Here is a 56,281-nt window from a genome sequence, read left to right as displayed (position 1 = left end):
GAGCGCAACCCCGCCGACATCCCGTGGGGACAGCTCGGCGTCGACATCGTGATCGAGTCGACCGGCATCTTCACCAAGAAGGCCGATGCCGAGAAGCACATCGCCGGTGGCGCGAAGAAGGTCCTCATCTCGGCTCCGGCCAAGGACGAGGACATCACCATCGTGATGGGCGTCAACCAGGACAAGTACGACGCGGCCAACCACCACGTCATCTCGAACGCGTCCTGCACCACCAACTGTGTGGCGCCGATGGCGAAGGTTCTCGACGAGAACTTCGGCATCGTCAAGGGCCTGATGACGACGGTGCACGCGTACACCAACGACCAGCGCATCCTGGACTTCCCGCACTCGGACCTGCGCCGCGCCCGCGCCGCCGCCGAGAACATCATCCCGACCACGACCGGTGCCGCCAAGGCCACCGCTCTGGTCCTTCCGCAGCTCAAGGGCAAGCTCGACGGCATCGCGATGCGCGTCCCGGTCCCGACCGGTTCCGCCACCGACCTCGTCGTCGACCTGCAGCGTGACGTCACCAAGGACGAGGTCAACGCCGCGTTCAAGAAGGCCGCCGACGACGGCGACCTCAAGGGCATCCTCTTCTACACCGAGGACCCGATCGTGTCGTCCGACATCGTCAGCGACCCGGCCTCCTGCACCTTCGACTCCTCCCTGACCATGGTCCAGGAGGGCAAGACGGTGAAGATCCTCGGCTGGTACGACAACGAGTGGGGCTACTCCAACCGCCTCGTCGACCTCACGGTCTTCGTCGGCGGTCAGCTCTGATCACCAGAGCAGGCACCTCGATGTGAGCACAGGGTCCGGACCGCGCAATACTGCGTGGTCCGGGCCTTGTTGCACGTCAGCCCTCTTAAGGAGTCCTGGAGTCCAGCCATGAAGACGATTGACGAACTTCTCGCCGAAGGGGTCGAAGGCAAGCGGGTCTTCGTCCGCGCCGACCTCAATGTGCCGCTCGCCGACGGCACCATCACCGACGACGGCCGCATCCGCGCCGTCCTGCCGACCGTCACCAAGCTCGCCGACGCGGGCGCCAAGGTGATCGTCGCCTCGCACCTCGGCCGCCCCAAGGGTGCCCCGGACCCGGTGTTCTCACTGCTTCCCGCCGCCGAGCGCCTCGGTGAACTCCTCGGCAAGCCCGTGGCGTTCGCCCAGGACACCGTCGGCCCCGCCGCGCACGACGCGGTGGACGGTCTCGAGCCCGGCCAGGTCGCCGTCATCGAGAACCTCCGCTTCAACGCGGGCGAGACGTCCAAGGACGACACCGAGCGCGGCGAGTTCGCCGACAAGCTCGCCGCCCTCGCGGATGTCTACGTAGGGGACGGCTTCGGCGCCGTGCACCGCAAGCACGCCTCCGTGTTCGACCTGCCGGCACGCCTTCCGCACTACGCGGGCTTCCTCATCGCCACCGAGGTCGGCGTCCTGAAGAAGCTCACCGAGGACGTCAAGCGCCCGTACGTCGTCGCGCTCGGCGGCGCCAAGGTCTCCGACAAGCTGGCCGTCATCGACCAGCTGCTCGGCAAGGCCGACCGCCTCCTGATCGGCGGCGGCATGGCGTACACCTTCCTCAAGGCCCAGGGCCACGAGGTCGGCATCTCCCTCCTCCAGGAGGACCAGGTCCCGCAGGTCAAGGAGTACATCAAGCGCGCACAGGACAACGGCGTCGAGCTGGTCCTGCCCGTCGACGTGCTGGTCTCCACCGAGTTCCCGGACCTGAAGACCAAGGCCCCGGCCAACCCCACCACGGTCGCCGCGGACGCCATCCCGGCCGACCAGGAGGGTCTCGACATCGGACCCGAGACCCGTAAGCTCTACGCCTCGAAGCTCGCCGACGCGGGCACCGTCTTCTGGAACGGCCCGATGGGCGTCTTCGAGCACCCCGACTACGCCGAGGGCACCAAGGCAATCGCCCAGGCTCTCCTCGACTCCCCGGCCTTCACGGTCGTCGGCGGTGGCGACTCCGCCGCGGCCGTCCGGATCCTGGGCTTCGACGAGAACGCATTCGGCCACATTTCCACCGGCGGCGGCGCCTCCCTCGAATACCTCGAGGGCAAGACGCTCCCCGGCCTCGCCGCACTGGAGAACTGACACCTGATGACTACGCGTACCCCGCTGATGGCGGGCAACTGGAAGATGAACCTCAACCACCTCGAGGCCATCGCCCACGTCCAGAAGCTCGCCTTCGCCCTGGCCGACAAGGACTACGAGGCCGTCGAGGTCGCCGTCCTGCCCCCCTTCACCGACCTCCGCTCGGTGCAGACCCTGGTCGACGGCGACAAGCTCAAGATCAAGTACGGCGCCCAGGACATCTCGGCCCACGACACCGGTGCCTACACCGGCGAGATCTCGGGCCCGATGCTCTCGAAGCTGAAGTGCACGTTCGTGGCCGTGGGTCACTCCGAGCGCCGTCAGTACCACGACGAGAGCGACGAGATCTGCAACGCCAAGGTGAAGGCCGCCTACAAGCACGGCCTGACCCCGATCCTCTGCATCGGCGAGGGTCTGGACATCCGTGAGGCCGGCCAGCAGATCGAGTACACCCTGGCCCAGCTCGACGGCGGTCTGAAGGACCTCCCCGCCGAGCAGGCCGAGTCCATCGTGATCGCGTACGAGCCGGTGTGGGCCATCGGCACCGGCAAGGTCGCGACCCCCGAGGACGCCCAGGAGGTGTGCGGCGCGATCCGCGGCCGCCTCGCCGAGCTGTACTCGCAGGAGCTCGCCGACAAGGTGCGCATCCAGTACGGCGGCTCCGTGAAGTCCGGCAATGTGGCCGCGATCATGGCGCAGCCCGACGTCGACGGCGCCCTCGTGGGCGGCGCGGCGCTCGACACGGACGAGTTCGTCAAGATCGTCCGCTTCCGCGACCAGTGAGTATGCGGTAGCGCCGATACGTCGTACCCTTGCGGGGGCCGGGCGGCTTCTCATCCAGAGGCACCGGCCCCCGTCGTCGATACAGAGTCGATTCAGATCCGAGGAAGTTGGTCCAGCCGTGGTTATGGGGTTCTCGATCGCCCTGATCGTCTTCAGCCTGCTGATGATGCTGCTGGTGCTGATGCACAAGGGCAAGGGCGGCGGTCTTTCCGACATGTTCGGTGGCGGTATGCAGTCGTCCGTCGGTGGCTCTTCGGTCGCCGAGCGCAACCTCGACCGCATCACCGTCGTGGTCGGTCTTCTCTGGTTCGCGTGCATTGTCGTGCTCGGCCTGTTGATGAAGGTGAACAACTGACCGCGAAAGCGGCTTGATTGCCACCTTGCGAAAGCTTCGCTTAAAGCCCCATGTACGGTGCGCGCTCACAAGCGCGGATTATCATGGGGCTTGCGTGTCGGGGTGAGGGTGTAACTCCGAACACTGGACGCGCGTTGGGCCTTACGTAGACTGAGGCGCCCGCAGCAGCACCATCACGCAGGGAGTTACGACCGTGGCAAGTGGCAACGCGATCCGAGGAAGTCGGGTCGGGGCGGGGCCGATGGGCGAGGCCGAGCGCGGTGAGTCCGCGCCGCGACTGCGCATCTCCTTCTGGTGCTCCAACGGACACGAGACGGTGCCCAGCTTCGCCAGCGACGCGCAGGTCCCCGATACTTGGGACTGCCCCCGCTGCGGCTTCCCGGCCGGTCAGGACCGGGACAACCCGCCGGACCCGCCCCGCACCGAGCCGTACAAGACGCACCTGGCGTATGTACGTGAGCGGCGCAGCGACGCGGACGGCGAGGCGATTCTCGCGGAGGCGCTCGCCAAACTGCGGGGCGAGATCTAGGACTTGCGACGGGGCCGGACATCTTGAGATGTCCGGCCGCTGTGCTTTTCACGGAGTCGTCCGGCTTTCACGCTTTCACGTGAGGTTTACCGGCACGTGTCCGGACAGACAGCTGCAGACATCTCATACCGGGCCCTGATCAATTAGGTTGGAACGTGCAGCGGGGCAAGGTACGTACACAGGTACGAGAGAAGGCTGAAGTCCGAGATGAACGCAGAAAGCCGCGCCAGGCTCAACCAGACGCCCGAGTGGGCGGCGATCGGCAAGCACCGGGAGCAGCTGGGGGAGGTGCAGCTGCGTGAGCTGTTCGCCAAGGATCCGGCGCGCGGCACGGCGTACACACTCCAGGTCGGCGACCTGCACGTCGACTACTCCAAGCACCTCGTCACGGACGAGACGCTGACCCTCCTGCGCGAGCTCGCCGCGGCCACCGATGTCTTCGGCCTGCGGGACGCCATGTTCCGCGGCGAGAAGATCAACACCACCGAGGACCGCGCGGTCCTGCACACCGCGCTGCGCGCACCGCGGGACGCGGTCGTCGAGGTCGACGGCGAGAACGTGGTGCCTGCCGTGCACGCCGTGCTCGACAAGATGGCCGCCTTCGCGGACAAGGTCCGCTCCGGCGAGTGGACCGGACACACCGGCAAGCGCATCAAGAACATCGTGAACGTCGGCATCGGCGGATCGGACCTCGGTCCCGCCATGGCGTACGAGACGCTCCGGTCCTTCACCGACCGTGACCTCACCGTGCGCTTCGTGTCGAACGTCGACGGCGCCGACCTGCACGAGGCCGTGCGGGACCTGGACCCGGCCGAGACGCTGTTCATCATCGCCTCGAAGACGTTCACCACGATCGAGACGATCACGAACGCGACCTCCGCGCGCGACTGGCTCCTGACCGGCCTGCGCGCCGACCAGAGCGCGGTCGCCAAGCACTTCGTGGCCCTGTCGACGAACGGCGGGAAGGTCTCCGACTTCGGCATCGACACGGCCAACATGTTCGAGTTCTGGGACTGGGTCGGCGGCCGCTACTCGTTCGACTCGGCGATCGGTCTCTCGCTGATGATCGCGATCGGCCCGGACGCCTTCCGCGAGATGCTCGACGGCTTCCACCTCGTCGACGAGCACTTCCGCACCGCTCCCGCCGAGTCCAACGTGCCGCTGCTCCTTGGCCTGTTGGGCATCTGGTACGGCAACTTCCACGACGCCCAGTCGCACGCGGTCCTGCCGTACTCGCACTACCTCTCCAAGTTCACCGCCTACCTCCAGCAGCTGGACATGGAGTCCAACGGCAAGTCCGTGAGCCGTGACGGTGAGCCGGTCGAGTGGCAGACCGGCCCGGTGGTCTGGGGCACGCCGGGCACCAACGGACAGCACGCGTACTACCAACTCATCCACCAGGGCACGAAGTTGATCCCGGCGGACTTCATCGGCTTCGCCGAGCCCGTCGCCGATCTGCTGCCGGGCCTTGTCGCCCAGCACGACCTCCTGATGGCCAACTTCTTCGCGCAGACGCAGGCGTTGGCCTTCGGTAAGACGCCCGACGAGGTGCGCGCCGAGGGTGTGCCGGACGAACTCGTCCCGCACAAGACGTTCAAGGGCAACCACCCGACGACGACGATCCTCGCCAAGGAGCTGACGCCGTCGGTTCTCGGCCAACTCATCGCGCTCTACGAACACAAGGTGTTCGTGCAGGGTGCCGTGTGGAACATCGACTCCTTCGACCAGTGGGGCGTCGAGCTCGGCAAGGTCCTCGCCAAGCGCATCGAGCCCGCCCTGACCGAGGGCGCGGACGTGCCGGACCTCGACGGTTCGACGACGGCCCTTGTCGCCAAGTACCGCACGCTGCGCGGGCGTTGAGCCGCTGAAACAGTACGGCCCGGTCCACCAGGGAGGTGGACCGGGCCGCAGCGCTGTGTGAGCCGTTCAGGGAGAAGCCGGCGGATACAGATCGCGTGGCAGCTGCGCGGCCGCGGCCGCGTCGAGCAGCCACAGCGTCCGCGACCTGCCGTACGCGCCCGCGGCGGGCGCCTGTACCTCGCCCGCGCCCGACAGGGCGATCGCCGCGGCGTTCGCCTTGTCCTCGCCGGCCGCGAGCAGCCACACCTCGCGGGCCGCCCGGATCGCCGGGAGCGTGAGCGTGATGCGGATGGGCGGCGGCTTGGGCGCGCCGTGCACGCCGACCACCGTCCGCTCCGTCTCGCGGACCGCGGGCAACTCCGGGAAGAGCGAGGCGACATGGGTGTCCGGGCCGACGCCGAGCATCAGCACGTCGAACGTCGGCACCGGACCATGGTCCTCGGGCCCCGCAGCCGCGGTGAGCTCGGCCGCGTACATCCCGGCCGCCGCGTCCACCTCGTACGCGCCGTCCGACGCGGGCATCGGGTGCACCCGGGCCGGGTTCAGGGGCACCGAGTCGAGCAGTGCCTCCTTGGCCTGGGTGTAGTTGCGCTCCGGGTCGCCGTCCGGCAGGAAGCGCTCGTCGCCCCACCACAGGTCCAGGCGCGACCAGTCGATCGCGTCCTTCGCCGGGGAGGAACTCAGCGCCGCAAGGAGGCCGTTGCCGTTGCGGCCGCCGGTGAGGACCACCGACGCGTAGCCGCGGGCGGCCTGCGCGTCGACGATCTTCGTGATGAGGCGGGCCGCCGCGGCCTGCGCCATCAGCTCCTTGTCGCGGTGCACGACCAGCTGCGGGGCCGCGCTCACTTCGCCGCCGCCTTCTTGGCCGCGGTCTTCTTCGCCGGGGCCGCCTTCTTGGCCGCCTCGGCGGGCTCCTCCACCGCGGGAACCGACGTCTGCTCGGCCGGCTCGCCCAGACGGTCCACGCCGAACTTCAGCGCGGACGCGTAGGTGTCGTCCGGGTCGAGACGGCGCAGCTCCTCGGCGATCAGCTCGGCCGTCTCGCGGCGCTTGAGCGCCACCGCACGGTCGGGCTGCCCCTGCATGGAGAGCGTGGCGAGGGAGCCGTCGGCGCGGCCGAGCACGATGGGACCGCAGTCGGTGTCCATGCGCACGCCGGTCAGGCCGGGGCCCGAGGAGAGCGAGCGCTTGACCGGGACGTCGAGCCGGTCGGCGAGCCACATGGCGAGCAGCTCGCAGCTCGGGTTGAACTCCTCGCCCTCCACCTCGACCGAGGTCACCTTGCAGGTGATCTGGTCGAGCGCCGCCGCGAGCATCGAGCGCCACGGGGTGATCCGGGTCCAGGACAGGTCCGTGTCGCCGGGGCTGTAGGCGTCGGCGCGCGCGGTCAGCTCGTGGATCGGCTGCTCGGCGGCGTACGTGTCCGTGACGCGGCGCTGGGCGAGCGCGCCCAGCGGGTCCTTGGCCGGGTTGAGCGGCGCGTTGACCGGCCACCACACGACCACGGGGGCGTCGGGGAGCAGCAGCGGCAGGACGACCGACTGGGCGTGGTTGATGACCTCGCCGTACAGCCGCAGGATCACCGTCTCGCCGGTGCCCGCGTCCGCGCCGACCCGCACCTCGGCGTCGAGGCGCGACGTCGTGCGGTCGCGGGGCGAGCGCGCGGCGCGCTTGATGACGACCAGCGTGCGCGAAGGGTGCTCGCGGGACGCTTCGTTGGCGGCCTTCAGGGCGTCGTAGGCGTTCTCCTCGTCGGTGACGATGACGAGGGTGAGCACCATGCCGACGGCCGGGGTGCCGATTGCCCTCCGGCCCTTCACGAGCGCCTTGTTGATCTTGCTGGACGTGATGTCCGTCAGGTCGATCCTCATGGGCGACGCCAGCTCCGTCCGTCTCGTGCGAGCATTTCGTCCGCCTCGGTCGGGCCCCAGGTCCCGGACGAATACTGCGCGGGCTTGCCGTGCTTGTCCCAGTACTCCTCGATCGGGTCGAGGATGTTCCAGGAGAGCTCGACCTCCTCCGTGCGCGGGAAGAGGTTGGCGTCGCCGAGCAGGACGTCCAGGATCAGGCGCTCGTACGCCTCCGGGCTGGACTCGGTGAAGGACTCGCCGTACGCGAAGTCCATCGACACGTCGCGGATCTCCATCGAGGTGCCGGGCACCTTGGAGCCGAACCGGACCGTGATGCCCTCGTCGGGCTGGACGCGGATGACGATCGCGTTCTGGCCCAGCTCCTCCGTCGCCGTGTGGTCGAAGGGGGAGTGGGGCGCGCGCTGGAAGACGACCGCGATCTCCGTGACGCGGCGGCCGAGGCGCTTGCCGGTGCGCAGGTAGAACGGGACGCCCGCCCAGCGGCGGTTGTCCACCTCCAGCTTGATGGCCGCGTAGGTGTCGGTCTTCGACTTGGGGTCGATGCCGTCTTCCTGGAGGTAGCCGACGGCCTTCTCGCCGCCCTGCCACCCCGCGGCGTACTGGCCGCGGACCGTGCTCTCGCCGAGGTCCTTGGGCAGCTTCACGGCGCCGAGGACCTTCGCCTTCTCGGCGACGAGCGCGTCCGCGTCGAAGGAGGCGGGCTCCTCCATCGCGGTGAGCGCCATCAGCTGGAGCAGGTGGTTCTGGATGACGTCACGGGCGGCGCCGATGCCGTCGTAGTAGCCGGCGCGGCCGCCGATGCCGATGTCCTCGGCCATCGTGATCTGGATGTGGTCCACGTACGACCGGTTCCAGATCGGCTCGAACATCTGGTTGGCGAAGCGGAGCGCCAGGATGTTCTGGACGGTCTCCTTGCCGAGGTAGTGGTCGATCCGGAACACCTGGTCCGGGTCGAACACCTCGTGCACGATCGCGTTGAGTTCCTTGGCGGACGCCAGGTCGTGCCCGAAGGGCTTCTCGATGACCCCGCGGCGCCAGGAGCCCTCGGGAGCGTCCGCGAGCCCGTGCTTCTTGAGCTGCTGGACGACCTGGGGGAAGAACTTCGGCGGCACGGAGAGGTAGAAGGCGAAGTTGCCGCCCGTGCCCTGCGCCTTGTCGAGGTCCTGGATGGTGGCCTTGAGCTGCTCGAAGGCGTCGTCGTCGTCGAAGTTGCCCTGGACGAAGCGCATGCCCTGGATGAGCTGCTGCCAGACCTCCTCGCGGAAGGGCGTGCGCGCGTGTTCCTTGACCGCGTCGTGCACCTCCTGCGCGAAGTCCTCGTCCTGCCACTCGCGGCGGGCGAAACCAATGAGGGAAAAGCCCGGCGGAAGAAGGCCTCGGTTGGCGAGGTCGTAGACAGCGGGCATCAGCTTTTTACGGGACAAATCGCCCGTGACGCCAAAGATGACCAGGCCCGACGGCCCCGCGATACGCGGGAGCCGTCGGTCTGCGGCGTCACGCAGCGGATTGCTGCTTGACAAGATGGTCAGCCCTCCGAAGGGGTGAGGCGCTTGAGCTCCGCCTCGGTGGACTTGAGCAGGTCGTTCCAGGACGCCGCGAACTTCTCGACGCCCTCGTCCTCGAGCAGCTGCACCACGTCGTCGTAGCTGATGCCGAGCTTCTCGACGGCCTCGATCTCGCCGCGCGAGGCGTCGTACGTCCCGGCCACGGTGTTGCCCGTGATCTGGCCGTGGTCGGCGGTGGCCTCGAGGGTCGCCTCCGGCATGGTGTTCACCGTGTTCGGCGCGACCAGGTCGTCGACGTACAGGGTGTCCTTGTACGCCGGGTCCTTGACGCCGGTCGAGGCCCACAGCGGACGCTGCTTGTTGCCCTGCGCCTTGTCGAGCGCGGCCCAGCGGTCGGACGAGAAGACCTCTTCGTACGCCTCGTACGCGAGACGGGCGTTGGCGAGCGCGGCCTTGCCCTTGGCGGACTTGGCCTCGTCGGTGCCCAGGGCGTCCAGGCGCTTGTCGATCTCGGTGTCCACGCGGGACACGAAGAAGGACGCCACCGAGTGGATCTTGGAGAGGTCCAGGCCCGCGGCCTTCGCCTTCTCCAGGCCCGCCAGGAACGCGTCCATGACCTCGCGGTAGCGCTCGAGCGAGAAGATCAGCGTCACGTTCACGCTGATGCCCTTGCCGATGACCTCGGTGATCGCGGGCAGGCCCGCCTTCGTCGCCGGGATCTTGATGAGCGTGTTCGGGCGGTCCACCAGCCAGGCGAGCTGCTTGGCCTCGGCGACGGTCGCCTCGGTGTTGTGCGCCAGGCGCGGGTCGACCTCGATCGACACGCGGCCGTCCTGGCCGCCCGTCGCGTCGAAGACCGGGCGCAGGATGTCGGCGGCGTCACGGACGTCCGCCGTCGTGATCATGCGGATGGCTTCTTCGACGGTGACCTTGCGGGCGGCGAGGTCGGTGAGCTGCTGCTCGTAACCGTCGCCGCTGCTGATCGCCTTCTGGAAGATCGACGGGTTCGTCGTGACACCCACGACGTGGCTCTGGTCGATCAGCTCGGCGAGGTTGCCGGACGTGATCCGCTTGCGCGACAGGTCGTCCAGCCAGATCGCGACGCCTTCGTCGGAGAGGCGCTTGAGTGCGTCTGTCATGAGGATTACATCTCCTACTTGGTGGTATGTCGGCGTCAGCGCTGAGCGGCGTCGATCGATTCCCGGGCGGAGGCCGCCACGTGATCGGCGGTGAACCCGAACTCGCGGAAGAGCACCTTGCCGTCGGCCGACGCACCGAAGTGCTCCAGCGAGACGATGCGCCCGGCGTCACCCACGAAGCGGTGCCAGGTCAGGCCGATGCCGGCCTCGACCGCCACGCGCGCCTTGACGGACGGCGGAAGCACGCTGTCGCGGTACTCCTTGTCCTGCGCCTCGAACCACTCGACGCACGGCATCGAGACGACGCGCGTGGGAACGCCCGCGGCCTGGAGCTGCTCGCGCGCCTCGACGGCGAGCTGCACCTCGGAGCCGGTGCCGATGAGGACGACCTCGGGGGTACCGCCGTCGGCCTCGAACAGGACGTATCCGCCCTTGACCGCGCCCTCGGTGACCTCGCGGTCGTACGTCGGCACGCCCTGACGGGTCAGCGCGAGGCCGTGCGGGGCGCCCTTGCCGAACTCCTTGGTGTAGCGCTTGAGGATCTCGCGCCACACGACCGCGGTCTCGTTCGCGTCCGCCGGTCGGACCACGTTCAGGCCCGGGATGGCGCGCAGCGAGGCCAGGTGCTCGACCGGCTGGTGCGTCGGGCCGTCCTCGCCGAGACCGATGGAGTCGTGCGTCCACACGTACGTCACCGGAAGGTGCATCAGGGCGGACAGGCGGACGGCGTTGCGCATGTAGTCGGAGAACACCAGGAAGGTGCCGCCGAAGATGCGGGTGTTGCCGTGCAGCGCGATGCCGTTCATCTCCGCGGCCATGGAGTGCTCGCGGATGCCGAAGTGGATCGTGCGGCCGTACGGGTCGGCCTCCGGCAGCGGGTTGCCCGCGGGGAGGAACGACGACGTCTTGTCGATCGTGGTGTTGTTCGAGCCCGCGAGGTCGGCGGAGCCGCCCCACAGCTCGGGGATCACCGCGCCGAGCGCCTGAAGGACCTTGCCGGACGCGGCACGCGTCGCGACGCCCTTGCCCGCCTCGAAGACCGGGAGCTTCTCCTCCCAGCCCTGCGGAAGCTCGCCCGCGGCGATGCGGTCGAAGTCGGCGGCGCGCGCGGAGTCGGCGGTGCGCCAGGCGGCGAAGCCCTTCTCCCACTCGGCCTTGGCGTCACGGCCGCGGTCGAGCGCCGCACGGGTGTGCGCCAGGACCTCGTCGGCGACCTCGAAGTTCTGCTCCGGGTCGAAGCCGAGGACGCGCTTGGTGGCCGCGACCTCTTCGTCGCCGAGCGCCGAGCCGTGCGCGGCCTCGGTGTTCTGCGCGTTCGGCGCGGGCCAGGCGATGATCGAGCGCATGGCGATGAAGGAGGGGCGCTCCGTCTCGGCCTTCGCGGCCAGGATCGCCTGGTACAGGGCGGCCGGGTCGAGGTCGCCGTTCTCCTTGGGCTCCACGCGCTGGACGTGCCAGCCGTAGGCCTCGTACCGCTTCATGGTGTCTTCGGAGACCGCGGTCTCGGTGTCGCCCTCGATGGAGATGTGGTTGTCGTCCCACAGCAGTACGAGGTTGCCGAGCTTCTGGTGCCCGGCCAGCGACGACGCCTCGCCGGAGATGCCCTCCTGGAGACAGCCGTCACCGGCGATCGCGAAGATGTGGTGGTCGAACGGCGACTCGCCCGTGGCGGTCTCCGGGTCGAACAGGCCACGCTCGTAACGGGAGGCCATCGCCATGCCCACGGCGTTCGCGACGCCCTGGCCGAGCGGGCCAGTCGTCGTCTCCACGCCCGTGGTGTGCCCGTACTCCGGGTGGCCGGGGGTCTTGGAACCCCAGGTGCGGAACGCCTTCAGGTCATCGAGCTCCAGGCCGAAGCCGGCCAGGTAGAGCTGGATGTAGAGGGTCAGGGACGAGTGGCCCGCGGAGAGAACGAACCGGTCGCGGCCGGTCCACTCGGCGTCAGCGGGGTCGTGCCGCATCACCTTCTGGAAGAGGGTGTACGCGGCGGGCGCGAGGCTCATGGCCGTACCAGGATGGCCGTTGCCGACCTTCTGTACTGCGTCCATGGCCAGGACGCGGGCGGTGTCAACAGCCCGCTGGTCCAGTTCGGTCCACTCGAGGTCTGTGGTGGTCGGCTTGGTGCTCACCCTGAGTCAGGGCTCCTCTCCACATGTCGAATGCCGGCGATGTAGATCCCACCGGCCGATGTCGAGCCTACCGCTGTAAAGACGTGCATTTTTTCGAGTCATTCCAGAGTGCCGGGGTGTGCCGGTATCCGCCTCCCGAAAGGGATCCACGGTGTTCACCATGTGATCTCGGAGCCGCTCATCTGGACTCTCGGAACGAGTACGGGACCGCTCATCTGAACGGGTGTCGGGCCGTGTTTCGGGCCGCCCAACACGCCGCTCAACACGACCCCACCCCCGCGAAGGGCGAGGTATGGGCAACGTCTACAGTGGCGTGGTACGCGCGAGCCTTTACCGGATCTTCATGTCTGAACGTCCGACGCGGCTTGCTGGGAAGTCTCTGTCAGGGGTGTGCGTGACGGCCGTTGAATCCCGTCCAGCGGGAGCAATTGGGACGAGCTCTAGCCCAAGCCACCGGCCGCTCGGGGCCCGTGTCATGGCGTTCGTGGCGCTGACCAAGCCGCGAATCATCGAGCTCCTCCTGATCACCACCGTTCCGGTGATGTTCCTCGCCGAACAGGGGGTGCCCGACCTCTGGCTGGTCTTCGTGACCTGCCTGGGCGGCTACCTGTCGGCGGGCGGCGCCAATGCGCTCAACATGTACATCGACCGCGACATCGACGCCCTGATGGACCGTACGTCCCAGCGGCCCCTGGTCACGGGAATGGTCAGCCCGCGCGAATGCCTCGTGTTCGGCGTCGGCCTCGCGGTCGCCTCGACGCTGCTGTTCGGCCTCGTCGTCAACTGGCTGTCCGCCTGGCTCGCCCTGGGCGCACTGCTCTTCTACGTGGTCGTCTACACGATGATCCTGAAGCGCAGGACGTCGCAGAACATCGTCTGGGGCGGCATCGCGGGCTGCATGCCGGTCCTCATCGGCTGGTCCTCGGTCACGAACTCGCTGTCGTGGGCGCCGGTCATCCTCTTCCTCGTCATGTTCTTCTGGACGCCGCCGCACTACTGGCCGCTGTCCATGAAGGTCAAGGACGACTACGCGCGCGTGGGCGTTCCGATGCTCCCGGTCGTCGCGTCGAACAAAGTGGTCGCCCGTCAGATCGTCCTCTACAGCTGGGTGATGGTCGCGGTCTCGCTGCTCCTGCAGCCCCTCGGCTACACCGGCTGGTTCTACACGGTGGTGGCCTTCGTGACCGGCGGCTGGTGGCTCTGGGAGGCGCACGGCCTGCAGAACCGCGCCAAGGCCGAGGTCACGGGCGGCAAGCTCAAGGAGATGCGGCTGTTCCACTGGTCGATCACCTATGTATCGCTGCTGTTCGTGGCGGTCGCGGTGGACCCCTTCCTCCGCTGAGCGTTTCGGCTTCGCCGACGGGCGGGGCACGTGGTGTTGAACGCCACGTGCCCCGCCCGTCGCCAGTTGATCTACCCGTCGGTAGCATCCTGCTCATGGCAGAGACGCAGCAGGTTGAGGACAGCAAGCAGGCCGCCCGCGCCGAGCGGAAGGCCGCCAAGCTGGCCAAGCAGATCGGCACCTTCACGCGGGCGCACGGCGGTGCCGAGGCGCAGGTCGCGTACATCGGGCACGAGGGCACCCGCATCGTCCTGGTCGGCGAGGACGGCGGCTGGGGCGACCTGGTGGCGCCCACCTACGCGATCGCGCAGAGCGCCGTCGAGAAGGCCGGGATCACGGTCCACGAGGACTTCGACGGCGACTTCGCGGCCAAGGTGAAGACCGGCCCCTACGAGTGGTCGCGCATGGCGGGCATTCAGCTCGGCGGTCCGAGCAACGGCTGAGCCCGCCGCGGACAGACTGGCCAAAAGCAACACCTGACGCCCGGGTCACCCGTTAGGACCGTAGGAGCACGGTCCGCCTACAGGGAGCCCGGATGATCGAAACGCCGTCCCTGGTGGACCAGTACTGCCATGGTGTGCTGCGTACGGAGCTGGGCCTCGGCACCTTCGAGGCCCACCTCGGCCGCGGCGAGGGGCCTCCCGCGCCCGGCACCACCTTCTTCGACACCCAGACGGGCTTCGCCGTACGCCGCTGGTGCCCCCCGCTGCTCGGTCTCGAACCGCACTGCACGCCCGCGCGCTACCTCGCCCGCCGTCGCGAGCTGGGCGTACTGGAGTCGGGGCGGCGGCTGCTGCGGGGGAGCGGCATCACGACGTATCTCGTGGACACGGGGCTGCCCGGCGATCTGACGGGTCCGGGCGAGATGGCGTCCACCGGCGACGCGGAGGCCCTCGAGATCGTCCGCCTGGAATTACTGGCCGAACAGGTGGCCGACACCTCCGGCACCGTCGACTCGTTCCTGGCCAATCTCGCCGAGTCCGTGCACGCGGCCGCCGCGAACGCTGTCGCCTTCACCTCCGTCGCGGGCGTGCGGCGCTCTCTCGCGCTGGCCCCCGAACCGCCGGGACCCGGCGAGGTGCGGGGCGCGGCGGACCGCTGGCTCGCCCGGCGGCAGGTGGGCGGCGCGCTCCAGGACCCCGTACTGCTCAGACATCTGCTGTGGATCGCCGTCGCGTCGGGACGTCCGCTGCAGCTGCACGCGGGGGCGGGCGACCCGCAGGGGTACTTCGGGGGCTTCGCGCGGGCGACCGCCGGTCTCGGCACCGACCTGGTCCTGCTGCACGGCTATCCGTACCACCGCAATGCCGCCGACCTCGCGGGCGTCTTCCCGCACGTGTACGCGGATCTGGGGCCCGCTCTGGTGCGCACGGGCGCCCGCGCGGCCGCCGTGCTCGCGGAGATCCTGGAGCTGGCGCCCTTCGGCAAGCTGCTGTTCTCCAGCGGCGCGCACGGGCTTCCCGAGCTGCACGTGGTGGGCGCGCGGCTCTTCGGGGAGGCGCTGGGGCGCGTGCTCGGCGGGTGGGTCGCGGAGGGGGCGTGGTCGCTGCCGGACGCGCAGCGGGTGGCGGGGCTCATCGCGGCGGGCAACGCCGGGCGCGTGTACGGCCTTTCGGAGAGCTGACGCAGCGGTGCTTCAGACCGCCGACAGCTGGGAGTCGCCGCTCTGGGAGGGGACCTCCGCCGTCGCGTGCGGGCGTTCGCGCAGCGAGAGCAGGACGCGCATCACGCCGATCCAGACCACGCACGAGCCGAACATGTGCAGGCCGACCAGGACCTCGGGCAGGTCCGTGAAGTACTGGACGTAGCCGATCGCGCCCTGGGCGAGCAGGATCAGGAACAGGTCGCGGGTGCGGTGCAGGGGGCCCTTGGGGGCGTCGACCGCCTTGAGGACGAACCACAGCGCGAACGTCAGCGTCACCACGATCCAGGCGAGCACGGCGTGCAGCTTGCTGACGGTCTCCCAGTCGAAGCCCATCCGCGGCACCTCGCTGGAGTCACCGGCGTGCGGCCCGGAGCCCGTCACGACCGTGCCGACCGCGATGAGCAGCACGGATGCCGCGATCAGGAACCACACCAGCTGCGCCACGGCCTTGCCGACCAGCGGGCGCGCGTCGCCGTCGCCCTCGCGGGTGCGCTGCCACATCGTGACGGCGACCGCGATCAGGGCGGTGGAGAGCAGGAAGTGCGCCGCGACCGTGTACGGGTTCAGGCCGACGAGCACGACGATGCCGCCGAGCACGGCGTTGCCCATGACCAGCCAGAACTGGATCCAGCCGAGCCGCGTCAGGCTGCGCCGCATCGGCTTCTGCGAGCGGGCCGTGATGATCGCCCAGCCGACGGCCGCGCACAGCACGTACGTCAGCATGCGGTTGCCGAACTCGATGAATCCGTGGAAGCCCATCTCGCTGGTGGCGGTGAGGGATTCGTCGGTGCACTTGGGCCAGGTCGGGCAGCCGAGGCCGGAGCCGGTAAGGCGGACGGCGCCGCCGGTGACCACGATGCACACCGTCATCGCGAGCGAGATGAGGGCGGCGTGCCGGACGGTCCGCTGCTGCGGGGTCCAGCGTTCGGCGATGAAGGCGAGCGGGTTGCGCACGGCGGAGACGGCGTCGGCTCGGGTCACGTTTGGCACGGGGACCATCGTAGGGGGCCGCTTGTGCACGGCTTCACGAGGGGGACGTATCCGGTGCTTCTGTGACGCCGCTTACTCCCAGCGGAAGAACCTGCCGGCCGCCCCGAGCCCCAACACCGCCCAGACCGCCAGGATCCCGAGGTCTGCCCACGGCATCCCCGCACCGTGCTGGAGCACGTCGCGCAGACCGTCCGAGAGAGCCGAGATGGGCAGGAGGCCGAGCACCGACTGGGCCGCTTCCGGGAACTTGTCCAGCGGCACGATGACCCCGCCGCCGACCAGCAGGAGCAGGAAGACCAGGTTCGCCGCGGCCAGCGTCGCCTCCGCCTTCAGGGTGCCCGCCATCAGCAGGCCGAGCCCGGAGAAGGCCGCGGTGCCCAGGATCAGGAGCAGCAGTACGGCGAAGGGGTTGCCCTGCGGCGACCAGCCAAGGCCGAAGGCGATCACCGTCAGGAGCACGATCTGCAGGACCTCGGTGACCAGGACCGACAGGGTCTTCGCCGCCATCAGGGCCCAGCGGGGCAGCGGTGAGGCGCCGAGCCGCTTGAGCACTCCGTAGCGCCGCTCGAAGCCGGTGGCGATGGCCTGGCCGGTGAACGCCGTCGACATCACGGCGAGGGCGAGGATGCCGGGCGCGAGGAAGTCCACGGCCTTGCCGTCACCTCCCGCAGTTTCAGTAGGCACAGTGACGATGTCGACGGCACTGAACAGCACGAGCAGCAGCGTCGGGATCACGACGGTGAGCAGCAGCTGTTCGCCGTTGCGCAGCAGCATCTTCGTCTCGAGCGCCGCCTGTGCGGCGATCATGCGGGGGAGCGGGGCGGCGCCCGGCTTCGGTGTGTACGTACCGGCGGCGCTCATCCGCGCAGCTCCTTGCCTGTGAGCTCCAGGAAGACGTCTTCCAGGGTGTGGCGTTCGACGGCGATCTTCTCCGGCATCACGCCGTGCTGCGCGCACCAGGAGGTGACCGTGGCGAGCAGCTGCGGGTCGACCGTGCCGCTCACGCGGTAGGCGCCCGGGGTGAGTTCGGCCGCGGCCGAGTCCGGCGGGAGCGCCTTGAGGAGGGAGCCGACGTCGAGCCCGGGGCGCCCCGAGAAGCGCAGGGTGTTCTCTGCGCCGCCGCGGCACAGCTCCTCCGGGGTCCCCTCGGCGATGACCTGGCCCGCGTCGATGATCGCGACCTCGTCGGCCAGCTGCTCGGCCTCGTCCATGTGGTGCGTGGTGAGGATGACGCTGACGCCGTCGGCGCGCAGATCGCGTACGAGATCCCAGGTGGCCCGGCGTGCCTGCGGGTCCAGGCCCGCGGTCGGCTCGTCGAGGAAGACCAGTTCGGGCCGTCCGACCACGGCCATCGCGAGCGCGAGGCGCTGCTGCTGGCCGCCGGACAGGCGCCGGTAGGTGGTGCGGCCGCAGCTCTCCAGGCCGAGGCGCTCGATCAGCGCGCCCACGTGCAGCGGGTGCGCGTGCAGCTTCGCCATGTGGCGCAGCATCTCGTCGGCGCGTGCGCCGGAGTAGACGCCGCCGGACTGGAGCATCACGCCGATGCGGGGGCGCAGCGCGCCGGCCTCGCGGACCGGGTCGAGGCCGAGGACGCGGACGGTGCCCGCGTCCGGCCTGCGATAGCCCTCGCAGGTCTCGATCGTGGTGGTCTTCCCGGCGCCGTTCGGACCGAGGACCGCGGTGACGGTGCCCGCGCGGACCCGGAGGTCGAGGCCGTCCACCGCGGTCTTCTTGCCGTACCGCTTGACCAGTCCCGTGACCTGGACGACGGACTCATTTCCCATGGCGGGAAGTCTAGAGAGGGCGACGAGGGCCGCGGGCAGGGGGCTGTCAGCCCGCCCACTCGGCCCGTGAGCGGTGGGTGTCGAGCCACCTCTGTGCGTACGCGACCGCGTCGGCCACCGGGAAGAGCCGGGCCGTCGCCGCGCCCACCGTGCCCCGCACCACGGGGCGGTCCCGCTCGAAGTCCGAGCCGAGCTCGTCGAAGCGCTCCTCGGAGAGGGAGGTCTCGCGCACGGTCGTCCAGCGGCGGCCCTGCGGGGTCGTCACCGCGAAGGAGTTCTCGGCCTCGGGGGCGGGGAGGCGGTACTCGGCCAGGTGGAAGGAGGTGCAGGAGTCGAATCCCGCGCCGAGCAGCAGCACCCGGGCGCCCGATTCCTCCAGCCGGGCCAGCGGGCTGCGCTCGCCGAGGCGGCAGTCAAGGGCGTGCCCCTCCAGGAGCGCCTCGGCGCGAGGGCCGACCGCGGCGAAGGAGGTCTGCGGGTGGGCGCTGCGCAGGGCGCCCGGCCAGGTCCGTACGGTCTCGGGGATCACGCCGACGCCGCGGGTGGGGGTGGTGCGCGGGTCGTAGGCGGGCATCGAGGCGCGGATCTCGGGCCACCAGGACTCGGGCACGGGCGGGTTCTCCCACTCGGCCGGGTCGGAGTTGTCGCCGGACTGCGTGGGGACCACCAGGGTGCCCTTTTGGCCCAGTGTGTCGAGCAGCGCCTGGACGACGGCTACAGGGCCGCCGCAGACCCAGCCGAGCGCGCTCAGCGAGGAGTGCACGAGGAGGGTCTCACCGGGGCTCACGCCGAGCTCGCGGAGGTCGGCCGCGAGGGTCGCTCGCGTGCACAAAGGGCCGGTGGGAGGGGGTGTCGACATGGTCAGGGAGTCTGGTGGCCCCGGCCTGCGAGCGCCACCGATTTGATCGATCAGTGATCATTCCCGCAGGTCAGCTTAGGTATGCCTAAGTGATGCAGCGCACCGGACCGTGATCCGGACGCGGGTTGTCAGGCTCTGAGGAATTACGCAACAATGGCGTTGTGAAAAACGTTGGCGAGGCTCCGCAGGAGGAACTCGCGACCGGGGAGCGATCGACACGCAACCGGGTCGCGCGCTCCATCCTGGACCACGGCCCCTCCACGGTGGCCGACCTCGCAGGGCGCCTCGGTCTGACCCAGGCCGCGGTCCGCCGCCACCTCGACACGCTGGCCCATGAGAACGTCGTCGAGCCCCGTGAGCAGCGGGTCTACGGCGCCCGTACGCGCGGCCGCCCCGCCAAGGTCTTCGCGCTCACCGACTGCGGCCGGGACGCCTTCGACCAGTCGTACGACAAGCTCGCCGCCGACGCCCTGCGCTGGATCAGCGAGCGGCACGGCGAGGAAGCGGTCGTCGAATTCGCCCGCGAGCGGATGGCCGCCCAGGCCGTGGCCTACCGCAAGGCGATCGACGCGGCACCTGCCGAGCAGCGCACGGAGGCTCTCGCGAAGGCATTGACCACCGACGGGTACGCTGCTACGGCCCGCACGGCGCCAGTAGGCGAGCAGCTGTGCCAGCACCACTGCCCGGTCGCCCACGTCGCCGAGCAGTACCCACAACTTTGCGAGGCGGAGACGGAGATCTTCTCCGCCCTCCTCGGGACGCACGTCCAGCGGCTCGCCACCATCGCCCACGGCGACGGCGTCTGCACGACGTTCATTCCCCGCAACACCCCGCAGACCACAGATAACGCATCCGCAAGCACGGCCGGGAGGAACCCCGCATGACGCTCCCCACGGAGACTGCCCACCCCGAACTCGATGGTCTGGGCACGTACGAATACGGCTGGGCCGACTCCGACGTGGCCGGGGCCTCCGCCAAGCGCGGCATCAACGAAGACGTCGTCAAGGACATCTCGCAGAAGAAGTCCGAGCCCGAGTGGATGACGAAGCTGCGCCTCAAGGGCCTGCGGCTCTTCGACAAGAAGCCCATGCCCAACTGGGGCTCGGACCTGTCGGGCATCGACTTCGACAACATCAAGTACTTCGTGCGGTCCACGGAGAAGCAGGCGGCGTCCTGGGAGGACCTGCCCGAGGACATCAAGAACACGTACGACAAGCTCGGCATCCCCGAGGCGGAGAAGCAGCGCCTCGTCGCCGGTGTCGCGGCCCAGTACGAGTCCGAGGTCGTCTACCACCAGATCCGCGAGGACCTGGAGGAGCAGGGCGTCATCTTCATGGACACCGACACGGCGCTGAAGGAGCACCCGGAGCTCTTCAAGGAGTACTTCGGGACCGTCATCCCGGTCGGCGACAACAAGTTCGCGTCGCTGAACACCGCTGTGTGGTCCGGTGGCTCGTTCATCTACGTCCCCAAGGGCGTACAGGTCGAGATCCCGCTCCAGGCCTACTTCCGCATCAACACGGAGAACATGGGCCAGTTCGAGCGGACCCTGATCATCGTGGACGAGGACGCCTACGTTCACTACGTCGAGGGCTGCACGGCGCCGATCTACAAGTCGGACTCCCTGCACTCCGCGGTCGTCGAGATCATCGTCAAGAAGGGCGGCCGCTGCCGCTACACGACGATCCAGAACTGGTCGAACAACGTCTACAACCTGGTCACCAAGCGCGCCGTGGCGTACGAGGGCGCGACCATGGAGTGGATCGACGGCAACATCGGCTCCAAGGTGACGATGAAGTACCCCGCCGTCTACCTCATGGGCGAGCACGCCAAGGGCGAGACGCTGTCCATCGCCTTCGCGGGCGAGGGCCAGCACCAGGACGCCGGTTCCAAGATGGTCCACATGGCGCCCAACACGTCCTCCAACATCGTCTCGAAGTCCGTGGCGCGTGGCGGTGGCCGCACCTCCTACCGCGGTCTCGTCGAGATCGGCGAGGGCGCCGCCGGATCGAAGTCGAACGTGCTCTGCGACGCACTGCTCGTCGACACGATCTCCCGCTCGGACACCTACCCCTACGTGGACGTCCGCGAGGACGACGTGTCCATGGGCCACGAGGCGACCGTCTCCAAGGTCTCCGACGACCAGCTCTTCTACCTGATGAGCCGCGGTCTGACGGAGTTCGAGGCCATGGCGATGATCGTGCGCGGCTTCGTCGAGCCGATCGCCAAGGAGCTGCCCATGGAGTACGCCCTGGAGCTGAACCGGCTGATCGAGCTGCAGATGGAGGGCTCGGTCGGTTAAGACCGGCCGCGTCCCCGTAGCGACTGACTTCTTACGCAGTTACGCAGAGAGAGAGCACGACGACAGCCATGGCTGAGGCTCAGAACATTCCGGTGGGGTCCACCACCGCCGGGTCCATCGCGGTGGCCGCCGAGTCCACCGTCGCCACCCGCATGAGCGCGCCCCCGTCCTTCGACGTGGCGGACTTCCCGGTCCCCCACGGCCGTGAGGAGGAGTGGCGGTTCACGCCGCTGGAGCGCCTGCGCGGGCTGCACGACGGCACGGCGGTCGCCACCGGCGGCATCCGTGTCGAGGTGACGGCCCCGGCCGGCGTGACCCAGGAGACCGTCGGCCGTGACGACGCGCGCGTGGGCAAGGCGGGCAAGCCCGTCGACCGCGTGGCCGCGCAGGCCTACAGCTCCTTCGAGAAGGCCTCGGTGGTGACCGTCCCCAAGGAGACGGTCCTGACCGAGCCGATCCGGATCGCCGTGCACGGCGAGGGCGGCACCGCCTTCGCGCACCAGGTCATCGAGGTGGGCGCGTTCGCCGAGGCCCTCGTCGTCATCGACCACACCGGTGACGCCGTGCTCGCCGCCAACGTCGACTACCTCCTGGGCGACGGCGCCAAGCTCACCGTCGTCTCCGTCCAGGACTGGGACGACAAGGCCGTGCACATCGGGCAGCACAACGCGCTGATCGGCCGCGACGCCACCTTCAAGTCGGTCGTCGTGACCTTCGGCGGCGACGTCGTGCGCCTGCACCCCCGCGTCGAGTACGCGGGCCCGGGCGGTGAGGCCGAGCTCATCGGTCTGTACGTCACCGACGCCGGCCAGCACCAGGAGCACCGCCTCCTGGTCGACCACAACCAGCCGCACTGCAAGTCGAACGTCGTCTACAAGGGCGCGCTCCAGGGCGACGACGCCCACGCGGTGTGGATCGGCGACGTCCTCATCGAGGCCGCCGCCGAGGGCACGGACACGTACGAGATGAACCGCAACCTGGTTCTGACCGACGGCGCCCGCGTCGACTCCGTGCCGAACCTCGAGATCGAGACCGGCGAGATCGTCGGAGCGGGCCACGCCTCGGCGACCGGCCGCTTCGACGACGAGCAGCTCTTCTACCTGCAGTCGCGCGGTATCCCGGAGGGCGAGGCGCGCCGCCTGGTCGTCCGTGGATTCTTCGCCGAGCTGATCCAGCAGATCGGCCTGCCCGACGTCGAAGAGCGCCTCCTCACCAAGATCGAAGAGGAGCTGGAGGCGTCCGCGGCATGACATTCGTACGCGCCTGTGGCCTGAGCGAGCTCTCGGAGGACACCCCGAAGCGGGTGGAACTCGACGGCACGCCGGTCTCGGTCGTCAACACCGAGGGCGAGGTGTTCGCGATCCACGACATCTGCTCGCACGCGAACGTCTCCCTCTCCGAGGGCGAGGTGGAGGACTGTCAGATCGAGTGCTGGCTGCACGGCTCCAGCTTCGACCTCCGCACCGGCAAGCCGTCCGGCCTCCCCGCGACGCGCCCCGTCCCCGTATACCCCGTAAAGATCGAAGGGGACGATGTGCTCGTCTCCCTCACCCAGGAGTCCTGAGGCACATGGCAACGCTTGAAATCCGCGACCTGCACGTCACCGTCGAGGTCGAGAACGGCACCAAGGAAATCCTCAAGGGTGTCGACCTGACCGTGAAGCAGGGCGAGACGCACGCCATCATGGGCCCGAACGGCTCCGGCAAGTCGACGCTCGCCTACTCCATTGCGGGTCACCCCAAGTACACGATCACCAAGGGCACCGTCACGCTCGACGGCGAGGACGTCCTCGAGATGTCCGTCGACGAGCGCGCCCGCGCCGGCATGTTCCTCGCCATGCAGTACCCGGTCGAGGTCCCCGGCGTCTCGGTCTCCAACTTCCTGCGTACGTCGGCGACGGCGATCCGCGGCGAGGCCCCCAAGCTGCGCACCTGGGTGAAGGAGGTCAAGGCCGCGATGGAGACGCTCCAGATGGACCCGGCCTTCGCCGAGCGCAACGTGAACGAGGGCTTCTCCGGCGGTGAGAAGAAGCGCCACGAGATCCTCCAGATGGAGCTCCTCAAGCCGAGGATCGCGATCCTCGACGAGACCGACTCCGGCCTGGACGTCGACGCCCTGCGCCAGGTCTCGGACGGCGTCAACCGCGTCCGCGAGACCGGTGAGGTCGGCACCCTGCTGATCACGCACTACACGCGCATCCTGCGCTACATCAAGCCCGACTTCGTGCACGTCTTCGCGAACGGCCGCATCGCCGAGTCCGGCGGCGCCGAGCTCGCCGACAAGCTCGAGGCCGAGGGCTACGAGGCTTACACGAAGGGTGGCGTATCCGCGTGACACAGCTGCCGGGCCTCCTCGACACCGAGGCGATCCGCAAGGACTTCCCCATCCTGGATCGCACGATCCACGACGGCAAGAAGCTCGTGTACCTGGACAACGCGGCCACGTCCCAGACCCCGCGCCAGGTGCTCGACGTGCTCAACGAGTACTACGAGAAGCACAACGCCAATGTCCACCGCGGCGTGCACGTCCTCGCGGAGGAGGCCACGGAGCTGTACGAGGGCGCCCGTGACAAGGTCGCGGCGTTCATCAACGCGCCGAGCCGCGACGAGGTGATCTTCACCAAGAACGCCTCGGAGTCGCTCAACCTCGTGGCGAACATGCTCGGCTGGGCCGACGAGCCCTACCGCGTGGACCACGAGACCGAGATCGTCATCACGGAGATGGAGCACCACTCCAACATCGTGCCGTGGCAGCTGCTCTCGCAGCGCACGGGCGCGAAGCTGAAGTGGTTCGGTCTCACGGACGACGGCCGGCTCGACCTGTCCAACATCAACGAGATCATCACGGAGAAGACGAAGATCGTCTCCTTCGTCCTGGTCTCGAACATCCTGGGCACGCTCAACCCCGTCGAGGCGATCGTCCGCCGCGCGCAGGAGGTCGGCGCGCTCGTCCTCATCGACGCCTCGCAGGCCGCCCCGCACATGGTGCTCGACGTGCAGGCGCTGCAGGCCGACTTCGTGGCCTTCACCGGCCACAAGATGCTGGCCACGACGGGCATCGGCGTCCTGTGGGGACGGCAGGAGCTCCTCGAGGACCTGCCGCCGTTCCTCGGCGGCGGCGAGATGATCGAGACCGTGTCGATGAGCTCGTCGACGTACGCTCCCGCGCCGCACAAGTTCGAGGCGGGCACGCCCCCGGTCTCCCAGGCCGTCGGCCTGGGCGCGGCCGTGGACTATCTGTCCGCCATCGGCATGGACAAGATCGCCGCTCATGAGCACGCGATCACCGAGTACGCGGTCAAGCGCCTCCTGGAGGTCCCCGACCTCCGGATCATCGGCCCGGCTTCGGCCGAGGACCGCGGCGCCGCGATCTCCTTCACGCTCGGCGACATCCACCCGCACGACGTGGGCCAGGTCCTGGACGAGGAAGGCATCGCGGTCCGCGTGGGTCACCACTGCGCCCGCCCGGTCTGCCTCCGCTACGGAATTCCTGCGACCACGCGAGCGTCGTTCTATCTGTACTCCACGCCCGGCGAGATCGACGCGCTGATCGACGGCCTGGAGCACGTACGGAACTTCTTCGGCTGAGGGGCTGACCGGGAACGTGAAGCTGGATTCGATGTACCAGGAAGTCATCCTGGACCACTACAAGCACCCGCACGGGCGCGGTCTGCGTGATGGCGACGCCGAGGTGCACCACGTCAACCCGACGTGCGGCGACGAGATCACGTTGCGCGTGAAGTACGACGGGTCGACGATCGCCGACGTGTCGTACGAGGGCCAGGGCTGCTCCATCAGCCAGGCCAGCGCATCCGTCCTGAACGACCTGCTGGTCGGCAAGGAGCTCGCCGAGGCGCAGAAGGTCCAGGAAGTCTTCCTGGAGCTGATGCAGTCCAAGGGCAAGCTGGAGCCGGACGACGCGATGGAGGAGGTCCTGGAGGACGCCGTCGCGTTCGCCGGGGTCTCGAAGTACCCGGCGCGTGTGAAGTGTGCTCTGCTGAGCTGGATGGCGTGGAAGGACGCGACGGCGCAGGCACTCGGTACCGACGACGTCGCTGAGAGGAAGACCGCATGAGCGAGAACGAGACCCTGACCAAGCCGGCCTCGGAAGAAGAGGTCCGCGAGGCGCTGTACGACGTGGTCGACCCCGAGCTGGGCATCGACGTCGTCAACCTCGGCCTGATCTACGGCATCCACGTCGACGACGCGAACATCGCGACGATCGACATGACGCTCACGTCGGCGGCCTGCCCGCTGACGGACGTCATCGAGGACCAGGCGAAGTCCGCCACCGACGGCATCGTCAACGAGCTCCGGATCAACTGGGTCTGGATGCCGCCGTGGGGCCCGGACAAGATCACGGACGACGGCCGCGAGCAGCTTCGTGCGCTCGGGTTCAACGTCTGAGGTGTGACAGGTAGTTCTGCCGGTTCGGCCCCCTGTGCTGTGTGCGCAGGGGGCCGAACCGCGTTTGCGCTTCCTTACGGGGACGGGGACGGGCTCACGGGCGCGCCCTGCCGGGCGTCCGCCTCGTCCTCGGCGGCGGCCTGCGTGAGCGCCTGCGCGAGCCCCTCCTTGCGGATGCGCTGGTCGATGTAGAGCACGGCGGTCACCAGGGGCAGGAACACGCTGGCGGCCAGCTGCGTGACGAATGTGGCGACCAGGGTGAACACGGCGTACAGGCCGAACTGGGAGCGCAGCTGGTCGAACAGGATCGCTGAGGTGGGGTCGTCCGGGTCCACCACGGGCGGGTCCGGCGCGGCGAACTGCAGGGGGATGCGCACCGCCAGGGACACGACGCCCACGATGAACCCGGCAAGCAGGGAGATGCCGAACGTGCGCCACCAGGCGCCGCGGACCAGGCGCACGGAGCGGCGCAGCGCCTGGAACGGGCCCGCCGTCTCCAGGGACGCGGCGGCCGGGGCGAAGGCGAACAGGACGTAGAGCCAGGCGGCCAGCGGGGTCACGACGAGCAACAGCAGGAAGACCAGGCCGAACGGCGCCGCCGACTGCGTCATGACCGTCACGAAGAACGAGACGAAGAGCAGCATGCACGCGCCGAGCGGCAGCATCAGGATGAAGGCGAGCAGCAGGGTCACGCCCATCACGGACGGCGTCCGCGACCACGCCCTGCGCCAGACCGCCGCGAACGTCGCGGGGCGGCCGAGCACCGCCTCGTGGAGCGTCGCCGCGCACGAGGCCTGGATGAACGAGTTGACCGCCAGTGTGGCGAGCATGCTCATCAGCCACACCGCGCCGAACGCGATCAGGATCGGCCTGCCGTGGTCCCAGGAGAACGTCGCGTCGGTCTCGCTCAGCGCCTGGAAGTGCTCACGTACGGAGAGGTAGGCGAGGGCGGCCGCCGTGGCCATGACCACGGCGAGCAGGCCGTACGCCGCGACCGCGGTGCCGAACAGCGGCTTCGCGTACCGCCGCATCGTGGCGAACGTGCCGCCGAGGACGTGGTCGACGCCCAGCGGGGCGAGGGGCAGGACGCCCGGCTTGGGCGGCGGGGGCGGCGGCGCCCACCCCCATCCGGGCGGCGGCCCGCCGTACGGCCCCTGCGGTCCCCCGTACGGCCCCGGCTGCCCGCCGTACGGCGCCTGTGGTCCCCACCCCGATGTGTCTGACATCGCTCTTGCGCTCCGTAGTTCCGTGCGGTGTCCCGCGTGTGTTCTCTGTGGCCCCCCACAGTGATCGCGTCACCTTAGCCGGTCTGCCCGCCGCTGTTATGTACGCCCGTACGCAACGTTGTGTACACTCGTACGCATGGGATACGGACTGCTGGCCGCGGCCATCGTGGCGGAGGTGGCCGGGACGACGGCCATGAAGTACAGCGAAGGGTTCAGCAGGCTCTGGCCCTCGCTGATCACCGTCGCGGGCTATCTGATCGCCTTCACGCTGCTCGCGCAGACCCTGAAGACGCTGTCCGTCGGCACCGCCTACGCGATCTGGGCGGGGACGGGGACCGCCGCGGTCGCCGCCATCGGGATGCTGTTCATGGGGGAGTCCGCGGGGCTCGTCAAGATCTCGGGGATCGCTCTGGTGATCGCGGGCGTCGTCGTGCTCAACCTCGGAGGTGCACATTGATGGCCCGGCGCTACGACCCCGAGCGGCGCCAGCGGATCATCGACGCCGCGATCCGGGTGGTGGGGGAGAAGGGCATCGGCGGACTCAGCCACCGCTCGGCCGCCGCCGAGGCCGATGTGCCGCTCGGCTCCACCACCTACCACTTCAAGACACTCGACGAGCTGATGGTGGCCGCGCTGCGGCAGGCCAACGAGGGATTCGCCAAGGCGGTCACCGCGAGCGGCGCGTTCGAGGACACGCGGGTCGGCATCGCCGGTGAGCTCGCCTCGCTGCTCGGGGAGTGGCTCGCGGGGGACCGCACGGAGCTGGAGCTGGAGTACGAGCTCTATCTGGCGGCCCTGCGCAAGCCCGCGCTGAAGCCCGTCGCCGCCGAGTGCGGCGAGGGGCTCGCCGAGGTACTGCGGCGGCGCACCGACCCCGTCACCGCGCAGGCGCTGGTCGCGCTCGTGGACGGGATCTGTCTTCAGGTGCTGCTCACGGGCGTGCCGTACGACGAGGCGTACGCGCGCGAGGTGTTCAACCGGCTTGTCCCGGCGGGCGATTGACCGCCGCGGACGGTGGGCCGCCGCCGGAGCGCCGGTACGCGGGTGTTCCTGTCGGCGGCACGGCCCTCTCCACGTCGCGGCCCGGTCACTGAGACCGGTTCGCCCGCGCGGCGCGCCGCCGGTTAGGTTTTCCCCATGACCGACACGAACGCTTCCCGCACCACCGGCGCCGTCGCCGCAGGCCTCGCCACCGTCACCGCCGACGGCACCGTCCTCGACACCTGGTTCCCCGCGCCCGAGCTCGTCGCCGAAGCGGGCCCCGCCGGCACCGAGCGGCTCACCGCCGAGCGCGCCGTGCAGCTCCTCGGCGAGGGCGCGGCCAAGGCGATCGGCCAGGACGCCCGCCGTGGCGTGGAGATCGTCGCCGTACGTACGGTCATCGCGTCCCTCGACGACAAGCCGCTCGACGCGCACGACGTGTACCTGCGTCTGCACCTGCTCAGCCACCGCCTGGTGAAGCCGCACGGCCTGAACCTGGACGGCCAGTTCGGCTTCCTGCCCAACGTCGCCTGGACCTCGCTCGGCCCGGTGGCCGTCGACGACGTCGAGAAGGTCCGGCTCAACGCCCGCGCCGAGGGCCTGCACCTCGCCGTGACGTCCATCGACAAGTTCCCGCGCATGACGGACTACGTCGCACCGAAGGGCGTCCGCATCGCCGACGCCGACCGCGTGCGGCTCGGCGCGCACCTCGCCGAGGGCACGACCGTCATGCACGAGGGCTTCGTGAACTTCAACGCGGGCACGCTCGGCACCTCCATGGTCGAGGGGCGCATCTCCGCCGGTGTCGTCGTCGGCGACGGCTCCGACATCGGTGGCGGCGCCTCCACGATGGGCACCCTCTCCGGCGGCGGCAACGTCCGCATCGTCATCGGCGAGCGCTGCCTGATCGGCGCCGAGGCGGGCGTCGGCATCGCGCTCGGTGACGAGTGCGTCGTCGAGGCCGGGCTCTACGTCACCGCCGGGACCCGGGTGACCATGCCCGACGGGCAGATCGTCAAGGCCCGCGAGCTCTCCGGCGCCTCGAACATCCTCTTCCGCCGCAACTCGGTCTCCGGCGCCGTCGAGGCCCGCCCGAACAACGCGGTGTGGGGCGGCCTGAACGACGTGCTGCACAGCAACAACTGAGCACCTCCGCTTGTCGAGAGCGCCCTCCGGTCACCCGGAGGGCGCTCTTTCGCGTGGTGCGGACGGGCCCGGCGGCTCCCCTGAGGCCGCCGTGCCTGCGTAAGCTGCCCTGCCATGCGCGCGTATGTCGCGCCGGAGAGCCGGAGAGAAGGAGAGCGACATGCAGCGAGCGGGTGTCCGGGCCCTGGCCCTCAGTGGAACGGTGGTGCTCGCGCTGGTGGCCGGGTGCGGTCAGAGCGCGGGCGTCGGCAGCGGGGCGGCGCAGGGGGCGAGCCGGATCTCGACCGGCGATCACAGCCATCCGCTGGAGAAGAGCGACATTCCCTGGAGCGGGAGCCCGAGCCCGTTCAACGCCCAGGTCAAGCTCACCGACGGGCGTCGCGTGGCGATGCACTACATGAAGGGCAAGGGGCTCCTCGTGCAGGACTACAGCCCCAAGGCCAAGGGCTGGTCCAAGTCGGCACTCGTCTACAAGACGAAGACCGACGCCTGCCAGGGGATCACGCTCAAGGCCAAGGACGGCACCGTCGCGGCCTTCGGGGACTTCGGCGTGTACTGCGCCGACGGCGAGCCGCCGACCGAGTCGGTCGCCGCGGTCGCCACGGGCCCGCTGACGAAGTGGGACAAGCACCTCACGAAGGACTTCGACGGCTGGGAGAAGATCGCCGTCGCCGCCGGGGGCAAGAAGGTCACGTTCAGCCGGGGCGGCGACACGCTCCTGTGGACCAAGGCCGGGGGCTTCCCCGCCGCGGGCTGACATCCCCTGCCCCGAGGAGGGCCTGCCGCCCGACGGCAAGCTCACCCCTGTCCGCCGCCCGCTGACACCAGGTCCGCCTGCCGCAGCGCTTCGTACGCAGTCAGCAGCCCGTCGGTCGCCTCGCGGCCGGCGGGCCGCAGCGGTGCGCGGACGGGGCCGCCGGGCAGACCGAGCGAGCGAAGCAGCGCCTTGGAGGTGACCGTGCCCGGAAGACCCGAGCCCATCATCAACTCGATGAGTTCCATGGCCTGTTGCTGACCGCGCCGGGCTCCGTCCGTGTCGCCCGCGTCGAACGCGTCGATGATCGCGCGGAGTTGGCGGGGCACCGCATTGGCCACCGTGCTGATGTAGCCGACGCCGCCCACCGCGTACAGCGCCAGGATGAGCTCGTCGCAGCCCGTGTAGTACGCCAAGTCCGTGCGGGACATGACCTTCTGGGTGCCCATCAGGTCGTAGGCGCAGTCCTTCACGGCGACGATCCGCGGATGCTCCGCGAGTCGCAGCATCGTCTCCGGCTCGATGCGGGTGCCGGTGCGCCCCGGGATGTCGTAGAGCGCGAGCGGAAGACCGGACGCGTCGGCGACCTCCAGGAAGTGCGCCTCGACGGCGTCCTGCGGCGGCTTGCTGTAGTAGGGCGTGACCACCAACAGGCCGTCCGCGCCCGCCTTTTCGGCCTGAAGTGCCATCTCGACGGTGTGCCGCGTGGCGAAGCTTCCGACGCCCGCGACGACCGTGGCCCGGTCGCCGACCGCCTCGGCGACGGCGCGCACGAGCGCGGCCTTCTCGCTGTCGGACGTGGTGGGCGACTCACCGGTGGTGCCGGAGAGCACGAGCCCGTCGCAGCCGTCGGCCACCAGTCGCTCGGCGAGCAGCTGGGCGCCGTCGAGGTCGAGCAGACCGTCGTCCGTGAAGGGCGTGACCATCGCGCAGAGGGCGCGGCCGAAGGGGGGATGCGTCGATGAGGGAGGGGTCATGGAGGCAGTGTCGGCACATCGACGCTGAAGCTCCACTTAATTCTGCTACGAGATGTTCGACAGGAATGCTACGAGGTGGCCGCCGAAGGGCCTATCAGGGGGAGGCGGTGGTCCCCTTGCGCCGACTCCCGTCCCGGCACCGGCGGAGCACCCGCAGATGTACGCCCATCCGGCATATGCCGTGACAGATTGTGGCGACATCCGATCTTGATCTGTCATTTCGCGGCACCTCCGGCCCACACCACCAGCCAAGGGGGAGATCCCGCTAACCTCCCGCTCACAGAACGTGAGGGGGTGGGCGCAATTGCGGCTCGGCGAAAAGCCCTTGGGGTGTGGTGGGCCCCGGAGATGTGGGTGGTCCTCACCAGCGGAGCCCTGACAGCCCACGGCGCCGTCACGGAGTGGCGGCTGACGGGCGGCGTCTCCCCGGCCGCTGTCGTCCTCAACTGCTTCCTGCTGGTCGTCGGCGGTGGTGCGGCCGTCTACGGTGCGCGCTGCCGCGTCGGGCGGGAAGCCGAGCTGATCCATGTCGCACAGTGCTCGCGGGACGCGGTGCTGCGTCCCCTGGGGGCGGAGGTCGACGGGGTCGGCTTCTCCTCGCTGTACCGCGCCGTCTCGGGAATCGGCCTCGGCGGTGATCTGTACGACCTGGCCCCATCGCCGTACGGGCCGCGGGTGTTGATCGGGGACGTGCGGGGCCACGGGCCGAAGGCCGCCGCGCTGTGCGCGGCCACGGTCGGAGCGTTCCGTGAGGGCGCCTGCACCACGCCCGCCCTTGTGGACCTGGCCGCCCACCTCGACGCCCGGATCAGCGGCGATCTCGGCCCGGAGGACTTCGTCACCGTCTTGCTCGGCGAGTTCGCACCGGGCGAGGTGAGGCTGGTGAACTGCGGGCATCCGGCCCCGCTGCGCATCGGCCTGCGAGCCGAGCCGCTGACACCGGGCCGGCCGTCGGCCCCGCTGGGGCTCGATCCGCTTCCCCAGCTGCAACGGGCCCGGCTGGGCGTCGGCGAACGGCTGCTGCTCTACACCGACGGTCTGAGCGAGGCACGCGACGCGAGAGGGACGATGTTGCCCCTGGACGACCGGGTCAGGGAGGCCGCGTGCCAGCCCCTGCTGCGGGAGTGCCTCGACGCCCTGCTCTCCCTGGCGACCGCCCACGCCGGAGGCGCGCTCCAGGACGACCTGGCCCTGATCATGTGTGAGCCCCGCTGCGCGACGCCCACGGGCGATGCGGGCAGGACCCACGATTCCCCCGTCACCCATGAGCAGCTCATGACTCCGCAAACAGGGAGGCGCATCGATGGAGCCGACTGAGCAACGGCCGGGAAACCTGCCGGCGGAGACCACCAGCATGGTCGGCCGCAGCGTCGAGCTGGAGCAGCTGGAACGCCTGTGCCGCCGGTCCCGGCTGGTCACGCTGACCGGTGTGGGCGGCGTGGGCAAGAGCAGACTCGCCCGACGGACGGCCGCCGGACTGTGGCCCCGGTTCAGGGACGGTGTGTGGTGGGTGGAACTGACCGGGCTGAGGGAGGGCGCACTCCTCGCCTACTCGATCGCGGAAGCCCTGCCCCTGGCCGATCAGTCCACCCGGCCCATGCTCGACGTGGTGGCCGACTACCTGGCCGAGCGGGAACTGCTGCTGGTGCTCGACACCTGCGAGCACCTGGCCGAGACGTGCGCGATGGCCGTCGAGGCCCTGCTGCGTGCCGCGCCGGGGCTGCGGATCCTGGCCACCAGCCGCCGCCGCCTCGGGCTCGTGGTGGAGGAGGTCTTCACCCTGGAGCCGTTGCCGGTGCCCCGGGGCCGGGAGGACATGGACGCGTCGGAGGCCGTGACGCTGCTGGTCGAACGGGCCGCAGAGACGGTGCCAGGCTTCACCGTGTCCGCCGCCGACAGGGCTGATGTCGTACACCTTTCCCAGCTCCTCGAAGGGCTGCCTCTGGCCATCGAACTCGCCGCGGCCCGGCTGGGCGAGATCCCCGTCGGCGAACTGGTCGAGCGGCTGCCGGACCGCTTCGGAGTCCTGCACGACGCCGACGAGACGCCGGACGCCGGGCCGTCCCCGGCCTCCCGGTCGCGACCGGGCAGGGAGACGCCCCCCTGGCATCGGGCGCTGCGCACCACGATCGGCTGGAGCCACGAGCTGTGCACACCGGCCGAGCGGCTGCTGTGGGCACGGCTTTCGGTCTTCGCCGGGTCCTTCGACACCGAGGCGGCCGTCGCGGTCTGCGCCGACGAGCACCTGCCCGGTCACGACATCCCCCGGCTGCTCGGCGTGCTCGTGGACAACTCCGTCGCCAACTGGCTGCCGAGCCCCGAGGGTCCGGAGCGGTTCCGGATGCTGGACACGCTTCGGGAGTACGGCGCCCACTGGCTGCGCGAACTGGGCGAGGAGGACCGCCTGCGCCACCGGCACCTGGACTACTACCGCGCGTTCGCCCACCGGGCGGACTCCGGGTGGCTCGGCCCGGAGCAGCTCACCTGGTACGCGCGTACGGCATCGGAACACGCCAACCTGCGCGCCGCCCTGGACCTCAGCCTGCTGCGGCCCGAGGGGCACGCCGCCCTGGAGCTGGCCGGGAACCTCTGGTTCTTCTGGCACGCCTGCGGGTTCCCGAGGGAGGGCGAGTACTACCTGGCACAGGCCATCGCCGCCGACCCCGAACCGTGTCCGGAGCGCGCCAAGGCCCTGTGGGCCGAGGGCATGGTGCTCGTCACCCTGGGAGAGCCGGCGGCGGCAGGTGCACGAGCCCCTGAAATCGCGGCGACGGCCGCCGGGTTCGGCTGCGCGGCGACGGCCGACCGCGCGGACACCCTGGCCTCGATCGCGGCAGTGATGCTCGGCGACCACGCACGCGCCGCAACCCTGTCCCAGGCGGTACTGGACCGGCACCGGTGCTCCCCACTGGCCCAACCCGCACACTCGGCGGGCTTCGTGCGCAGCCTGGTGTACATCGGCGAGGGCCGCATCGACGAGGCCGTCGCCGTGATGGAGCACGTACGTGCCGACTGCGACCGGCACGGTGAGCAGTGGTCGCGTGCCTTCGCCGACTACATGTGCGCACGCGCCGAGCTGGCCCGCGGCCGGGTTCAGGCCGCGTTCGAACACGGCAGGGCCTCGTGGGTCGCCAAGCGGCGCCTCGACGACTCGCTCGGGATGGCCATCGCCCTGGACGTCCTCGGCGCGGCCGCGGCCGCGGCCGGTGACGCCCGGCAGACCGCCCATCTGCTCGGCCTCGCCCAGCAGTTGTGGGACACCCTCGGCGCACCGCAGATCGGCGTCGCCGAATGGATCGCCACCCGGCGGACCTGCGAGGAGCAGGCTCGCCTTGCTCTGGGTGACGACGTCTACACCACCGTCTTCCAGGAGGGCTACCGCACGCGTCAGGACGCCCCCGACCCACTGGTCCCCGGGTCCGGCGCCACACTCCCTAGTGCCAACTCGCCCCCGTATGGGCCACCATGGGCCGGACGGTAGTCGACGGACGGCCGCAGGGCCGCCGGCCACAGGAGGCGTCATGAGGCTGGGCAAAGCACTCGCCACCGGGATCGCCGAGGAAGCCCCGCGGGAGCAGCCGCGGCAGGAAGTGCTTGAGCACGCGGATCCGGAACCCGAACAGAGCGCTGTGGCCGAGGAGTTGGCGGCCGAGGCGCCGGCGGCACGATGAGGCTGCGGCTCCCCGAGGAACGTCCGAAGGAGCCGCCGACCGGATACAAGATCGCCCGCCTGGCGCTGTCCCACGACGGCGCCAGGGCCGGGTTCACCGGCATCTCCCTGGGCGCGGCCCTGCCCTACGGCACGCTCGACGTGGCCCACTGCGTCTACGGCCGACGGCACGCGGCCCCGCACCGCCGCTGCGACTGCGGCTTCCACTGCGTCCACGAGCGCGCCGCGGCTCAGGCGCTCCTGTGCACCGGCGGGCACCGCGGGGCGGCACTCCTGGAGGTGACGGTGCTCGGCGCGTACATCCGCTTCGAGCGCGGTTTCCGCTACGCGCGGCAGCGGGTGCGCACGGTGACCGTGCGGCCGTGCGGCTGCGGCGCGCGGGCATCGGTCCTTGCGGACGCGGGGTGGGGCAGGCCCGGGTGGCGGGTGGTCGAAGGAGCGTGCCGCGCCTGCGCGGGCAGGCGTGCGGCGCTGCGGCTCGCGGAGTTCGCCCGCCTCGCCGGTGAGGGCCTCACGGTCACCGCGGCGCGCCCCGATTCCGTGCCGGGGACGCCTTCCGAGGCCATGGGGGTGCCCGAGCTGATCGCGGAGGCGGCGCTGCTCCAGGCCCGGCTCGACCTGTTCCAGGGCGAGTTGGCACGCCTCTCGGGAGAGGGTGCGGGGGAGGAGAAGGGCTAGTCGCGCGCCGTCTGGCATGATCGGCGGCGGGGCGCGACAGGCCGACATGACAAGGGCATGAGGCTTGATGAACAAGAGCGACAACCGAACAGAGACAGAAGAAAAGCGCGTGGCCCTGGTGACGGGTTCGTCGTCGGGCATCGGCGCGGAGGTGGCCAGACGCCTCGCCGCGGCCGGAATCCGGGTGGTGGTCAACTCCGCCCGCTCGGTCGGGGCGGGCGAGAAACTGGCCGCCGAACTCCCCGACGCCGTCTACGTACAGGCGAACGTCGCCGACGAGGCCGACGCCAAGCGCCTGGTGCAGTCGGCCGTCGACGCGTACGGACGCCTGGACATCCTGGTCAACTGCGCGGGAGCCACACGCTTCATCGCCCATGACGACTTCGAGTCCGCGAACCCCCGGGTCTGGCGCGAGCTGTACGACATCAACGTCATCGGCGTATGGCAGACGATCACGGCCGCCGTCCCGCACCTCAGGGCGAGCGGCACCGGCAGCGTCGTCACGATCTCCTCCCAGGCGGGAGTGCGCCCCGGCGGTAGCTCGATCCCGTACTCGGTCAGCAAGGCCGCCGTGAACCACATGACGAAGCTGCTCGCCAAGACGCTCGGCCCGGACGTACGGGTCAACGCGGTCGCGCCCGGCATGATCGACACCCCGTGGTTCGACGGCGTGGAGGGCATCGAGTCCGCGATGGAGGAGACAGCGGCGCGGCTCCCGCTGCGTCGCGTGGGCAGGCCGCAGGACATCGCGGACGCGGTCTTCGACCTGGTGAGCGCCTCGTACATCACCGGTGAGGTCCTCTTGGTGGACGGCGGCGGCCACCTCCTCTGAGGCCACTTCCCCAAGGGGCCGGCGCGCAGCCACGCGGGCACGGCGTCGACGGCGGCCGACGCCGGGTCCACGCCCGGTCACCACCGCGTTGACGTGCCCTGACTCCAGGGGGAGGCTCTGGCCATGACGACACATTCGTACGCTCGCTATGTCGCGATAGGTGACAGCCAGACGGAGGGTGTCGGCGACGGCGACGAGACCCACGGCTACCGCGGCTGGGCCGATCGGCTGGCCGAGATCCTGGCCGAGGGGAACCCGGAGTTCGGCTACGCGAACCTCGCGGTACGGGGCAGGCTGACGGCGGGCATCAAGGCGGAGCAACTGGGCCCTGCCCTGGCGCTGCGCCCGGACCTGGTCACGGTCATGGCGGGCATGAACGACCTGGTGCGCCCCGGCTTCGACGCGGCGCAGGTGGCCCGCGACATCGAGGACATGTTCACCGAGCTGACCGCGGCGGGCGCGCGCGTGGCCACGGTGACGTTCCCTGACCTCGGGCGGATCTCGCCGCTCGCGCGCAGGGCGCTGCCCCGCGTCCTCGACCTGAACGCCCGCATCCGCGCGGCGGCGGACCGCCACGGAGTCGTCGTCCTGGACACGTTCCCGCACCGGGTCACCACGGACCCCCGGCTGTGGAGCGTCGACCGCCTGCACGCGAGCCCGCTGGGCCACGCCCGGATCGCCGCAGGGATGGCGGACGCGCTGGGGATCCCCGGCCACGAGGACTGGGTACGGCCGCTGCTGCCACCGCCGCCTCCGGTGTCCGTGCTGCGGACGGCGGTGGCGGAGACGGCGTGGTTCGCGGGGTTCCTGGGGCCGTGGCTGTGGCGACGGGTCAGGGGGCGCTCCTCGGGCGACGGCCGCGAGGCGAAGCGGCCGGATCTCGGCCCGGTGGCCTCGCCCGAACGGGCTTGACGTCAACCAAACTTGAGGTCGCAGTGTGTACGTGACGGACGCGGCGCCACCCGCGTACCGCGTACCGACGTACCGGCGCACACACTGAAGGAGCAGCAGCCCATGACGAAGACACGCACGGACACCACGACTCTCCCCGACCCGGCCCGCGCGGAGGGCGGACTCGTCTTCCTCAGCACGTGGAGCACCGGTACGGCGGAGCGGCAGCGGGCGACGGCCGAGGCCATCGCCGAGGCCTGGGGGAGCCGTCCGTGGCCGCACGAGGGCCTGCTCTCGTACGCCGTGTACGCCGGTGCGGACGGCTCGACGGTGGCGCATCGCTCGCACTGGCGTGACGACGAGGCGTACCAGGACTTCTTCGCCCATGGCAGGGACGAGCGGAACGCCGAGATCGACAAGGCCGTGCCGGGCATCGAACGGCTCGGGCTGCACAAGACGCGGCTGCGGGGAGGGGTGGCGCGGGCGGCGGGTGACGTGCGGGTGGCGGGGGCGGTCGTGATCACTGAGGGGGAGGGTGGGCTGCCGGGGGCGGCGCCGGGCCTGATTTCCGTCCACTTCCATGAGACGACGGAGGGCGGGCGGGTGCTCCGCTACGAGGAGTGGGAGAGCGGGGAGGGCCTGCCCGAGGAGGACAGCTACCGCTTGGCGTACGTCTTCGAGCCGGGGCGCTGAGACTGGGCCGCGGAGCGCTCGTTGCCGGTGGCCTCAGCCCCCGCGCTCCTCGTCGTCCCCCACGGCAACAGCCCCCTGGACGAGAACAATCGCCGGTGGGACGGTGGAGTCCCCGACAGCACCAGCCCCCGAACAAGCCTTCCCCACCCACCCACCCGATCCCCGCATCCACCCCCACACGAACAAGCTCTCCCGCCCACCCATTGGGGGGACGGACGGGGTTGGTGAGCGCCGGGACAGGTGGGTGAGCAGCGGGAGGGGGTGGGTGGGGGAGTGGAGCAGTGGGGGGTGCCTACGGCAGTGGGGCGGCTGGGCGATCCGTACGAGCGGGGCACGAACACCCGCTGCGGCTGCCACGCACCCGGGGTGTGCCGCTCCGGTGGGGCCCTGCCCTCGGGATGTGGCGACTCTGCAGCAGTCGGCAGTGCACCCGAGGGGGCGTGCCGGTATGTCCGCCCGGAGCACGGTTCGTGGGACTCCGGCGGCGAAGTGGCCCTGCGGTCACTGGACGATGGCGAGGACGGACATACCGGCGCGGCCCCGCACCCATGGACGGACCGGTACCGCAGCTCGCATGCATCTGCAGTCGGCAGTGCACCCGAGGGGACGTGCCGGTATGTCCGCCCGGAGCGCGGTTCGCGGGACTCCGGCGGCGAAGTGGCCCTGCGGTCACTGGACGGTGGCGAGGACGGACATACCGGCGCGGCCCCGCACCCACAGGCGGACCAGCACCGCACCCGGCACCGGCCCGCGCTCAGGCCGAGACGGTGGGGTGCGGCCCCGCCCCGCCCCACGACGCACCAGCCCCGCAGCACCACCCGCACCCGCACCCCTAAGGAGTCGCCATGACCACCGGCAAGGAGTTTGAGATCGAGCGGGAGTTTGAGGTCGATGCCTCTCCTGCTGAGGTCTGGGACGCGTTCACCACCGGCACCGGCGGCTGGCTGTGGCCCATGGAGTACGAACCCCGGGAAGGCGGTGCCGCCCCCTCCGGCGGCACCGTCACCCACTGGGATCCACCGCACCGCCTCACCGACCGAGTCGAGAACCCCGAAGGCCTCCCACCGGGCCAGACCCTCAACCAGCTCGACCGCACCATCGAACCCCGCGACGGAGGCCGCCGCTCCTGGGTCCGCTACGTGCACAGCGGCATCCTCACCACTGACTGGGCCAACCAGTACGACGGAGCAGGCAAGCACACCGACTTCCACCTGCACACCCTGCGCCAGTACCTGACGTACTTCACGGGCCTGCCCGTCACCTTCACCGCCCTCGACGGCCCCGCCCCCGCCACCGCCCCGGACGCCTTCGCCAAACTGGGCCGCCGCCTGGGCCTCCCCGACGACGCGGCGGAAGGCGCCCGCGTACGCGTGGACGCCCCCGGCGAATCCCTGGACGCGGTGGTCGACTTCCGCAGCCGGCACTTCATAGGCCTGCGCACGGACACCGCGCTCCACCGCTTCTTCGGCCGCAACCACTTCGGTGCCCCCGTGGGCATCAGCATCCACGACTTCGCCCCGCAGGCGGACGCCAAGGGCACCGAAATGGCTTGGAGGGACTGGCTGCTCAGGCTCTACGCGTAGCGAGAGACGAACCGCCCGTCAGCCGCCCTACGGCCGGAACCGCAGCACCTGCGGATCATGATCACTGTTCTGCTCCGCGAACTCCGCGTTGATGTGCACGCTGTCGTACGCGAAGCCCTTCGACCCCTTGGAGCCCTTCGAACCCCCCACCCCCGGACTCGTCAGGATCTGGTCCAGGACCTGGGAGTTCCCCTGGTACACGTACGAGTAACGCTCCGACCGCGGAAGGGACTTGACGGCAGACTTCAACGCGCCCCCCGCCTCCAGCGCCGCAGTCGTCGCCGAGAACTCGAAGTCGTTCACGTCCCCCACGACCACCACGTCCGCCTCCTTCTGCACCTTCCGTACGTCCCGCACAAACGCATTCACCGCCTGAGCCTGCCGCAGCCGCTTCGCCTCCGACGACCGCACCGGCGGCTGATGCCGCGACGTCAGACCCTCGTCGCCGCCCTTAGACCCGAAGTGGTTGGCGACCACGAACACACTCCGCCCCCGGAAGCTGAACTCACCGGCCAGCGGCTTGCGGCTGTCCGCCCAGGCCGTGTTCGCCGGGTCGATGCGCCCGGGGGAGAGGGTCAGCGCGGCGCGTCCGGCGGAGGAACGTACGACACCCGTGCCCGTCGTCGCGTCCCCCGCGCCCCGGTCCGTGAACGAGACCCGCTCGGGGTTGAAGAGGAACACCTGGCGGATGTTCCCGCCCGGCTCCCCGCCGTCCTTGTTGTTCTCCGGGGCGATGGACCGCCACGCATAGCGGGGCCCGCCCGCCGCGACGATCGCGTCCGTGAACTTCTTCAGGGTCGCCTCCGCCGAGACGGTCCCGTCGTTCTTCGCGCCGTTGTCGTCCTGGATCTCCTCGAGGGCGAGGATGTCGGGCGAGGCGAGATTCGAGACGACGGCCCCCGCCAGTGCGTCGAACTTCGTCTGCGGATCACCGGGGTCGAGGTTCTCGACGTTGTACGTGGCGACGGCGAGCTCGTCCTTGGCCTGCCGCCGCGTCTTCTCCCGTACGAGCCCCTTGTCCGTGACCTTGCCCAGCGTCCGAGCGACCAGCGTGTAACCGCCGAACTGGTTGAAGTCCAGGGGGCCTTCCGCGCCACCGGCCAGCGCGTCGCCGACGTTCGCCTTCGGGAACGGCTGCTCGGAGACCGGAGCCAGCTGCTGGATCTGCAGGCGCCCGGTGTTCTGGTCGTCGTAGGACTTGTACACCGCGCCGCCGCGCCGGTTCGGGTTCTCGTGCGGCTTCACGGTGATCCACAGCTCCGAGTACGGATCCGTGGCCCCCACCACGCGCGAGGTGCCGACGCGTACGTTCATGCCCTCCAGGGACTCGTACAGGTCGAGGGCGTACGAGCGGGGCTTCAGCGGGAGCGCGTTGACGCTGCCGCCGTCTCCGGGGTCGCCGTCGGGCGCGTACCGGGAAGGCACCGACTTGGCGCTCACCGTGACCGGCGCGGGCACCGCGTTGCCGGACGACTCGACCGTGACCGTCGGCTTGGTGAGCTGGGTCAGTGACTGGTTGCCGGAGGCCTCGCCGCCGGGAACGTACTCGCTGACGGTCCCGGAGACACGCACCGCGTCACCGGCCTTCACGGTCAGGGCTGCGGACCCGGTGTAGACGAAGACGCCCTCACTGGTCGAGGGGTCCGCATCGGCCTCGGGGTCCTGGATCCAGAAGCCCTTCGAGCCGTACGAACGGACACCGGTCACGATGCCCGTCACGTCCGTGACCTGCTGGCCCGCGAGGGGCGAGAGGCGGGTGGTGCCCTGGATGTCGTGGACGCGGACCTCGGCGGCGGACGCGGACGAGGCCGAGGAGGTCACGGCGAGCAGACCGGCCGCGAGGGCGGTGGCCACGACGGCGGAGACGGCGGCGGATCTCACGGCGGGCCGGGTGGCACGGGATATGTGCGGCATGGAGGGACTCCGGATGAGGGTGAGGTCGTATGAAGCGAGTGAGAGCTGCTGGGTCAGACGGGTCAGACGGGTCAGGCAGGTCAGGCAGGCAGACGGAGCAGGGAGGTGACCGCCCGCGCCCAGCGCTCTACGCGCGTCAATCTCTTGCGTGGCCAGGGGAGTTGTCAAGGTTCGGCGGGTGTTCTCACCGTGTATGTCTTCTGACAGGGACATGAACCGGGCGGCATGGGTCCAAATCCGTCTAGGCTTCAGCCCAGCCGACCCTTCCCCCGGCTCCCGACTCAGCTCGACCAGGGGAGGCCCCATCCTTCGGAGGAGAATCAGCCGATGTCCGTAAGTCCCGCCACCCTGCCGCCGGTGCTGCTGCACTCCGAAGCGGAACTCGCGCGGGCCGCGCTCGCCACGCCGCTGCTCTCCCGCGCCGCGCGGCTCGCCCGCTGGGCCGGCCCCGACACGCGGGTCGGAGCAGGCGGCGAACTCGTCGAAGAGCAGCTGCCGGCCGCCGCGGCGGAGCTGGGCCTCGAAGTGGACGACCCGGACGCCGCCGCGTACGCGAGCGAGGCCTGGCGCGTGGCCGTCGACACCGGCCTGGTGGACGTCACGGACGGGGACGAGGCCGAGGGCCCCGACGGAGCGGACGTGCTCGGCACGGTGACCGCGGGCGAGGACCTCGCCGCCCTCACCTCCGGCAGCCCCCAGGACATCCTCGCCGTCTGGCTCGGCGCCCTGGACACCGTGTACTCGGACGCGACCGTGCCCGACATGGACAACCTCCTGGACGTCCTGGAGGAGAACGGCGAGATCGACTTCGAGGAGCTCGGCTGGGACCCGCAGGCGGAGGCGGACTTCCTGGACGGCGTGCTCGGCAACCTGTACCTGCTCACCGCCGGGGACGCGGGCGCGGGCGAGGGCCCGGTGCCGCTGCCCGCGCTCGCCGCGTCGATGATCGTGCCCGACGACATGGGGGAGCCGACGGACGACATCCTGGAGCAGGTGTCGGACGCGATGATGAAGCTCGACGACCAGTTCCGGCTCTTCGAGCCGCTGGGGCTCGTCGAGTACCAGCCGGTCGACGAGGCCCTCATGGTCGACATCGACGAGGCCGAGGCGCCGCTGCCGGACGACGACGAGGACGTCACGCGGTACGGCATGGTCCGCCTCACCCCGCTCGGTGTGTACGGCATCCGGGCGCGGATGCTGGAGGCGGGCGTGGACGCCCCCGCCGTCGGCGATCTCGCCGACAAGGGCGCCGACGCGCTGCTCGAAGGGACGGCCGGTTTCCCGCAGGCCGCCGCACAGGCCGAGATCGAGCTGTGGCTCGCCCGGCACGAACCGCTGGACGCGGCACGGGAGTTGCTGGCCGCCGCGCGGGGCGGCGACGAGGGCGCGCCGCTCAGGCGGCTCCGCTGCCAGCAGGCGCTCTCGCTGGTGGGCCGGGAGGCCGAGCCCGCTCTGCGGGACGTGCTCGACGACGCCGAGCTCGGTGGGCTCGCCCGGGTGTGGCTTGCCGAGCACGGGGCGGCGGACGTGCCCGCGCCCTCCGAGGCGCTGGTCTTCTGGCTGACCATCGACACGATCGCCGCGCAGCTCGCCGCCGAGGGCAACTCGGACGAGCTGCAGGGCCTGGTCGAGGGGCTCTCGGAGCAGCACAGCGGGTTCTTCGCCGCGGCCTGGCGGGTCGAACACCCCGCCACCGCCGATGTCCTGGAGGCGATGGGGCGGCTGCACCCCGACAAGAAGGTGGCCAAGGAAGCGCGGAAGGCGGCCTTCAAGGCCCGTTCGCAGCAAGGGGTGTGACGGCCGAAGCCGGCCGGGCCGGTACACCGGCCCGGCCGGCTTCGTTCCGTTCAGCTCAGCACTGATTCAGCACTGGTACAGCGTCGTGTGCTTGAACGACGACGTCGCGCCGTCGAAGCCGTACGTCCCCCGGTACGCCGGAGGGTTCTGGTACTCGCCGACGATCGTGATCGTGTTGGCGCAGGAGCCCTGGCCCGTGCGCTTGGCGTCCAGGCGGATCGTGTCGCCGATGAAGCCGCCCGTGATGTCCCACGGAGCGCCGCAGATGCCGGAGGTGATCTGCCCGCCCACCACCACGTGCGGGTAGGTGTTCGGGTTGAACTTCACCTCCATCGCGAAGGTGATCGCGCCGTTGTGCAGCTCCAGCTTGCAGGCGGTGGCCACCGCCTCGGCGGACACGTCCTGGGGCGCGGCGAACGCCTCGTCGCGCGTCTTGACCTCGGCGCCCTGCGGATTGTGGAAGCGGTGCTCCGCGCGGGCCCGGCCCTTCTGCTTGCGTGCCTGAGTGGTCATGAAAGCCCTCCTCTCGTGGTGCGACCGGGTCAGGCCAGCTGTTCGGAGACCTCGACCCGCAGCAGCGCGCGGACGTTCTCGAAGTGGTTGAGCACGGTGACGGTCGAGGACCCTGCGAACAGCAGGCCGAGCGCGACGTTGTCGAGCGAGGTCACCAGGGACCCCGAGTCGCCGCCCGCCGAGATGTTCGTCGTCAGGATCTGGTCCTTGAAGCGGGCCGTGCCCGCGGTGCCGTAGTTGACGTCGATGGTCGCGTCGACGGCGATGATCCGGCCGAAGGAGATGTTGGTCGTGCGGCCGGTCTTCTTCACCAGGTCGCCGACCGCGACGTTCGCCTTGCGGCGCCAGGCGCGCGGCGCACCGCTGAAGTACGTCTCACGGGTCGCGTCCTGGAAGTCGACGGTGCCAAGGGCCGCGTCGACGACGTTGTTGTGCCGCTCCAGCGGGATCTGCGGGGCGAACTGGATCGTGATGAAGCGCTCCAGGGTCGCGATGCGGTCGGCCGGGTCCTGGCCGCCGTCGAAGACACCCGGCTGCACGATCGCGCTGCCCAGCTGGGCGCGGTTGGAGTCGGCGAGCACGTGGTTGTTGGAGAGGATGTAGAACTTCGCCGGTATGCCGAGGCCGGGGCCCGGCGGGTCGACGGCGGCGCCGGGCAGGAAGTCGTAGACTACGCTGCCGAGCGTGCCGGCCGTCACGCGTACGTTGCCGACCGATGCGCCGGAGGGGCACGGGCGCATGCGGCGCTTGAGGAGCTGCGGCTCGAACGCGCCGAGTCCGGCGAGCTCTTCCAGCATGGGCTGCGAGAGGCCCGCGAGCTGCTCGCTCACACCGCCGTCGGGGCCGTACGTCACCGAGCGGTCCTCGGTGCGGCCGGACTTGCGCTGCTGCCGCTGCGCGGCGACGTGGCCGACGGCGACGACGTCGGTGGGGGTGCCGTCGTCCATCTGGGAGGGGATGACGTCCCGCTCCGGGAGCATGGACTCCGGAACCTTCTGGGTCACGAACACGATGACCGCGGGTTCGCCCGTGGGCTCGCCCTCGGTCCACTTCACGCCGTGGCCGAAGCCGACGACGTTGGCCAGCGAGGTCTGGGGGCCCAGGAAGTCCCCTATCGCCTGCTGGCGCGAGCTGTCACTGAGCTGACCGCCGGTGGGTCCTCGCATCAATTCGGGCTGGCTCACCACGCCAGACCACCTCTTCCCCTTGGTTGAAGGGTGGAGTTCCGGTGCGCTTGCGCAGGGCGTCCTACTGCGCCGCGGGCTCGCCGATGGCGAGCACGCGCACGGGGGCGCCTTCGAGCACTTCCGGAATCACGTCTTCGTCCCGGAGCCGGTCACGGGGCACTTTGCGGGTGACGAACACGACGATCACGTCCGCCCCCGAGTGGTCGTCCTTCCCGATGCCGACGCCGGTGACGTTGGCCAGCTTCATCAGCCGGTCCTCATGGAGGCTGCGTGCCTGCGAAGCGTCCACGCGGCTCGCCTCCCCCAACGGGTGATGCAGGTAGGGGGATGTCTATTGCCGCGTGGACGGCGGGTCAAGGCGTTCTGCACGAAATCTTGGCTTTACGGGTGATCCGCGCCTGTTGACCTTGTTTACGAAGATTCTTCCGACCACTCACTGAACCGCCCACTCAACCACCGGCTCATGTGCGCAGATGCGAAGCGCCGTTGAGGTCCAGGACCGTGCCGGACGCCCACTCCGCGACCGGCGAAGCGAGCCAGAGGACCGCCGCGGCGATCTCGTCCGCCGTGCCCGCACGCCCGAAGGGACTCTGCGCGCGGATCGCGGCCCCCTCGTCCCCGCTCAGCCGGTGCGCCACCCGCTCCGTCTCGAAGAAGCCGGGTGCCACCGACGCCACCGCGATCCCGTACGGCGCGAGCGACACCGCGAGGGACTGGCCGAGCGCGTGGACGGCCGCCTTGGTCGCCCCGTACGCCGGGTGGTCGGGCTCCCCGCGGAACGCGCCGCGCGAGCCGACGTTCACGATCCGGCCGCCCGTGCCCTGGTCGATCATCCGGCGGGCCGCCAGGTGGCTGAGGTTCGCCGTGGCCAGGAGGTTCACCGACACGTGCCGCTGCCAGAGGGCGGCCCAGTCCTCGTACGACGTGTCGGCGAGGGGATGCGGCAGGTTCACGGCGGCGTTGTTGACCAGGACGTCGAGACCGCCGAGTGCGGTGGCGGCCCGCCCCGCGACGTCCGCCGCGCCCGACGGATCCGAGAGGTCCCCGCCCACCAGCGCATGGCCGTCGCCCGCCAGGGACGCGAGCGTCGCTCGCGCGTCCTCCTCACGCGAGCCGTAGTGCACGGCGACGCGGTCGCCGTTCTGCGCGAAGGCCTGCGCGAGGGCTCTCCCCAGGCCTCGGGAGGCTCCGCTGATCAGGACACGGCGGCCGGTGGCTGGCAGGTTCATGGAAGGAAGCCCCTTGATGTCGGACAGCGTTCAACCGCCGTTTATACGTGAGCGGGAACGTGACGCCGACAGCAGCCCGGCCGGAAATCGAACGCAGGCCGAGAGTCGCAGCACGTGCACCGTCAGCCCGTAGCCCGCTCGTACGCGCCTCAGGAGACATCATGTCGCTCACTCGCAGGGACTTCACCAGACGCTCCGCGGTCACCGGCGCGGGGGTCGCGCTGGCCGGCAGCGTCGGCGCACTCGCCACCGCGCCCGGCGCGCTCGCCGCCCAGGAGACGACGGACGACGGGGCCGACGTGCTCGGCCGCGCCCCCGGCTACGGACCCCTCGTCCCCGACCCCGATGGCCTGCTCGCGCTGCCCGCCGGATTCTCGTACCGCGTCCTGACCCACAGCGGAAGGACGAAACTGGAGACCGGCGAGTTCACGCCCTCCAACCACGACGGCACGGCCACCTTCGAGGGCCCGCGCGGCGTCACGCTGCTCGTCAACAACCACGAGCTGAGCGGCCCCCGCTCCAAGTGGCCGCACCCGGTCCCGCTCACCGAGGGCCTCGTCTACGACCCGGCCGCGTCCGGCGGCTGCACCGTCGTCGAGGTCCGCCGCGGCGGACACGTCGCCGAGTGGGTCGGCATCGCGGGCACCGCCACCAACTGCGCGGGCGGCAGCACTCCTTGGGGCACCTGGCTCACCTGCGAGGAGACCGAGGAGAAGGCCGGCCAGAACGGCATGACCAAGGACCACGGCTACGTCTTCGAGGTCGACCCCTACGACCGGCGCGCCAACCGCGGCCCCAAGCCCGTCAAGGCCCTGGGCCGCTACGCCCACGAAGCCGTCGTCGTCGACCCCAAGCGCGGCCACCTCTACCTCACCGAGGACGCCTCCGGCCCCAACGGCCTGCTCTACCGCTGGACCCCGCCGCACGGCTTCAAGCACGGCCGCGGCAAGCTGCGCACCCTGGCCGACGACGCGGGTGTCCTGAAGGCGCCCAAGTGCTACGACTCCGGCGGCCGTTTCGTGGACGACCTGTCCCGCGCCACCAGGATCGGCACCGTCTACGGCGTGGACTGGGCCGAGGTCCCGGACCGCGACGCCCGCACGGTCCCGGTGCGCCAGCAGTTCGACGACGGCGACATCACGCGCGCCCGCAAGCTCGAAGGCATGTGGTGGGGTGACGGCGGCGTCTACATCGTCGCCTCGTTCTCCCGCGACGAGAGCCCCGTCCAGCACGACGGACAGGTGTGGTTCTACAACCCCTCGCGCCGCACCCTGACCCTGAAGGTGCTCCTCGGCGTCAACCCGGACCCCGCCGAGGACGGCGCCTTCGACGGCCCGGACAACATCACCGTCTCCCCGTACGGCGGCCTGGTCATCGCCGAGGACGGCGAAGGCGTCCAGCACCTCTTCGGGGCGACCGAGCACGGCCGTACGTACCCGATCGCGCGCAACGAACTCAACGCGGGCACGCCCGAGAAACCCTCCTACAGCGAGTTCACCGGCGTCACCTTCTCGCCCGACGGCAAGACGCTCTACGCCAGCATCCAGACACCCGGCATCCTGCTGGCGATCACCGGGCCGTGGCGGAGGCAGCGCGGCTAACCCGCGACGACGGCGTTGACGGCGCGCACGGAGTCGTCGCCGATCCGTGCGTACCAGCCGGACGCGTCCGCGGCGAGGCCTGCGATGTCGCCGGCCACCGGCCACTCCCTGACGACCTTGCCGCCGCGCAAGGTCAGCGCCCTGCAGACGCGGCCCGCGGTGGCGTAGACCGTGGCGCCGCCGACGGCGGGCGGGACCCGGGCGGTGTCGGCGAACGGCACCGTCCAGAGCTTCTCCCCGGTGGCCAGGTCGATGGCCTGCAACGCCTTCGAGTCGGTCCAGTGCAGCAGGACGCCGTGCGCCGTGACGGGGCCGCGTCCGCCGCCGGGCAGCCTCGGCCAGCTGGTGTCGAGCCCGGCCGTGGGGAAGCTCCAGCGCTGCTTGCCGTCGCCGGGGTCGAAGCCGATGAGCTTTTGGCCACCGGCGAGCAGCAGACCCGTGCCGGAGGCGTGGCCGAGGGCCGTGGTGCCGGTCGCCGCCCGCACGTCCATCGCCCGCCGCTCGACGAGCGTGTCCCTGCGCACGTCCAGGAGGTGCAGCTCGTCCTGGTCGGTGAGCAGCGCGAAGCGGGCGGCCCGGCCGTCCGACCCGGGCAGTGCGACGGGCGCGGCGACCACCTTCTCGTCGCCTGCGAGGCCCGCGTACGTCCAGAGCCTCTTCTTCGCGCCGGCGTCGATACAGACGACCGAGGTGTCGAACGACGGCTCGGCGGGGTCCGGGACGAGGAGGAGAGAAGCGCCGAAGACAGCGGGCCTGTACCAGTGCGCGGCGTCCTCCAGCGCCCAGGACGAGCCTCCGGCGGGCAGCGCACGGGAGCGCAGCACCCGGTCGGTCGCCGACCCCTCGGTGGCCAGCGTGACCAGCCTTCGGCCCGCCACGGCGAACCAGTGCACCCCCGGCGCCGGCCAGGCGTCCTTCGGCTCCCACGGGTCGCCGGTGCGCAGGTCCAGGCCCCGTGACACGAGTCCGGGCGCCACCAGCACGCCGCCCGCGACGCCCCACAGTGCCGGAGCGTCGGCGAGGGCCGCGGACCGCCAGCCCAGGGTGCCGGGCCCGGCGGCGACAGCACGGATCTGACCCTCCGTGCGGGCGTAGGGCTTCGTGCCGTGGACGAGCACGGTGGACCCGGCGAGGAGGAAGGCGTCCAGGGTGCCGCCGTCGGAGGTCAGGCTCCACCGCACCTTGCCGGGCCGCCGCGAGCCCTTCCGCAGCAGCAGCCCGTCATTCGACGCACCCACCTTCTTCGTCGAGGGCCGGGAGATCGCCCACGCGGCGATCCCCGCCAGCCCGCCGCCCCCGGAGACGATGAGGCCGCGGCGGGTGAGGGTGCGACGCCGGTCGGCGCGGTCGGTGACGTCAGGGTGTGCCGGTGTGGGGGAGACGGCGACCGCGGTGGCCGACGGGGCGACCGCGGTGGCCGATGGGGCGACCGGGGTGGCTCGCGCCGTCCCTTCGTCCGGCCTGTCCGGCCTGTCCGGCCCGTCCGGCACATCCGGTTCGCGGCCGGATATGACGGACCGCAGCGGCTCCTCGCGCCACCACAGCGGCGCGTCGGCAGCCGAGGCCCGCACCAGGACGGCGTCGACCGTGGGACGCAGCGCCGGGTCCTTGGCCAGGCACTCCGCGACCAGCTCACGCAGGCCTCCCCGAGCCGGTACGTCCGTGAGGCGGGGCTCCTCGTGGGTGGCGCGGTAGAGCAGGACGGCGACGGGCGCCGAGCCGAACGGATTGCCGCCGCCCGCAGCGAAGGCGAGCACGGCGCCGAGCGCGAATACATCGGCGGGCGGCCCGACCTGCCGTCCTTCGATCTGCTCGGGGGCCATGAACCCCGGGGTGCCGATCATCGACCCCGCCTCGGTCAGGGCGAGGTCGCCGGTGACGCGGGCGATGCCGAAGTCGATGACGCGGGGGCCGTCGGAGGTGAGCAGTACGTTCGACGGTTTGAGGTCGCGGTGCACGATGCCCGCCGCGTGGATGCTCGACAGGGCCTCGGCCAGACAGGCCCCGAGCGAGCGCACGACGTCCGCGCCGAACGGCGGGCAGGCGGCCACCGCCCGGCGCAGTGTGACCCCGGGCAGGAAGGCGGTGGCGAGCCAGGGGAGCGGTGAGTCCGGGTCGGCGTCGAGAACGGCTGCCGTATGCGCGCCCGTGACGGCACGCGCGGCGCTCGCCTCGCGCCGGAAACGTTCCCTGAAGTGCGGGTCGGCCGCGAGGTGTTCATGCACGGTCTTCACCGCGACGAGCCGCCCGCCGGGGCTGCGCCCCAGGTAGACCTGGCCCATGCCGCCGGATCCGAGCCGCCGGATGATCCGGTGACCGCCGAGGCGTCTGGGGTCGCCGGGCAGCAGGTCGCCGCCGGGGAGCGTGGCGCTCATGCCGGACCCGGTCCGCTGATCGTGTGCAGGGTGCCGCCCGCCCAGAGGTGGACGAGCCCGTCGCGCGCGGCCGCGGCGTCGACGTCCGCGATGTCGTCCAGGGCCACGGCCCAGACCGTGGCGCCCGTCCCGGGGTCGAGCGCGCGCAGGCCCCAGGTGGGCTCGCCCGAAGCGCCGGGCCGTGGCCCGGCGACGTAGAGCAGACCGTCGGCCACCAACGGGGAGTTGTCCCCGGCCGCCAGCTCGCGCACGTTGTCGAGCATCCAGCGCGGCTCACCCGACGTGGCGTTGAACCCGCGCAGCCGCCCGCCGGCGTCCGGGGCGTGCACCATGCCGTCGGTGGCCCGCGGGGTGACGGTGCTGCCCGACTTCAGGGACTGGGTCCACACGGTGCGGCGGGTGGCCAGGTCGACCGCCTGGATCGACTCGCTCGTCGCGTAGTAGCGCGTTCCCTCGGCCCCGGGATGAGCCTGTGGCCTGGGCGCGCCGCCCTCGATCTCCCGCTCCACGGTGCCCTTGCCCGCCCGCAGGACGACGAGTGGATCGTCCTTGGCGTACGCGTCCGTGCCGAGGTCCGGGGCAGCGGAGACGGCCACCGCGATGCGGCCGCCCGCCTGGTCCACGCCGATCACCTCGGCGGCGCTCCCCTCGTGGAACCACAAGGGGTCTCCCGTACGCGGGTCGAAGCCGTACGCCCGCCAGCGCCGGTCCCAGGAGGTGCGCTGCGCCTGAGCGGTGCCGTACGAGGTGTAGGAGATCAGGGCGACGGCTTCCTCGGAGGCGGCGATCTTGCCGTAGTTCCCCTCGAGTTGACTCTTCGGCCGGCTGAACGGGCGGCGCGGCCGGTGCGGATTGCGGATCAGCGACCCCGAGTTCCACGCCTGGCGCCCGCTGTCGGTGTGGAGCGCGATCAGTTCCGGTTCGAAGAGACCGTCCTTGAGTACGTAGACCAGGTCGCCGAGGGGTTCGGCGCCCTTGAGATCCTGCGACGGGTACGTCCAGCGGACGGTGTTGGTCTGCGCGTCGATGCGCGTGAGAGCGGCGCCGTCGATGAGATACAGGTCGCCCCCGCTGCGCGACAGCGCGCCGTTGAAGGGGAGTTCACCGACCTCTCGGGTCCACCGCACCCGCCCCTTCAGCACCGAGTCCGGCCAGGCGCCGTCCTTCGCCTCGCCGCCCGCACGATCCTCACCGCCACTGCCGCCCGTGCCGCCTCCGAGGCTGTTCACGACGACGGCCGTGGCGGCGACCCCCGCGGCGCCGAGCGCCGCACCTCCCCAGGTGAGCAGGCGGCGGCGGGACGGGTGGCCTGGCGGGGGCGGTGGCGCGTCGGCCCGTCCGTCGCGGGGCGCGAACCGCGGCGGGTGCTGCGCCCCGTCACGAGGTGCGGCCTCGGGCGGATCCTCGGGCCGCTCGTCCGTGATGTCGGGCGAGGAGTCGCCGGTGTCCCGCTCGACCGGCTCCGAGACCAGTTGCGCGACGAGTTCCGCGACCTCGTCCTCATGGCGGCGTACCAGCCCCGAGACCGGCTCCCGCTCCCACCACGGCGCGTCGTCGGCCAGCTCCCCGCACCAGGCCAGCGCCTCCCCGACCGCCGGCCGGTCCGCCGGGTCGCGGGCCAGGCAGCGGCCGAGGAACGTGTGCCAGAGGGCGCCCGGCACGCCCTCCAGGTCCGGCTCGTCGTGCAGCGTGCGGTACAGGACCGCGGGCGCGCCGCCCGTGCCGAACGGAGCGCGGCCGGTGGCGGCGAGCACGAGGACCGCGCCGAGGGCGAACACATCGGCGGCCGGGCCCGGTTCGCCGTCGTGGGCTAGCTGCTCCGGGGCGATGAAGCCGGGGGAGCCGATTGCCTCGTCGTCCGCGGTCAGGCTCTCGTCGGCCGCGCTCTTGGCGATGCCGAAGTCGAGGACCTTCGGGCCGTCGCGGCCGATGACGATGTTCGACGGCTTCAGGTCACGGTGCATGAGCCCCACCGCGTGCACCCCCGCGAGCGCCTCGGCGAGCGCGGCGCCCAGTGCGGCGAGTCCGGCGGAGCCGAGGGGGCCGTGCGCGCGGACGGCAGCGGTCAGGTCGGGGCCCGCGCAGAACTCCGTGGCGAGCCACGGCTGTGCCGCATCCGGGTCGGCGTCGATGACCGCCGCGGTGAAGGGGCCCGCGACGGCGCGCGCGGCGACGGTCTCCCTGCGGAACCGCTCCCTGAACTCCGGCTCGGCGGCGAGGTGTTCATGCACCGTCTTGACGGCCGCCAGCCGCCCCGACGCCGAACGCGCCAGATGCACACGCCCCATCCCGCCCTCGCCGAGCCGCGCGACGATCCGGAACCCACCGAGCTCGACCGGCTCGCCCCGCGCCGCCTGTGCCATGCCCCGGTGTCCCCCTCCACCTCGACCGCCCCTACGGACGATCTGTGCGACGCCTGTGGGCCATCGTACGGTTGCACCGAAAAAGCATTGGTGCCCCGCAAGTTCACTCTCCTAAAGTGAAGCTCGTCCAGGTGCGAAGGCAGGACTTACTTCCACTCATCATGGGGAGCGGGCGGGTTCGAGTCCCGCCTCCGGCACCAACAGGCCGGAGTAGCTCAGGGGTCAGAGCACCTTGTCAGTTCAGCCGAACCGGAACTCTGGACACCCAAGACTTCACGCATTCACGCACCTCCCGGTGCGCAGGCAGCGGCTACTTCCTTCAAAGAATCCACGCCGCAGCCACTTTGATCTCGGGAGGCTCAGCCGCAGGTCGTGCCCGGTCCCGTCACCGGTGTGCCCTTTTGCTGTGCTGCCTCCCCCAGCAATTCTGAATTCGGGGGAATTCACATGGCACGCTTCAACACCAAGTCCGCGAAGGCGCTGGTCACTTCCGTCGTGAAGTCGACCGGGCGCACCGCGCCGACCCACCAGGGCGGCCGAGGTCACCTGCGTGACCCGCGCTCCGAGCTCTTTCTGCTCGCGGTGGCGAATTTCGTTTCCCAGCAGACCTTTTACGAGAACGGCGGCGACCGCGACGACCGTTTCTCCGCGCTCGTGCGACGCCTCGCCGTCGAGGACCCGGAGTGGACCGCGGGCCTCCTCGGCTGGCTGCGCGGCGACGGCAACATGCGGACGGCATCGATCGTCGGCGCCGCCGAGTACGTCAAGGCGCGCCTCGACGCCGGCGCCACCGAAGGCCCCGCGAACCGCCAGGTCGTCGCCTCCGTGCTGCGCCGCCCGGACGAGCCCGGCGAGCTGCTCGGGTACTGGACGGCGACGTACGGCCGCAACGTCCCCAAGCCCGTGAAGCGGGGCATCGCGGATGCCGTGCGCCGCCTGTACGGCGAGAAGGCGCTGCTCAAGTACGACACGGCGTCCAAGGGTTACCGCTTCGGCGACATCCTCAACCTCGTGCACGCCGCGCCCGACCCGGACAAGCCGTGGCAGGGCGACCTGTTCCGGTACGCGCTCGACCGCCGCCACCACCCCGACACGGCCGTACCGCCCGCGTCCGCCCGCATCCTGGCCGCGCACCGCGAGCTGATGGCGGTGCCGGTCGCCGAGCGGCGCGCGGTGGTGACGGGCGCGGGCGGCGCCGAGCGGCTCGCCTCGGCGGGCATGACCTGGGAGGCGCTCGCGGGCTGGCTGCAGGGGCCGATGGACAAGGCGGCCTGGGAGGCGGTCATTCCCTCCATGGGCGCGATGGCGCTCGTCCGCAACCTGCGGAACTTCGACGAGGCGGGCGTCTCGGACGAGGTGGCGGGCGTCGTCGCGGCGAGGCTCGCGGACCCGGTGGAGGTCGCGAAGTCGCGGCAGTTCCCCTTCCGCTACCTCGCCGCGTACCAGCACGCGCCGTCGCTGCGCTGGGCGTACCCGCTGGAGCAGGCGCTCGGCCACTCGCTGGGCAACGTGCCCGCGCTGCCCGGCCGTTCGCTGATCCTGGTCGACCGCTCGGGTTCGATGTGGTCGCCGCTCTCGGACCGCTCGCAGCTCAACCGCGCGGACGCGGCGGCGGTCTTCGGCACGGCGCTCGCGCTGCGGGCGGCGGACGCGGACCTGGTCGAGTTCGGCACGAGCAGCGCCAAGGTGACGTACCGCAAGGGCGAGTCCGTCCTGAAGGTCCTTGAGCGGTTCGGCAGCCTCGGCGGCACGAACACCACCGAGGCGGTGCGCCGCTTCCACAAGAACCACGACCGCGTCCTGATCGTCACCGACGAGCAGGCGACGTACCACCACCACGGCGACCCGACCGAGCAGGTTCCGGCGCACATCCCGGTCTACACCTGGAACCTGGCGGGTTACCGGGTGGGCCACGGCGCGTCCGGCACGGGCAACCGCCATGTGTTCGGCGGCCTTTCGGACGCGGCGTTCCGGATGGTGGCGCTGCTCGAAGCGGGGGCTTCGAGCGATTGGCCGTGGGCGCGGACGTGAGGGCACGACTGAAGTGAGGACGCGACTGGAGTGAGGGCAAGACCCTTGTCCGTACCGGGAATTGGTATCTAACATTTCAATGCATGGGAGCCATGCAACCGGTGCGCCGCACCCTCCTCAGGGACCAGGCGTACGCATCGATCCGTGACGCGATCGTCGGCGGGGACATCCCGCCGGGCAGCGTGGTGCGGGACGCCGACCTCGCCGCCTCGCTCGGCCTGTCGCGCGCGCCCGTCCGCGCTGCGTTCTCGCGGCTCGTGGACGAAGGCCTCCTGGAGTCCAAACCGCAGAGCCACACCCGTGTGACGGCGCTGGACGAGGCCGGTGTCAGGGACGCGGCGGCCGTCGTCCGCGCCATGCACGAACTCGTCGCCCGCGGCGCGGTGCCCCGCCTGGAGCCCGCGCACCTCTACGCGATGCGGGATGCCAACCGCCGGTTCGCGGCAGCCGTGGCTTCCGGCGACGTGGACGAGGCTCTGCGGGCGGACGACGACCTGCACGGCACCCTGGTCGCGGCCTGCGGCAACCACGCGGCCGCGGCCACCATCACCCGGTACACCCCCCTCATCCGCCGCCTGGCGAGGCAGCGCTTCGGCGAGGGCGTGACCTGCGGCTCCGCCGAGCTGCACGAGCGTCTCATCGACGCGTGCGCGGACGGCGACCCGGAGGCGGCGGTGGCCGTCACCACGGAGATCTGGCGCGTCCTGGAAGAGCTCGCCCACCCCTGAACCTGCCGGAGGCCCCCGTGCCCGCACCCCTCGACTCCTACGCCCGCTACCCCCTCCTCTTCGGCCCCTCACCCGTCCACCCCCTGGACCGCCTCACCCACCACCTCGGCGGCGCCGCGCTCTGGGCCAAGCGGGAGGACTGCAACTCCGGCATCGCGTACGGCGGCAACAAGACGCGCAAGCTGGAGTTCCTGGTCGCCGACGCGCTCGCGCAGGGCTGCGACACCCTCGTGTCGATCGGCGGCGTCCAGTCCAACCACACCCGCCAGGTCGCGGCAGTCGCCGCCCGCGCCGGACTCAAGTGCGTCCTGATCCAGGAGAGTTGGGTGGACTGGCCCGACTCCGTGTACGACAAGGTCGGCAACATCCTCATCAGCAGGCTCGCGGGCGCCGACGTACGCCTCGTACGCGCCGGATTCGGCATCGGCATCAAGGAGAGCTGGGAGCGGGCGGTGCGCGAGGTCGAGGAGGCGGGCGGCAGGCCGTACGCCATCCCGGCCGGCTGCTCCGAGCATCGTCTGGGCGGTCTTGGCTTCGCGCGCTGGGCGTACGAAGTGACGGAGCAGGAAGCCGAATTGGGGGTCTTCTTCGACACCGTCGTGGTCTGCTCGGTGACCGGGTCCACGCAGGCGGGGATGGTCGCCGGGTTTGCCGCGCTCGCGGAGGAGGGCGAGCGCCCGCGCCGTGTCCTGGGCATCGACGCATCCGCCGATCCCGACCGCACCCGCGAGCAGATCGCCAGGATCACCCGCGGGACGGCCGAACTCATCGGCGTGCAGGCAGAGGTGAAGGACTCCGACATCGAGCTTGACGCGCGCTACCACGCGGGCACCTACGGCCTCCCCGACGAGGCGACCCTCGACGCGATGCGGCTCGCCGCCCGCACGGAGGGCATGGTGACCGACCCGGTGTACGAGGGGAAGTCGATGGCCGGGATGATCGACCTGGTGGACAGGGGAGAGATCGCGCGCGACGCGACCGTGCTCTACGCCCACCTCGGCGGGCAGCCCGCGCTGAACGCCTACAGCGCCTTGTTCTGACCGAGGGGCGCCTGGGGCACACATGTGCGCGCGGTGCCACGGAGCAACTACGTAGCGCTACGGGGAACGGGAAATTGTGTGTCGGTTTGATGCCGATGTGAGGACCGTGTGAGGTCGGAGCATGGTGCGTCGGGGTCCGGAGGGCGCATACTCAGAACATGACGAGGCCCCCCGGTACCCGACGCCACCTGCCGAACAGCCCCTTTAACGTTCCGCCGCCCCCCGCACCGCCCATCGAGCAGTTCGCCGTGGGCGACCGGGTCTCGCACGACCAGTACGGACTCGGACGGATCGTCGGAGTCGAAGGCGAGGAAGCGGTGGTCATCGACTTCGCAGGCCGTCAGGGACGGTTCCTGAGCCCGTACCCCAAGCTGTCCAAGCTCTGATTCCCTGATCTGCGTACGACAAAAGGGGCGGCCGCCGCGTTCGGGCCGTTCGACGAGGACGCCCTGCCGCACTGGACGGTCGTACGG

General features: G+C 70.6%; 53 protein-coding genes (1 of these 53 cut by a window edge). 35 read left to right on the top strand and 18 right to left on the bottom strand.

Features of this window, described 5'->3' with window-relative positions; genetic code table 11:
- The 6 genes from gap to pgi form a co-directional block, all read left to right on the top strand.
- On the top strand, positions 1–780 hold the 3' portion of the coding sequence (gene gap, locus ABZ833_RS12665; protein WP_249590615.1) for a type I glyceraldehyde-3-phosphate dehydrogenase. 231 nt of this gene lie to the left of the window's left edge; 780 of the gene's 1,011 nt are visible here — the last part of the coding sequence; its start codon lies beyond the left edge, outside the window; its stop codon occupies positions 778–780.
- A 108-nt stretch (positions 781–888) separates the two neighbouring features.
- A complete protein-coding gene (locus ABZ833_RS12660) occupies positions 889–2,100 on the top strand; it encodes a phosphoglycerate kinase (protein WP_361045000.1) in 1,212 nt (403 codons plus the stop codon).
- Between the two features lie 6 nt (positions 2,101–2,106).
- Entirely contained in the window at positions 2,107–2,883 is a 777-nt protein-coding gene (gene tpiA, locus ABZ833_RS12655) for a triose-phosphate isomerase (protein ID WP_361044997.1), read from the top strand.
- Between the two features lie 124 nt (positions 2,884–3,007).
- Complete coding sequence (gene secG, locus ABZ833_RS12650) at positions 3,008–3,238, top strand: preprotein translocase subunit SecG (RefSeq protein ID WP_135329442.1); 231 nt, start codon at positions 3,008–3,010, stop codon at positions 3,236–3,238.
- Between the two features lie 193 nt (positions 3,239–3,431).
- A complete protein-coding gene (locus tag ABZ833_RS12645) occupies positions 3,432–3,767 on the top strand; it encodes an RNA polymerase-binding protein RbpA (protein ID WP_078077905.1) in 336 nt (111 codons plus the stop codon).
- A 207-nt stretch (positions 3,768–3,974) separates the two neighbouring features.
- Entirely contained in the window at positions 3,975–5,627 is a 1,653-nt protein-coding gene (gene pgi, locus ABZ833_RS12640; protein WP_361044992.1) for a glucose-6-phosphate isomerase, read from the top strand.
- Between the two features lie 66 nt (positions 5,628–5,693).
- On the opposite strand, the gene pgl is transcribed toward pgi, so the two are convergent.
- From pgl to tkt, 5 genes are read right to left on the bottom strand one after another with little or no spacing between them, the layout of a single operon-like run.
- Positions 5,694–6,473: a 6-phosphogluconolactonase gene (gene pgl / locus ABZ833_RS12635; RefSeq protein WP_361044989.1), complete on the bottom strand. Its 780-nt coding sequence runs from the start codon at positions 6,471–6,473 to the stop codon at positions 5,694–5,696.
- Positions 6,470–7,498 carry a glucose-6-phosphate dehydrogenase assembly protein OpcA gene (gene opcA / locus ABZ833_RS12630; protein WP_361044986.1) on the bottom strand — a complete coding sequence of 343 codons (1,029 nt, stop codon included), beginning with the start codon at positions 7,496–7,498 and terminating at the stop codon, positions 6,470–6,472. The genes pgl and opcA overlap by 4 nt, the downstream gene beginning before the upstream one ends.
- Positions 7,495–9,027 (bottom strand): glucose-6-phosphate dehydrogenase, encoded by a 1,533-nt coding sequence (gene zwf / locus ABZ833_RS12625; RefSeq protein WP_249593094.1) that lies wholly within the window; start codon positions 9,025–9,027, stop codon positions 7,495–7,497. The genes opcA and zwf overlap by 4 nt, the downstream gene beginning before the upstream one ends.
- A complete protein-coding gene (gene tal, locus ABZ833_RS12620; RefSeq protein WP_361044983.1) occupies positions 9,024–10,142 on the bottom strand; it encodes a transaldolase in 1,119 nt (372 codons plus the stop codon). Before tal ends, zwf begins: the two co-directional genes overlap by 4 nt.
- A gap of 35 nt (positions 10,143–10,177) precedes the next feature.
- Positions 10,178–12,271 (bottom strand): transketolase, encoded by a 2,094-nt coding sequence (gene tkt / locus ABZ833_RS12615; RefSeq protein ID WP_361044980.1) that lies wholly within the window; start codon positions 12,269–12,271, stop codon positions 10,178–10,180.
- Between the two features lie 388 nt (positions 12,272–12,659).
- On the opposite strand from tkt, the gene ABZ833_RS12610 reads away from it, so the two are divergent.
- The 3 genes from ABZ833_RS12610 to ABZ833_RS12600 all read left to right on the top strand — a co-directional run bounded on the left by ABZ833_RS12610 (position 12,660) and on the right by ABZ833_RS12600 (position 15,237).
- Positions 12,660–13,613 (top strand): heme o synthase, encoded by a 954-nt coding sequence (locus ABZ833_RS12610; RefSeq protein WP_249593095.1) that lies wholly within the window; start codon positions 12,660–12,662, stop codon positions 13,611–13,613.
- 95 nt (positions 13,614–13,708) lie between these two features.
- Entirely contained in the window at positions 13,709–14,056 is a 348-nt protein-coding gene (locus ABZ833_RS12605; RefSeq protein ID WP_249590623.1) for a hypothetical protein, read from the top strand.
- 92 nt (positions 14,057–14,148) lie between these two features.
- The gene (locus ABZ833_RS12600; RefSeq protein ID WP_361044976.1) at positions 14,149–15,237 is read left to right on the top strand and encodes an amidohydrolase; all 1,089 of its coding nucleotides are present in this window, start codon (positions 14,149–14,151) and stop codon (positions 15,235–15,237) included.
- Between the two features lie 12 nt (positions 15,238–15,249).
- On the opposite strand, the gene ABZ833_RS12595 is transcribed toward ABZ833_RS12600, so the two are convergent.
- The 4 genes from ABZ833_RS12595 to ABZ833_RS12580 all read right to left on the bottom strand — a co-directional run bounded on the left by ABZ833_RS12595 (position 15,250) and on the right by ABZ833_RS12580 (position 18,891).
- Complete coding sequence (locus ABZ833_RS12595; RefSeq protein ID WP_361044974.1) at positions 15,250–16,257, bottom strand: COX15/CtaA family protein; 1,008 nt, start codon at positions 16,255–16,257, stop codon at positions 15,250–15,252.
- 63 nt (positions 16,258–16,320) lie between these two features.
- A complete protein-coding gene (locus ABZ833_RS12590; protein ID WP_361044971.1) occupies positions 16,321–17,109 on the bottom strand; it encodes an ABC transporter permease in 789 nt (262 codons plus the stop codon).
- Positions 17,106–18,032, bottom strand: a complete 927-nt coding sequence (locus ABZ833_RS12585; protein ID WP_361044968.1) for an ABC transporter ATP-binding protein — start codon at positions 18,030–18,032, stop codon at positions 17,106–17,108. Before ABZ833_RS12585 ends, ABZ833_RS12590 begins: the two co-directional genes overlap by 4 nt.
- A gap of 46 nt (positions 18,033–18,078) precedes the next feature.
- A complete protein-coding gene (locus tag ABZ833_RS12580; protein ID WP_361044965.1) occupies positions 18,079–18,891 on the bottom strand; it encodes an AAC(3) family N-acetyltransferase in 813 nt (270 codons plus the stop codon).
- A gap of 161 nt (positions 18,892–19,052) precedes the next feature.
- Between ABZ833_RS12580 and ABZ833_RS12575 the strand changes: the two genes are divergently transcribed.
- From ABZ833_RS12575 to ABZ833_RS12540, 8 genes are all read left to right on the top strand, one after another.
- Positions 19,053–19,775, top strand: a complete 723-nt coding sequence (locus ABZ833_RS12575; RefSeq protein WP_361044962.1) for a metalloregulator ArsR/SmtB family transcription factor — start codon at positions 19,053–19,055, stop codon at positions 19,773–19,775.
- Positions 19,772–21,193, top strand: a complete 1,422-nt coding sequence (sufB, locus tag ABZ833_RS12570; protein ID WP_361044959.1) for a Fe-S cluster assembly protein SufB — start codon at positions 19,772–19,774, stop codon at positions 21,191–21,193. The genes ABZ833_RS12575 and sufB overlap by 4 nt, the downstream gene beginning before the upstream one ends.
- A gap of 68 nt (positions 21,194–21,261) precedes the next feature.
- A complete protein-coding gene (gene sufD / locus ABZ833_RS12565) occupies positions 21,262–22,443 on the top strand; it encodes a Fe-S cluster assembly protein SufD (protein ID WP_361044956.1) in 1,182 nt (393 codons plus the stop codon).
- A complete protein-coding gene (locus ABZ833_RS12560) occupies positions 22,440–22,757 on the top strand; it encodes a bifunctional 3-phenylpropionate/cinnamic acid dioxygenase ferredoxin subunit (protein WP_160504344.1) in 318 nt (105 codons plus the stop codon). Before sufD ends, ABZ833_RS12560 begins: the two co-directional genes overlap by 4 nt.
- Positions 22,758–22,762: 5 nt before the next feature.
- On the top strand, positions 22,763–23,527 hold the full coding sequence (sufC, locus tag ABZ833_RS12555) for a Fe-S cluster assembly ATPase SufC (RefSeq protein WP_361044952.1): 765 nt from the start codon (positions 22,763–22,765) through the stop codon (positions 23,525–23,527).
- Positions 23,524–24,780 carry a cysteine desulfurase gene (locus ABZ833_RS12550; protein ID WP_361044949.1) on the top strand — a complete coding sequence of 419 codons (1,257 nt, stop codon included), beginning with the start codon at positions 23,524–23,526 and terminating at the stop codon, positions 24,778–24,780. The genes sufC and ABZ833_RS12550 overlap by 4 nt, the downstream gene beginning before the upstream one ends.
- 16 nt (positions 24,781–24,796) lie before the next feature.
- Positions 24,797–25,267, top strand: a complete 471-nt coding sequence (sufU, locus tag ABZ833_RS12545) for a Fe-S cluster assembly sulfur transfer protein SufU (protein WP_160504341.1) — start codon at positions 24,797–24,799, stop codon at positions 25,265–25,267.
- A complete protein-coding gene (locus tag ABZ833_RS12540) occupies positions 25,264–25,599 on the top strand; it encodes a metal-sulfur cluster assembly factor (RefSeq protein ID WP_160504340.1) in 336 nt (111 codons plus the stop codon). The genes sufU and ABZ833_RS12540 overlap by 4 nt, the downstream gene beginning before the upstream one ends.
- 74 nt (positions 25,600–25,673) lie before the next feature.
- Here the strand turns inward: ABZ833_RS12540 and ABZ833_RS12535 are convergent, their stop codons facing one another.
- A complete protein-coding gene (locus tag ABZ833_RS12535; RefSeq protein ID WP_361044945.1) occupies positions 25,674–26,825 on the bottom strand; it encodes a hypothetical protein in 1,152 nt (383 codons plus the stop codon).
- A gap of 118 nt (positions 26,826–26,943) precedes the next feature.
- Here ABZ833_RS12535 and ABZ833_RS12530 point away from each other — a divergent pair, with 118 nt between their 5' ends.
- From ABZ833_RS12530 to ABZ833_RS12515, 4 genes are all read left to right on the top strand, one after another.
- Positions 26,944–27,282, top strand: a complete 339-nt coding sequence (locus ABZ833_RS12530; protein WP_361044942.1) for a multidrug efflux SMR transporter — start codon at positions 26,944–26,946, stop codon at positions 27,280–27,282.
- On the top strand, positions 27,282–27,827 hold the full coding sequence (locus tag ABZ833_RS12525) for a TetR family transcriptional regulator (protein ID WP_249590635.1): 546 nt from the start codon (positions 27,282–27,284) through the stop codon (positions 27,825–27,827). The genes ABZ833_RS12530 and ABZ833_RS12525 overlap by 1 nt, the downstream gene beginning before the upstream one ends.
- Positions 27,828–27,962: 135 nt before the next feature.
- Positions 27,963–28,952, top strand: coding sequence for a 2,3,4,5-tetrahydropyridine-2,6-dicarboxylate N-succinyltransferase (gene dapD, locus ABZ833_RS12520; protein ID WP_361044938.1), 990 nt, complete (start codon positions 27,963–27,965; stop codon positions 28,950–28,952).
- A gap of 160 nt (positions 28,953–29,112) precedes the next feature.
- The gene (locus tag ABZ833_RS12515) at positions 29,113–29,709 is read left to right on the top strand and encodes a hypothetical protein (protein ID WP_361044935.1); all 597 of its coding nucleotides are present in this window, start codon (positions 29,113–29,115) and stop codon (positions 29,707–29,709) included.
- A gap of 41 nt (positions 29,710–29,750) precedes the next feature.
- Here ABZ833_RS12515 and dapA read toward each other — a convergent pair whose 3' ends face one another.
- Positions 29,751–30,683: a 4-hydroxy-tetrahydrodipicolinate synthase gene (dapA, locus tag ABZ833_RS12510; protein ID WP_361044932.1), complete on the bottom strand. Its 933-nt coding sequence runs from the start codon at positions 30,681–30,683 to the stop codon at positions 29,751–29,753.
- 354 nt (positions 30,684–31,037) lie between these two features.
- Here dapA and ABZ833_RS12505 point away from each other — a divergent pair, with 354 nt between their 5' ends.
- The 8 genes from ABZ833_RS12505 to ABZ833_RS12470 all read left to right on the top strand — a co-directional run bounded on the left by ABZ833_RS12505 (position 31,038) and on the right by ABZ833_RS12470 (position 39,030).
- Entirely contained in the window at positions 31,038–32,000 is a 963-nt protein-coding gene (locus ABZ833_RS12505; RefSeq protein WP_361044929.1) for a PP2C family protein-serine/threonine phosphatase, read from the top strand.
- Positions 31,987–34,164: a hypothetical protein gene (locus ABZ833_RS12500; protein ID WP_361044926.1), complete on the top strand. Its 2,178-nt coding sequence runs from the start codon at positions 31,987–31,989 to the stop codon at positions 34,162–34,164. The genes ABZ833_RS12505 and ABZ833_RS12500 overlap by 14 nt, the downstream gene beginning before the upstream one ends.
- A gap of 40 nt (positions 34,165–34,204) precedes the next feature.
- A complete protein-coding gene (locus ABZ833_RS12495; RefSeq protein ID WP_361044923.1) occupies positions 34,205–34,354 on the top strand; it encodes a hypothetical protein in 150 nt (49 codons plus the stop codon).
- Positions 34,351–35,031, top strand: a complete 681-nt coding sequence (locus ABZ833_RS12490) for a hypothetical protein (RefSeq protein ID WP_361044920.1) — start codon at positions 34,351–34,353, stop codon at positions 35,029–35,031. Before ABZ833_RS12495 ends, ABZ833_RS12490 begins: the two co-directional genes overlap by 4 nt.
- A 67-nt stretch (positions 35,032–35,098) precedes the next feature.
- Positions 35,099–35,863, top strand: coding sequence for a glucose 1-dehydrogenase (locus ABZ833_RS12485; protein ID WP_361044917.1), 765 nt, complete (start codon positions 35,099–35,101; stop codon positions 35,861–35,863).
- A gap of 123 nt (positions 35,864–35,986) precedes the next feature.
- Positions 35,987–36,775 (top strand): SGNH/GDSL hydrolase family protein, encoded by a 789-nt coding sequence (locus tag ABZ833_RS12480; protein WP_361044914.1) that lies wholly within the window; start codon positions 35,987–35,989, stop codon positions 36,773–36,775.
- Between the two features lie 102 nt (positions 36,776–36,877).
- Positions 36,878–37,447 (top strand): antibiotic biosynthesis monooxygenase, encoded by a 570-nt coding sequence (locus ABZ833_RS12475; protein ID WP_361044911.1) that lies wholly within the window; start codon positions 36,878–36,880, stop codon positions 37,445–37,447.
- Positions 37,448–38,292: 845 nt separating this feature from the next.
- The gene (locus tag ABZ833_RS12470) at positions 38,293–39,030 is read left to right on the top strand and encodes an SRPBCC domain-containing protein (RefSeq protein ID WP_361044908.1); all 738 of its coding nucleotides are present in this window, start codon (positions 38,293–38,295) and stop codon (positions 39,028–39,030) included.
- Between the two features lie 27 nt (positions 39,031–39,057).
- On the opposite strand, the gene ABZ833_RS12465 is transcribed toward ABZ833_RS12470, so the two are convergent.
- A complete protein-coding gene (locus ABZ833_RS12465; RefSeq protein ID WP_361044904.1) occupies positions 39,058–40,944 on the bottom strand; it encodes an endonuclease/exonuclease/phosphatase family protein in 1,887 nt (628 codons plus the stop codon).
- A gap of 327 nt (positions 40,945–41,271) precedes the next feature.
- Between ABZ833_RS12465 and ABZ833_RS12460 the strand changes: the two genes are divergently transcribed.
- Positions 41,272–42,741, top strand: coding sequence for a hypothetical protein (locus ABZ833_RS12460; RefSeq protein ID WP_361044901.1), 1,470 nt, complete (start codon positions 41,272–41,274; stop codon positions 42,739–42,741).
- Positions 42,742–42,807: 66 nt separating this feature from the next.
- On the opposite strand, the gene ABZ833_RS12455 is transcribed toward ABZ833_RS12460, so the two are convergent.
- The 4 genes from ABZ833_RS12455 to ABZ833_RS12440 all read right to left on the bottom strand — a co-directional run bounded on the left by ABZ833_RS12455 (position 42,808) and on the right by ABZ833_RS12440 (position 45,670).
- Complete coding sequence (locus ABZ833_RS12455; protein ID WP_361044898.1) at positions 42,808–43,254, bottom strand: hypothetical protein; 447 nt, start codon at positions 43,252–43,254, stop codon at positions 42,808–42,810.
- Between the two features lie 29 nt (positions 43,255–43,283).
- Positions 43,284–44,438, bottom strand: a complete 1,155-nt coding sequence (locus ABZ833_RS12450; RefSeq protein WP_361044895.1) for a hypothetical protein — start codon at positions 44,436–44,438, stop codon at positions 43,284–43,286.
- A gap of 64 nt (positions 44,439–44,502) precedes the next feature.
- Positions 44,503–44,730 carry a hypothetical protein gene (locus ABZ833_RS12445; protein WP_361044892.1) on the bottom strand — a complete coding sequence of 76 codons (228 nt, stop codon included), beginning with the start codon at positions 44,728–44,730 and terminating at the stop codon, positions 44,503–44,505.
- 172 nt (positions 44,731–44,902) lie between these two features.
- Positions 44,903–45,670, bottom strand: a complete 768-nt coding sequence (locus tag ABZ833_RS12440) for an SDR family oxidoreductase (RefSeq protein ID WP_361044889.1) — start codon at positions 45,668–45,670, stop codon at positions 44,903–44,905.
- A 161-nt stretch (positions 45,671–45,831) separates the two neighbouring features.
- Between ABZ833_RS12440 and ABZ833_RS12435 the strand changes: the two genes are divergently transcribed.
- A complete protein-coding gene (locus tag ABZ833_RS12435) occupies positions 45,832–47,271 on the top strand; it encodes an alkaline phosphatase PhoX (protein ID WP_361044886.1) in 1,440 nt (479 codons plus the stop codon).
- On the opposite strand, the gene ABZ833_RS12430 is transcribed toward ABZ833_RS12435, so the two are convergent.
- Together ABZ833_RS12430 and ABZ833_RS12425 are read right to left on the bottom strand one after the other, a co-directional pair.
- Positions 47,268–49,646 (bottom strand): protein kinase, encoded by a 2,379-nt coding sequence (locus ABZ833_RS12430; RefSeq protein WP_361044883.1) that lies wholly within the window; start codon positions 49,644–49,646, stop codon positions 47,268–47,270. The two genes, ABZ833_RS12435 and ABZ833_RS12430, sit on opposite strands and share 4 nt — an antisense overlap.
- Positions 49,643–52,009: a PQQ-binding-like beta-propeller repeat protein gene (locus ABZ833_RS12425; RefSeq protein WP_361044880.1), complete on the bottom strand. Its 2,367-nt coding sequence runs from the start codon at positions 52,007–52,009 to the stop codon at positions 49,643–49,645. Before ABZ833_RS12425 ends, ABZ833_RS12430 begins: the two co-directional genes overlap by 4 nt.
- A 447-nt stretch (positions 52,010–52,456) precedes the next feature.
- On the opposite strand from ABZ833_RS12425, the gene ABZ833_RS12420 reads away from it, so the two are divergent.
- The 4 genes from ABZ833_RS12420 (at position 52,457) to ABZ833_RS12405 (ending at position 56,194) form a co-directional block, all read left to right on the top strand.
- Complete coding sequence (locus ABZ833_RS12420; protein ID WP_361044877.1) at positions 52,457–54,040, top strand: TROVE domain-containing protein; 1,584 nt, start codon at positions 52,457–52,459, stop codon at positions 54,038–54,040.
- An 83-nt stretch (positions 54,041–54,123) separates the two neighbouring features.
- Complete coding sequence (locus ABZ833_RS12415; RefSeq protein WP_361044875.1) at positions 54,124–54,768, top strand: GntR family transcriptional regulator; 645 nt, start codon at positions 54,124–54,126, stop codon at positions 54,766–54,768.
- Positions 54,769–54,785: 17 nt separating this feature from the next.
- Positions 54,786–55,808 (top strand): 1-aminocyclopropane-1-carboxylate deaminase, encoded by a 1,023-nt coding sequence (locus ABZ833_RS12410; protein WP_361044873.1) that lies wholly within the window; start codon positions 54,786–54,788, stop codon positions 55,806–55,808.
- Positions 55,809–55,966: 158 nt separating this feature from the next.
- Positions 55,967–56,194 carry a CarD family transcriptional regulator gene (locus ABZ833_RS12405; RefSeq protein ID WP_249590658.1) on the top strand — a complete coding sequence of 76 codons (228 nt, stop codon included), beginning with the start codon at positions 55,967–55,969 and terminating at the stop codon, positions 56,192–56,194.
- The last annotated feature ends 87 nt before the right edge of the window (positions 56,195–56,281 follow it).

Source organism: Streptomyces sp. NPDC047525, from assembly GCF_040643025.1.
In the GTDB taxonomy this organism is placed as follows: domain Bacteria; phylum Actinomycetota; class Actinomycetes; order Streptomycetales; family Streptomycetaceae; genus Streptomyces; species Streptomyces durmitorensis.
The sequence above is the reverse complement of the archived record's forward strand: the minus strand, read 5'-3'. Positions and strand labels throughout refer to the sequence as shown.

Bases quoted from the DNA above. Each gene is read 5' to 3' on its own strand.
- ABZ833_RS12660 (WP_361045000.1), top strand. From the start codon at position 889: ATGAAGACGATTGACGAACTTCTCGCCGAAGGGGTCGAAGGCAAGCGG.
- tpiA (WP_361044997.1), top strand. From the start codon at position 2,107: ATGACTACGCGTACCCCGCTGATGGCGGGCAACTGGAAGATGAACCTC.
- secG (WP_135329442.1), top strand. From the start codon at position 3,008: ATGGGGTTCTCGATCGCCCTGATCGTCTTCAGCCTGCTGATGATGCTG.
- pgi (WP_361044992.1), top strand. From the start codon at position 3,975: ATGAACGCAGAAAGCCGCGCCAGGCTCAACCAGACGCCCGAGTGGGCG.
- opcA (WP_361044986.1), bottom strand. From the start codon at position 7,498: ATGAGGATCGACCTGACGGACATCACGTCCAGCAAGATCAACAAGGCG.
- tal (WP_361044983.1), bottom strand. From the start codon at position 10,142: ATGACAGACGCACTCAAGCGCCTCTCCGACGAAGGCGTCGCGATCTGG.
- ABZ833_RS12605 (WP_249590623.1), top strand. From the start codon at position 13,709: ATGGCAGAGACGCAGCAGGTTGAGGACAGCAAGCAGGCCGCCCGCGCC.
- ABZ833_RS12600 (WP_361044976.1), top strand. From the start codon at position 14,149: ATGATCGAAACGCCGTCCCTGGTGGACCAGTACTGCCATGGTGTGCTG.
- ABZ833_RS12595 (WP_361044974.1), bottom strand. From the start codon at position 16,257: ATGGTCCCCGTGCCAAACGTGACCCGAGCCGACGCCGTCTCCGCCGTG.
- ABZ833_RS12590 (WP_361044971.1), bottom strand. From the start codon at position 17,109: ATGAGCGCCGCCGGTACGTACACACCGAAGCCGGGCGCCGCCCCGCTC.
- ABZ833_RS12585 (WP_361044968.1), bottom strand. From the start codon at position 18,032: ATGGGAAATGAGTCCGTCGTCCAGGTCACGGGACTGGTCAAGCGGTAC.
- ABZ833_RS12580 (WP_361044965.1), bottom strand. From the start codon at position 18,891: ATGTCGACACCCCCTCCCACCGGCCCTTTGTGCACGCGAGCGACCCTC.
- sufB (WP_361044959.1), top strand. From the start codon at position 19,772: ATGACGCTCCCCACGGAGACTGCCCACCCCGAACTCGATGGTCTGGGC.
- sufD (WP_361044956.1), top strand. From the start codon at position 21,262: ATGGCTGAGGCTCAGAACATTCCGGTGGGGTCCACCACCGCCGGGTCC.
- ABZ833_RS12560 (WP_160504344.1), top strand. From the start codon at position 22,440: ATGACATTCGTACGCGCCTGTGGCCTGAGCGAGCTCTCGGAGGACACC.
- sufC (WP_361044952.1), top strand. From the start codon at position 22,763: ATGGCAACGCTTGAAATCCGCGACCTGCACGTCACCGTCGAGGTCGAG.
- ABZ833_RS12540 (WP_160504340.1), top strand. From the start codon at position 25,264: ATGAGCGAGAACGAGACCCTGACCAAGCCGGCCTCGGAAGAAGAGGTC.
- ABZ833_RS12535 (WP_361044945.1), bottom strand. From the start codon at position 26,825: ATGTCAGACACATCGGGGTGGGGACCACAGGCGCCGTACGGCGGGCAG.
- ABZ833_RS12525 (WP_249590635.1), top strand. From the start codon at position 27,282: ATGGCCCGGCGCTACGACCCCGAGCGGCGCCAGCGGATCATCGACGCC.
- dapD (WP_361044938.1), top strand. From the start codon at position 27,963: ATGACCGACACGAACGCTTCCCGCACCACCGGCGCCGTCGCCGCAGGC.
- ABZ833_RS12515 (WP_361044935.1), top strand. From the start codon at position 29,113: ATGCAGCGAGCGGGTGTCCGGGCCCTGGCCCTCAGTGGAACGGTGGTG.
- dapA (WP_361044932.1), bottom strand. From the start codon at position 30,683: ATGACCCCTCCCTCATCGACGCATCCCCCCTTCGGCCGCGCCCTCTGC.
- ABZ833_RS12500 (WP_361044926.1), top strand. From the start codon at position 31,987: ATGGAGCCGACTGAGCAACGGCCGGGAAACCTGCCGGCGGAGACCACC.
- ABZ833_RS12495 (WP_361044923.1), top strand. From the start codon at position 34,205: ATGAGGCTGGGCAAAGCACTCGCCACCGGGATCGCCGAGGAAGCCCCG.
- ABZ833_RS12490 (WP_361044920.1), top strand. From the start codon at position 34,351: ATGAGGCTGCGGCTCCCCGAGGAACGTCCGAAGGAGCCGCCGACCGGA.
- ABZ833_RS12485 (WP_361044917.1), top strand. From the start codon at position 35,099: ATGAACAAGAGCGACAACCGAACAGAGACAGAAGAAAAGCGCGTGGCC.
- ABZ833_RS12480 (WP_361044914.1), top strand. From the start codon at position 35,987: ATGACGACACATTCGTACGCTCGCTATGTCGCGATAGGTGACAGCCAG.
- ABZ833_RS12475 (WP_361044911.1), top strand. From the start codon at position 36,878: ATGACGAAGACACGCACGGACACCACGACTCTCCCCGACCCGGCCCGC.
- ABZ833_RS12470 (WP_361044908.1), top strand. From the start codon at position 38,293: ATGACCACCGGCAAGGAGTTTGAGATCGAGCGGGAGTTTGAGGTCGAT.
- ABZ833_RS12465 (WP_361044904.1), bottom strand. From the start codon at position 40,944: ATGCCGCACATATCCCGTGCCACCCGGCCCGCCGTGAGATCCGCCGCC.
- ABZ833_RS12460 (WP_361044901.1), top strand. From the start codon at position 41,272: ATGTCCGTAAGTCCCGCCACCCTGCCGCCGGTGCTGCTGCACTCCGAA.
- ABZ833_RS12455 (WP_361044898.1), bottom strand. From the start codon at position 43,254: ATGACCACTCAGGCACGCAAGCAGAAGGGCCGGGCCCGCGCGGAGCAC.
- ABZ833_RS12440 (WP_361044889.1), bottom strand. From the start codon at position 45,670: ATGAACCTGCCAGCCACCGGCCGCCGTGTCCTGATCAGCGGAGCCTCC.
- ABZ833_RS12435 (WP_361044886.1), top strand. From the start codon at position 45,832: ATGTCGCTCACTCGCAGGGACTTCACCAGACGCTCCGCGGTCACCGGC.
- ABZ833_RS12430 (WP_361044883.1), bottom strand. From the start codon at position 49,646: ATGAGCGCCACGCTCCCCGGCGGCGACCTGCTGCCCGGCGACCCCAGA.
- ABZ833_RS12425 (WP_361044880.1), bottom strand. From the start codon at position 52,009: ATGGCACAGGCGGCGCGGGGCGAGCCGGTCGAGCTCGGTGGGTTCCGG.
- ABZ833_RS12420 (WP_361044877.1), top strand. From the start codon at position 52,457: ATGGCACGCTTCAACACCAAGTCCGCGAAGGCGCTGGTCACTTCCGTC.
- ABZ833_RS12415 (WP_361044875.1), top strand. From the start codon at position 54,124: ATGGGAGCCATGCAACCGGTGCGCCGCACCCTCCTCAGGGACCAGGCG.
- ABZ833_RS12405 (WP_249590658.1), top strand. From the start codon at position 55,967: ATGACGAGGCCCCCCGGTACCCGACGCCACCTGCCGAACAGCCCCTTT.